Here is a 55338-nt window from a genome sequence, read left to right as displayed (position 1 = left end):
TAAAGAGCTCGTGCCAGCCGACATGGCCCTGCTTTTCCTGCATATCCTCGGGGAAACCGCCGGTTTCCATCGGCAGCGGCGTCATGATGCAGAGCACCGCGCCGAAGGGATCCGCGACCACGGCGAAGCGGCCGATTTCGGGAATATCCTGCGGCGGACGTCTGACCGCGCCGCCCTTTTCAGCGAATTGTTTCGCCGTGGCGTCCACATCGTCGACATCGACATAGGCGGTCCAGTTCGGGGGAATGCCCTGGCCCTTGTGCTCGTTGGTCAGCTCCATGACGCCGCCCATGCCCTTGCCATCGGCCTCCAGCACCAGATAGGGCATTTCCGGCGAGCCGAAATCCTTGGTCTGCCAGCCGACGACATGACCATAAAAGCGGGCTGCCGCTTCCATGTCGGGCGTCATCAGCTCGACCCAGATGAATTTTCCATGTGTATCGGACATTGTCGTCTCCTATGGAGTGTTTGGCGGGTGTGTTTCGGCAAGCGCCCGCCGCAGGATGCGGCGGCGCCGGTGGTTGTCGGGTGAATTTTCGCAGGGCCTCAGGCCTTGCGGCGGAATTCCGATGTCATGAAGGTCTTGAATGTGCCGTCCGGCTGCCTGACGCTGCCGGAAAAGCTGCGGTGATTGTCGTCATGCAGCACCAGCACGTCGTGATAGGTATCGGTGCGGCCGGAACCGTCGAAGGCCGGGCCTTCCGCTTCCAGCGTCAGGGTCTTGCCGTCCTCTTCCAGCCAGCCCTTGTAGACCCAGAGATTGGTCATCATCGACCCTACCCAGGTGCCGACGAAATTGCCCTTGGCCGGGTCGAAACCGACCGTGATCACGGCCGTCATATCCGTGCCGTCAGGCATCTTGCCGGTGCCGTTGCCGATGATCCACAAGCCACCGACGGAGCGGACGGTCTCGGTGAATTGCTGCGACGGGTCGTCGGCATCGTAGCCCTCATGGCCGGAACTGGAGGTCATGACCCAGTCTCCGACGATCCTCTTGAGGAACTCATGTTCCTTCTGCGGCTTGGCGATTTCCATTTCCATTGTTGTTTCCTCCTCGTCCGTCCGTTTTCAGTGGCAGCAGGCTGCCGCCTTCGGCGCGTCCTCATACTGGTCGTGGCGGCGCACCCAATCCATTACCTCCTCTTCGTTACGGCCTTTTGGCACCAGATCGAGCAGCATCAGCGTGCCGAGCGTCTGTTCCGCGCCGCGGGCGTAAGTGGAATAGGTGTGGTAGATCTTGCCGTCGTCGCCCTTGGCGAAAACGCTGATACCGTGCAGGTCCTTCAGGTCGCCATAGGGCGCCATGTCACGGTAATTATAGGTGATTTCACCTTTGGCCATGTCCTCGTCGCGGAACGAGGCCTGATAATCGTAGTTGAAATCGCTGCCTTCGGCCGAAACCCAGGGGAATTTCCAGCCCATGCGGTTCCTGTAGCTTTCGATCTTCTCAAGCGGCGCGCGCGAAACCGCAACGAAACCCGCATCGCCATGCTTGAGGTGGATCAGCGCGCCGTCGACATGATCGGCAAAGAAGGAGCAACCGACGCAGCCCTCCTCCCAGTCCGGCGCCAGCATGAAGTGATAGACGATGAGCTGGCTGCAGGTGCCGAACAGTTCCTTCAGCGATTTGGGGCCGGAAGGGGCATCGAAGATATAATCCTTCGTCACCTCTTCCCAGGGCAGCGCACGCCGGGCCTCGTTCAGCCTGTCACGGGCGCGGGTCAGTTCCTTTTCCTTCACCAGCAGATCGCGGCGGGCCGCAAGCCACTCCTCTTTCGAAACGACGGGATGAGACATGATCTTTCCTCCTTGGATCCGTCTTTCACCACGGCACCGCCCCGCTTTGACGGTGGGCGCCGGCTATTTCTGTGCTGAAAGTCAATAAACAGTCTGCGGGGACATCAAGTTCCGCTTGACTAATTAGGTTGATATCAACATATTTATCCCATGTCAAACGCCAGCGTGATTCCTTTTTCGACAACTCTTTTCGTGCGGGATGCCTGTCTGTGCCTGCATGCGCAGCGCGCCGCACGGGCATTGGCGCGGTTGTTCGACAATGCGCTGAAGCCGGTCGGGATCACCAATGGACAATTTTCGCTGCTGATGTCGCTCAACCGGCCGGAGCCGCCGCCGATGGGACCGGTCGCCAATCTTCTGGCCATGGACCGCACGACGCTGACGGCGGCGCTGAAGCCGCTGGAGCGGCGCGGGCTGGTCAGCATCGAACAGGACCCGAAGGACAAGCGCGGCAAGCGGCTGCGGCTGACGGCGGACGGCATGGCCGTGCTCGCCGCCGCCTTCCCCATCTGGGAACGGACCCATGCCGAAATCGAAGCCCGCATCGGCAGCGGCGACCCCGACCGGCTGCGCCGCGACCTTGTCGACCTCGGCTGACAGGATTGACGGCATGGCGCCACTTTTGTCGGCGACAATGTCATCCGGCCGTCGTGCCGGGGAGCGAAACTACGAAGAAAGCGCAATCAAGGAGGAATGATCATGCGTGCAATCGTTTTTGTAAAAGCCACCAAAAGCAGCGAAGACGGCGTCATGCCCACGACCGAGCTGATCGAGGCGATGGGAAAATTCAACGAGGAACTGGTCAATGCCGGCATCATGCAATCCGGCGACGGCCTGCATCCCTCCTCCAAGGGCAAGAGGGTTGTGTTCGACGGCGACAGCCGCACGGTGATCGACGGCCCCTTCCCGCACACCAACGAGCTGGTCGCCGGCTTCTGGATCTGGACTGTGAAGGACATGGACGAGGCCGTGGCCTGGGTGAAACGTTGCCCGAACCCGATGCTGGAGCGCAGCGAAATCGAAATTCGCCCGATGTTCGAAATGGAAGACTTCGGCGACGCCGTAACGCCGGAAATCGCCGCGCATGTGGAAGAACTGCGCGCGCGTGTCGCGAAGCAATAAAGGCCGCTCAGGCGAGCGCCGGATTAAAATGGGAGAGTGCGGGCTTGCCGCATTCTCCCCCACCGCCTGCCATTGCAAAAGCCGTTGCCTCGAACAACCGCCGCTGTTAATGGTGAAACGGTTCAACCCGTTTCAAGAAAGGAGGCTTCGCATGGATATTTCCTGCTTCTGGCGCAATCGTCAGCTCTGCCACCTTTTTGCCCTGCAGACACGTTTGCAGGGCTGACCGGAACACCAACACTCTGGTTTGCCCAAAAGGCCGCGCAGAATGCAGCTTGTCTGCCGTTGCGCATGTTTTCACGACGGATCACCCCGAACCGAAACCCCGTACTGCCTGTGGCAGACCACGGTTCGTCACGGGTCCGTCCTGCCAGAGACGACTTCATGACCATCATCACGCTTCGAAACCTCGGAATCATTCTGGGCAAGCCGCTTTTTTCAAATCTCAGCCTCACGGTGAATGCTGGAGACCGCATCGGCATCGTCGCCGCCAATGGCTGCGGCAAATCCACCCTGCTCCATTGCCTTTCCGGTGATATGGAGCCCACCAGCGGCGATATCACCCGGCTGCGCGGACTGACGCAGTCCATCGTCCACCAGCATCTGCCCTTGCCGCTTATGGAACAGACGATGCGGGACGCCGTGCTTTCCGCCTTGCCGGCGGATACGATCGACAGCGAGAGCTGGCGTGCCGACATTATTTTCGACGCCATGCTGGTGCCGGAGCCGTTCCGCGAGCGCCGCCTGAAAGAGCTGAGCGGCGGCTGGCAGAGGCTTGCCATGCTGGCGCGGGCATGGATCACCGAGCCGGATGTGCTGCTGCTCGACGAGCCGACCAACCATCTCGACCTCGAAAAGATCAATGTGCTGGAAAACTGGCTCGGTGAATTGCCGCGCGATACGGCTGTCATCATCGTCAGCCATGACCGCGCCTTTCTCGACAATGTTACCAGGAGCACGCTGTTCCTGCGGCCGGAAAATTCGGCGCTGTTCCGGCTGGCCTATGGCCACGCACGGGCGGTGCTGGAAGAAGAGGATGCCGCCGATGAGCGGCGTTTCCAGCGCGACATGAAAACCGCCCAGCAATTGCGCCGTCAGGCCGCCAAGCTGAACAATATCGGCATCAATTCCGGCAGCGATCTTCTGACCGTCAAGACCAAGCAATTGCGTGAGCGGGCGGAAAAGATCGAGGAAAAGGCCCGGCCCGCCCATATCGAGCGATCCGCCGGCAAAATCCAGCTCGCCAATCGCGGCACCCATGCCAGGGTTCTGGTCACTCTGGAAGACGCGCCGGTCTCGACGCCGGACGGAACAGTGCTGTTTCGCACCGGCCGGCAATTTGTCCGTCAGGGGGACCGCATCGTCATTCTCGGCCGCAACGGCGTCGGCAAAACGCGGCTGATGTCGCTTCTGCAGGCGGCCGTATCGGGCGCAGGCCAGATAGACGGCATCAAGGCCACGCCCTCGCTGGTGGCCGGATATGTCGACCAGTCGCTCGCCGAGATCGATGACGACAGCACGCCCGTTTCGCTGCTATCCCGCCGCTTCGATATTGGCGACCAGCGCATCCATGGCCTGCTCGCGGGCGCGGGCATCAACATGGAAATGCAGAAACGCCGCATCGCCGCGCTTTCCGGCGGGCAGAAGGCGCGGCTTGCCATGCTGGCGCTGCGGTTGGCGGAGCCGAATTTCTACCTGCTGGACGAGCCCACCAACCATCTGGATATTGAGGGGCAGGAAGCGCTGGAGGCGGAAATCATCAGCCGTGAGGCCAGCTGCGTGCTTGTCTCGCACGACAGGAGTTTCGTGCGGACGGTCGGAACCCGCTTCTGGCTGATCGAAAAGCGCAGGCTGGTGGAAGTCGATGATCCGGAAGGGTTTTTCGCCTCGGCCTGATGGACTTGACAAGCAAACGCCCGTCAGCCCAAAAGGCTGGCGAGGCGTGGATCGCCGGCGAAATCCAAAACCGCAAAACCCGTTCTGCGCATCGGAAATTCGCAGAGCGCCTGCACCCCCGTTTTCGACAGGTGGATACGCCAGCTCATCCGTTCCACCGGCGTCTTCGCGGCAAAAGCCTTCGGCGACAGAACAGCGATGTTGAGGCCGCCGGCGGGGTCGCGTACCGAGCGATAGAGGATAGCCTCGATCTTCGCCAGACTCGCCTGATCGGCCAGCGCCTGGCATGGCTCGTAATTCTGCAGATCGGTCCACAGGCGAGCATCCCGGCTCAGTTCCGGTTTCGTCAGGTTGAGCGCCGCATCGGTAGCGATACGGGCGGCGAAGGCGGAATAGTCGGCGGGATTGGCGGGCAGCGGCGTGCCCGGCGATTCGGCATAAAACAGCAGCCGGTAAAAGGCCATTTCGGCGAGCGCCGTCTCCACCTTCTGGGCGGCGTAATAAACGCCTTCGGTATAGCCCGCGCGGCGGAAGCGCGAACCATGCGGATAGGCGGCTCCATACCGGAAGGGCGTGGCGAGAAGATAATCGAAACCGGCGCATTCCGGCGGAAACGGCCGCTTGCTCGTCTCCAGAATATCTTCCAGCAGCGATTGCTCCTCCACCGTATCCACCAGTTTCATGGTGGAGACCTGATGCTGCGCTTCCACCAGCCGCCAGTATTTTCCCGATACGGCGCGTTTTTCAGACAGGAGCGCGTCGGGCGTCCAGATAGGAGAGGACATCGATCAATCCGGTAATGGTGGTCAGTTTGTCGGCAGGCACGGCGTTCAGCGCAACATTGTGATTGCGCAGCCAGTTTTTCGCCACGGCCTCATCGCCGCCGGCAATCGCATCCAGCGAGCGGAAAACCCGGATCAGCAGCACCGCCAACTCGAAGGATTTGGCGCCCGGCTCCAGCAGGAAATCGAGCCGTTTCATGCGCGACACGGTGGGGGCGGAAACGCCGAGAATATCAGCCGTGCGCGCGGCATTCAGGCCCAGCCGCTCGGCGGCGGCGATAACGGCCTTGGTGACGACCCTGCCCTGCGAGGCGGTATCCATGGCGCTCTTGGCGTGAATATTCATGGCGCATATCCTTTCCTTGGAAAGAATATAGCATTTTTCTTTCTGAAAACAAGAAGGCCGGGATGAACCCGGCCCCATTGTTCAGATAGATAATTACACGAATTCGATCAGGCCACTGAGACCGGCACTTCCGTGGAGGTGCGCATGGCGTGGCTGTACGGGCAAACGATGTGAGCGGCGGCAACCAGCTTTTCGGCGACTTCGCGCTCAACGCCCGGAATATTGGCCTTCAGCGACACTTCGATGCCGAAGCCGCCGCCGTCTTCGCGTGGGCCGATGCCGACGGTTGCCGTCACAGTCGTGTCTTCAGGAATCTTTACCTTTTCCTTGCCGGCAACGAATTTCAGCGCGCCCAGGAAGCAGGCGGAATAACCGGCTGCGAAAAGCTGTTCCGGATTGGTGCCACGGGCGCCATCGCCGCCCAGCTCCTTCGGAACGGTCAGCGTCACGTCGAGAACGCCGTCTTCCGACTTGGCGTTGCCGGCGCGGCCACCGGTGGCGGATGCTTTGGTCGTGTAGAGAATGGGCATGACATTTACTCCTTCGGGTTGGTGTTGGGCATCTTATAACGCACAATTAAATTGTGCGCAATATAGTTTTGCACATTGAATGAGATTTTGTTTTTTGCGATAATTTTCACGAAATTTCGCCGCGCATCCATGCGGCAGGAACCGAAAGCGGGGGCTGATTGTTCCCTTCCCGGTTGATTTTGGAGCAGGAAAATGGACGCAGAGGGCGACGAGAAGAAGATGGAAAGCCTGTTGAGGCTGGACCAGCAGATATGTTTTGCCCTTTATGGCGCGGCACACGCCTTCACGCGCGCCTATAAGCCGCTGCTTGATCCGATCGGGCTCACCTATCCGCAATATCTCGTCATGATGGCGCTATGGGAAAAAGAGACATCCACCGTCAAGGCGCTCGGCGAAATGCTGGGCCTCGATTCGGGCACGCTGTCGCCGCTGCTGAAAAGGCTAGAACATGCGGGGCTGATCACCCGCAAGCGCGGCACGGTGGATGAGCGGCAGGTGCTGGTGGCCCTGACACCGAAGGGCGCGAACCTCAAAAAAGAGGGCGTGAAGATCATGGCGGCAATCGGCAGCGCGACTGGCTGCGGGCTGGAAGAGCTGGTGCAGATTCGCGACCGGGTGAATGCGCTGAAGGACAATCTCAGCCGTCAGTGATCTCGAAAAAAACAGGGCGCAACATTTCCACGTCATGCCGGACTGGATCCGGCATCCAGCCACGGCGCGTCTGCGCCGTGAAAGAGTCATTTGCGATCAAGGACTTGATCGCGCTGGACCCCGGATCAGGTCCGGGGTGACGGTGTGCGGATGAGACATTTTCGCCCATCGTTTTGCCACCGGGAGCAATACCAGGCGGCCCCAGAGGCCGCCTTCTTATGCAAGGGAAGTCCGGCTTACTGCCAGACCACCACACGCGCCTTCTGCGGCACGCGGTCGTAAAGGTCGATGACGTCCTGGTTCATCAGGCGCACGCAGCCGGAGGAGACGGCCTTGCCGATGGAGTTCCATTCCGGGGAGCCGTGCAGACGGTAGAGCGTATCCTTGCCGTTCTGGAAGATATAAAGCGCGCGGGCGCCGAGCGGGTTTTTCAGGCCCGGCGGCATGCCACCGTTCTTGGAGGAATATTTGACCAGTTCCGGCTGGCGGGCGACCATTTCGTCCGGCGGGGTCCATTTCGGCCATTTCTGACGCCACTGGATGACGCCCTCGCCCGACCAGGCGAAACCTTCGCGGCCGATGCCGACGCCATAACGCATGGCGCTGCCGCCCTGCTCCACCACATAAAGGAAGCGCGAGCGCGTATCGACAACCACGGTGCCGGGGCGTTCGCCGGTCGGGTCGACAACCCGCTGGCGGTAATAACGGCGGTCGATTTTCTGATAGGGGACGGCGGGAATGACGTAACCGCCATCCTCAACCGAGCCGTACATGACGGCCAGTTCCGCATCGCTGACGCCCGGCGAAAACATCTGCCGGAAATCGCTGCCGATGGCGCTTGCCTGCTGGCGAATGGCGTCTCCCGTGCCCGACGAGGCGCAGCCTGCGAGAAGCGAAGCGGAGGAGATGCCGAGAAAGGAAAGGAAGGTGCGTCTGGAAAGATCTGTGTCGGTGCTTGTCATAAGGCCGGTTTGTCCCACATTTCGAACGGCTATATCGCCGTTGTACGTCATTTGTTCCGTTTCATGCGTATTGCGAAAATAGTTAACCGACCGCTAAAAGCCAGTCACAAGGCGCTGGCGGAATGGGTCCAATATCTCTTTCTTTTAGAACGTGTTCAGATAACCACAATCTGCGCCCCCTGCGGCACACGCTCGTAGAGATCGATCACATCCTGATTGAGCATGCGCACGCAGCCGGAGGACGTCGCCTTGCCGACGGATTGCCAGTCCGGCGTGCCATGCACGCGGTAAAGCGTGTCCTTGCCATCCTTGAAGATATAAAGCGCACGCGCGCCGAGCGGGTTGTTGAGACCGGGCGTCATGCCGCCATTGGCGGCGGAGATGGAGGCGAGCTCCGGCTGGCGCTTGACCATTTCATCGGGCGGCGTCCAGCGCGGCCATTTCGCCTTCCACTGGATCTTGCCACGGCCCGACCAAGCATAACCGTCGCGCCCCAGCCCAACGCCGTAACGGATCGCCTTGCCGCCGGACTGCACGAGATAGAGAAAATGCTGTCTGGTATCGACGATAATCGTGCCGGGGGCTTCCGCCGTCTGGTAGCTCACTTCCTGCCTCAGATAACGCGGATCGATGCGGCCATAGGGAATGGCCGGCAGCGAGCGGTCCTCATCGCGGATCGGGCCATACATGACCCGGTGCAGCGGATTGGAGACAGGCAGGCCATAGGCCATCGCCTGACCCTGCGGCTGCTGCGCGTTATAACCCTGCACCTGCGGGGCTTGCAGCCCCTGCCCGCGCACCGGCGGACCGTATTCCTGATGGAAGCGGGTTCTGAACAGATCCGGCGGGCGTGTCGAAAGCTGGCCCGGCTGCGGCGGCAGTTCCGGCTGGCGATTGGAGCTGACGGAGTTGAAATTGAATACCGGCGCCGTTTCCCTGACGAAAACATCCGGGTCCATCCGGGTCGTATCCGTCACGAAAAGGCAGCCGCTCATGAGAGGCAGCAGGGCAAGCCCCGCCAGAGAGGCCGCCCGGCGACCGTTTTTCAAAAGGAGTGCTATCATCTGAACCGCTTCATGGAATCCAATCTGCCGGCATGATGAACCGTGCGGCTGGCGCGAAGCTGGCGTCGGTTTTTCAAAAAAAATCGAAAAACCGCATTTTTGCTCTTGAAGCTCTAGTTGCTAGAGGTGCCAGATTGGCTGTCGACTGGAATTCAGGAGCGGAAACCATGAATATTTCGACAGGCATAAACATCAAGGGCAAAGACGGGGAGCCACTGACCTTCTCCGTTGGCGGCATGGATTGCGGCAGCTGCGCGGCGAAAATCGAAACCGCGCTTTCCCGCCTGCCGGGCGTTGCCGACGTCAAGGTTTCCGTTGCGCGCGAAAGGCTGAACCTTTCGCTGGCCGAAAGCAAAACCTCGGTCGAAAAAATCGAAGACACGCTGCGCAAGCTCGGTTTCAAACCCGCTTTGCTGCCACAGGAAAAAGTCTCCCGCGCAAAAGTCGAAGCGGATCATCACGGCCACGGCCATGAGGACCACGATCATTCGTCCTGCGGCGGCCACCATGCCGATACCGGAGCGAGCGCCGACAGCAGCAATGCGCTGACCTTTTCGGTCGGCGGCATGGATTGCGGCAGCTGCGCCGCCAAGATCGAGACCGCGCTTTCCCGCCTGCCCGGCGTTGCCGACGTCAAGGTTTCCGTTGCGCGCGAAAGGCTGAACCTTTCGCTTGCCGAGAGCAAAACCCCGGTCGAAAAAATCGAAGACACGCTGCGCAAGCTCGGTTTCAAGCCGGCCCTGCTGCCGCAGGAAAAGACCGCGCGAGAAAAAGCGGCAGATCACAATCACGACCATGATCACGGGTCATGCAGCGGCCATCACCACGACCATGATCATTCAGATCATGACCATTCGGGGCATGACCATTCCGCGCACGATCACGCGTCCTGCGGCGGGCATGATCATGACCACTCCAAGCATGACCATTCTGGTCACGATCATTCCGGCCACGACCATGCGGGCCATTCGCATGGCTCCGCTCCGGCGGCTGCAGTGCAGAGCGCGGAAGTGGGGCACGCCCATGGCGCGGATGAAAAAGGCGCGTGGTGGCGCACTGCAAAGGCGCGCAACACCTTCACCGGCACCGTTCTGGTCGCCATCGCCTATGCGGCGGAACTGAGCTTCCCGGCATGGGGCGGTTACGCTTTCATCATCGCCACGCTGGTCACGCTCTTCCCCATCGCGAAGAACGCCTTCAACGCCGCCCGTTTCGGCGCGATCTTCACCATCGAAATGCTGATGACGATTGCCGCCATCGGCGCGATCATCATCGGCGAGGCGGAAGAGGCGGCCATCGTCGTGTTGCTCTTCTCCGTCGGCGAATTGCTGGAAGGTTTCGCGGCTGCCCGCGCACGCTCGGGCATCAAGGCGCTCGGTTCGCTGCTGCCGAAAACGGCTCTGGTGGAGGAAAACGGCGCGCTGCGACAGGTTGCGGCCGATCAGGTGCGCATCGGCCAGGTGGTCGTGGCGCGTCCCGGCGACCGTATCGCCGCCGATGGCGTTGTCATGGAAGGCCAGTCCAGCGTCGATGAATCGCCGATGACCGGCGAGAGCATCCCCGTCGCCAAGGAAAAGGGCGCGCGCGTCTTTGCCGGCTCGATCAACCACGACGGATCGCTGCGCATCCGCGTCGACCGCGCGCCGGAAGACAACACCATTGCCCGCATCATCACGCTCGTCGAGGAAGCGCAGGATGCGCGTGCGCCGACCGAGCGTTTCATCCAGAGCTTCTCGCGTTATTACATGCCGCTGATCGTGGCGATCTCGGTGCTCACCATCATCGTGCCGCCGCTTGTCGGCCTCGGCGACTGGGATACGTGGATTTATCGCGGTCTCGCCCTGCTGCTGATCGGTTGCCCCTGCGCGCTGGTCATTTCGGTTCCCGCGGCCATCGCCTCCAGCCTTTCGGCCGCGGCACGCCACGGCATGCTGGTGAAGGGCGGCGCGGTCATCGAAATGCTGGCGCGCACCGAAACCGTCGCCTTCGACAAGACCGGCACGCTGACGCTCGGCGAACCTGTCGTGACCGACGTGGTGGCGCTTGACGGCAACGACGCAGAGCTGATTGCGCAGGCCGCAACCATCGAGCACGAATCGAGCCATCCGCTCGCCCGCGCCATCGTCAATCATGCCGAAAAGCTGGGCGTGAAGCCCCTGCCCGGCTCCAACATCAAGGCGATTTCCGGTCGCGGCATGCAGGGCAATGTCGGTGGGAAGGAGCTGTTCATCGGCGCACCGCGTTTTGCGACGGAGGTCGGCACCCTCTCGAAGGATCTTGCCGACCGTATTTCCGCGCTGGAAAGCGAAGGCAAGACGGTGGCGGTCGTGATGACCGGCGGCGCGGCAAGCGGCCTCTTCGCCATGCGCGATGAGCCGCGCAAGGATGCGGCCGAAGGCGTGAAAGCGCTGAAGGAAATGGGCATTTCCTCGCTGATGCTGTCGGGCGACAATGCCCGCACGGCGCGCGCCATCGGCAACAAGCTGGGCCTTGAGGCGCGCGGTGAACTCTTGCCGCAGAACAAGGTCGAGGAAATCCGCAAGCTTGCCGAAAAGAAGACCGTGGTGATGGTGGGCGATGGCATCAACGATGCGCCTGCCCTTGCGGCGGCAAGCGTCGGCGTCGCCATCGGTTCCGGAACCGATGTTGCGATGGAAGCGGCGGATGCGGCGCTGATGCGCAACAATGTCGGCGACGCCGCCCGCCTGATCGGCCTGTCGCGCGCCACCATGAGCAACATCCGCCAGAACGTGACCATCGCGCTCGGCCTGAAGGCGGTCTTCCTTGTCACTACCGTCACCGGCGTTTCGGGCCTGTGGCTCGCCGTTTTCGCCGATACCGGCGCGACGGTTCTGGTGACCGCCAATGCCATGCGGCTGCTCGGCTATTTCAACCGCAACAAGGGCTGACATTCCATTCGCATGCAAGACGGCCGGGTCTCGTCAATCGAGGCCCGGCCGTCTCATTTACGGCATATTGACAAACTAATTGCGTCCAATAAATACCGCGTACCGCCGTTTCCACGTGCGTGACAATCGATTCCACGCGCAGGAGCGCTGAACTTGGCAAAGCATGGCTATAACCGCATCGCGTACCGCGCGATCAAGATCGGTGGAAACATCGCCAAGGTCATCTTTTCCATCGATTTGTTCATCCGGCCCGGCAGAAGAAAAACGCTTCCGCAATATCAGCCAGCCAGACGCAGCCCGAAATCGGAAAAGGCCATTCCCCGCATCATCTGGCAGACGAATTACTCCAACCGGGTAACGACGCCGATCTATGCGAATTTCCTGTTCAACCGTTGGCTGACGCCGGAATTCGAATATCGCTACCATGATGACGAAGCGTGCCAGACCTATATCGACCGGCATTTTCCCGGACGTTACGCCGACGCCTTCCGTCGCCTGCAGGTGGGTGCCGCCAAGGCGGATTTCTGGCGTATTCTGGTGTTGTTGCAGGAAGGCGGCATCTATCTCGATATCGATTCCAATTTTGCGGCCCGCCCCGAGGATGTGATCGGCTCGCAGGAAGAGGCCGTTTTCATCGCCATGAAAAGCGGCGAGATCACGAATTACTTCATGGCCTCCAGGCCCGGCCACCCGGCGCTCAGGCTGATGGCCGACCGTATTTCCCAGAATATCGAAGATGGAACGCTCGCCAGCGTCTATGACATGACCGGCCCGACGGTGGTGCATGCCGTCGTCAAGGAGCTCGGCCTGCCGGTCCGCAATTACCGCGAAATGTGCACCCAGGGGCAGTTCACCAATAAGCGCGCCCAATATGCCGACAAAAAAGACGGCGCATGGTGGGCGGAGCAGGCAAAGACGTCCATCGTCAAGAACTAGGGCATCTGCGGTAAACGTGCGAAGCGGTTTTACCGGACATGCTCCTGAACCTCAGACGTTCCTAGACAGCGGCACAGTTCGCATTTCAAACGAAGGCGTTGAAAAGGCGGATGCTTTCCTCGACCGCATGCGGCACCACGCCGTTATGGGTGCCGGGCAACAGCTTCCTGTCGACCTTGAAGCCGGATGTCAGGGCGCGATCCACGAAAAGCTGGTGATCGGCATCGAAAGGCCGCTCCTCCGTGCCGCGTAGAAGCAGCGCCGGACATTTGAGGCTGGGGCCGAAACAGACGGAGGAGCGCATGATGAATTCGCGCTCGTCGGTCTCGTCGAAACAGATCTCGTCGCTATAGCGGTTGAAATAACGCCAGGAATTGACGCCGGCGGATATGGGTGCCGCGGCGCGGAACCTGCGGCTCATGGCGGCCAGAAGCGTCAGCGTGCCGCCATTGGAATGGCCGGCGATGAAGAAGCGGTTTCTGTCGATGCCGGGAAGGTTTTCCAGATAGGTGGCCGCCGCCAGCGCATCCGCCGTTTCGTCATAGAAACCGGAATAATTGCCGCTCTGGCCGTTTTCACCACGGAAGGACGGCAGAAGCACGACATAGCCCGCTTCCCAATAGGGCTTCATCAGCGCCCAATGGCCGTCTCCGGTGGCGTTGCCGCCATGGAGGAAAAGTACGGCGGGCTTAAGCGTTTTTGACGGCTGGTAGTGGGAGAGCCAGGCGACAAGCTCGATGGAGCCATCCGGCCCGCCGGGATAGGTGACACGTTCCGCCCCGGGCGGCGTGCCGAGCGCCGAGGATTTTTCCGGCGCAGCCATTTTTCGCAAGAGATGGGTGTGGAACCGTTTGCGTGCCTCCGCATAATCCTGCCGCTCCAGCGGCAACACCTCGGGCGCGGCAATGCCCGCTTTCGCACGCGGTGGTAAAAATGCGGCCGCCGACAGCCCCATGGCGCCGGCCAGCAGGCTTCGCCGGGTCAGGCTCGGCAAGATGGTGCCGCTCTCTTCCTGTCCGAAGGCTGAAGAAAGAAAGCGTTTGTCTGCCATATGGTCACCTGAAGGGATGGTTGTAACAGCAGTTCAACACTGCGGCGGGAGGCTGTCCAATCACGGATTCGCGAATGACAACAATGTATTCGCAGCCATCATGGCAATTTCTGGACAGAATCTTCCCCGTTTCCGTGCCTGCCACGGAGGATGAGGGGCCTACACTTCCACGCCATCGATCATCGCCACCAGCGTCGAGAGCCTGTCCGCCTCCGCCGGCAGCTTGTCGGCGCGCAGCCGCGCAATGCGCGGAAACCGCATGGCGACGCCGGATTTGTGGCGGGTGGAACGGTTGATGCCCTCGAAGGCCACCTCCAGCACGAAACCGAAATCCGGTGTGGCGCGCACCGCCCGCACCGGGCCGAAACGCTCCACCGTATTGTCGCGCACGAATTTGTCCAGCACCTCCAGCTCCGCATCGGTGAAGCCGAAATAGGCCTTTCCAACCGGTACGAGCTGTTCGCCGTCCTCGCCTTCCGCCCAGACGCCGAAGGTGAAATCGGAATAATAGCTAGAGCGCTTGCCGTGGCCGCGCTGCGCATACATCATCACGGCGTCGATATTATAGGGATCGCGTTTCCACTTGAACCATGGCCCCTTGGCGCGGCCGGCCTGATAGGCGCTGTCGCGGCGCTTGATCATCACGCCCTCGATCACCGGATCGGGAGGGGCGGCGCGCAGCGTGTCGAGTTCCTGCCAGCTGGAAAAGCCGATCAGCGGCGAGAGGTCGAAACGGTCATGCGGCGCGTGCTCGATGATATCCGACAGGCGGCCGCGGCGCTCCATGTAGCTTTCGGTGCGAATATCGCTCTCGCCATCAAACAACAGGTCATAGGCGCGAATGAAGGCTGGATAGTCATCCAGCATCTTCGCTGTCACCGACTTGCGGTTAAGCCGCTGCTGCAGGTCGGAAAAGGTGCGGGTGAGATTGTTGGAGCGCGCTGTGCCGCCGATCAGCAACTCGCCATCCATCACGCCTTCGAAATCGATCGCCTCCAGAACATCGGGAAAGGCGCCGGAAATATCGTCGCCGGAGCGGGAGTAGAGTTTTCGCGTGGCGCCTGCGCGGGAGAGCTGCACGCGAATGCCGTCCCACTTCCATTCGGCGGCGTAATCGGCCGGGTCCAGCGCATCGAGGTCGCCATCCGCCACCGGCGTTGCCAGCATCACCGAGTGGAAGATGGCGGGCGTCGCCAGTACCGGACGATCAGACTTGCCCTCAAGCCAGGCGAAAAGCGGCGTATAGGGCGGCGTCAGCCCGTGCCAGAGGGTCTCGATTTCGGTGATGTCTTTCCCGGCGAAATCGGCCAGCGCCTGCCGTGCCAGCCGCGCCGAAACGCCGATGCGCAGGCTGCCGGTGGCGAGTTTGAGAAAAGCGAAACGCGAGGATGTATCGAGCCGGTCGAGAAGATCGCGCACTGCGCCGCGCACCTCCGTGCGGCCGAGTGAATTCATCAGTGTCACGACGTCGCCGAGGCGCGGGTCCTGGGCCTCTGCATCATCCGCGCCGCCAATATTGCCCCAGACCAGCGAAATGGTCTCGGCCAGATCGCCAACATAATCATAGGAATAGCGGAACAGAACCTCATCCATCCGCTCCAAGACCAATTCGCGCAGCAGGGCCGGTTTGACGCTTTTGAGGTCCAGCGTGCCGGCAATCGCCGCCAGCCCGTGGCCTCGGTCTGGATCGGGCGTATCGCGGAAATAATCGGTCAGCAGCTTCAGTTTGCCGTTGCGCGAAGGGGTGAGAACGAGGCGGTCGAGCAGCGTGGCGAAGGCTTTCATCTCAATCCCCCTCATCCTCGTAACCGACAAGATGCAGCGGCTTGGCGGCAATGCCCTGCAATTGACACCAGCGCACCAGCGCCTCCTCACGGCCATGGGTGACCCAGACGGCCTGCGGGGAAATTTCCCTGATCGTCTCCAGAAGTTCCGGCCAGTCGCAATGGTCTGATATCACCAGCGGCAGCTCCACGCCGCCCTGTTTGGCGCGTTGCCGCACCATCATCCAGCCGGAAGCGAAGGCAATCAGCGGTTCGTTGAAGCGCCGCGCCCAGCGCTCCTGAAACGCCGAGGGCGGACCGACGACGATCGCGCCCTTGAAGGCGGAAGGATCGCTTTTTTCGAGCGTGGCCGGGCGCAGATCGCCGAGATCGATGCCCTGCGAGACGTAATAATCGCAAAGCCGCGCCAGCGCGCCGTGAATATAAATGGGATCGGAATAACCGTTGTCCCGCAAAAGCCGGATGACGCGCTGCGCCTTGCCCAGCGAATAGGCGCCGACAAGGTGCGTCCGCTCGGGAAACTGTTTGATGGAGGTGAGCAGCTTGCCGATTTCCACGCGCGGCAGCGGATGGTGAAACACCGGCAGGCCGAAGGTGGCCTCGGTGATGAAGACATCGCAGGGAACAGTCTCGAAGGGTGCGCAGGTGGGATCGACGCCGCGCTTGTAATCGCCCGATGCGACGATGCGCAGGCCGTTCATTTCCACCGAGATTTGCGCCGAACCCAGCACATGGCCGGCGGGATGGAAACCGGCGGTGACGCCGTTCACCTCCACCGTCTCGCCGAATGCCACCGCCTGCTCGCTGCCGCAGAAATCCTCACCGTAACGGATACGCATGATATCCAGCGTCTGGCGCGTGGCCAGTACCGCGCCATGGCCGGCGCGGGCGTGATCGGAATGGCCATGGGTAATGAGCGCCCGCGCCACCGGGCGCACGGGATCGATATAAAAATCGCCCGCCGGGCAATAAAGGCCCTTGGGCGTGGAGTTCAGGAGCTGTTCCGGCTTCATTTTCATTGAGATAGGGCCGCCCGCGCGAATGTAAAGTGCTGCGAGCATAACGCGGAACGGGCGTTAAATTTCCAGCGGCGGTGTTTTTGTTTTGTAAGCATCTCCCGTCATTCCGGCCTTGAGCCGGAATCTAGCAGTCGCGCGTCTGCGCGGCGGGAAGAGCTCTCTCAGCCCAAGGACTTGGGCTGACTGGATACCGGCGCAAGGCCGGTATGACGGAGGAGAGGTTTCAGCACAAAACCAGCATTCACAACTGCCTACCTGCCTACTCCCCCGCCCCTTCGGCCGGCTTCGCCTGCGCCGCCGCCGGCAGTCGCACCGGTTTCAGCATCAGCGCCGCCGCAAGGCCGATGGCGGCGGTTGCGGCTGCGGCGAAGAAGAGCGGCGTAAACGCATCCGAATAGAGCGAGGCGACGGCGGCCTGCGAGGCCGCCGGGAGTTCGGAGAGCATTTTCGGCGTCAGTTCCTCGATCTTGCCGACGCCGGGAATATCGACCGCCACGCCCTTAAGGCTCGATGACACGATGGCGCCATAGACCGAAATGGCAATGGCAGCGCCACCCATGCGGGTCAGCGTCACCGCGCCGCTCGCCGCACCGATATCCGCCTTGGGCGCGGAATTCTGCACGCCGATGATCGGCGCCTGCTGGCCGAGGCCGACAGCAAAGCCTTGTGCCAACATGAGGACCGCAATCACCCAAAGCGGCGTTCCCGCATGCATCTGCGTGAAGAGCAGCATGGCGATGACGTTGATGGAGAGACCCGCCACCGAGAAGGGCTTGTAGACGCCGGTGATCGAAATCAGCCGTCCCGCCGAAAGCGAGCCCATGACGATGCCGCCGGTGACGGCGATGAAGAACAGGCCGGCATGGGGGGGCGAAAGCCCGGTCGTGGTCTGCAGGAACAGAGCATAATAATTGACCATGCCGATACCGATGCCGCCGCTGGTCAGCGACACGATCATCAACAGCGGAAAGGTGCTGTCCTTGAAGAGACGCAGCGGCACCACGGGTTCCGGCGCGCGGCGTTCCACCTGCACCCAGAGAAAGGCGGCGATGACGGCGAAAGCGATGATGCCGAGGCTGGGGCCTGCAATCAGCGAGCCGAACAATTCGCTGCTGTCTGCCCAGAAGACCACGCTGGCAATGGTGGCCGCCAAGAGCACCGCGCCGAGATAATCGATCTTCGGCTGGCGGGCCGGACGACGGTACGGCAGCATCAGCGCCAGCCCTGCAATCACGATAATGCCAAGCGGCAGGTTGATGAGGAAGATCGACCGCCAGCCGAACAGGTCGCTCATCGTGCCGCCGAGGATCGGGCCGACACTGCCTGACGCCATGATGGTGAGGCTGGAATAACTCTGGTAGCGGGCGCGCTCGCGCGGTTCGAACAGATCCGCATTGACGGAAAAGATCGACACCATGATGCCGCCGCCGCCAAGCCCCTGCAACACGCGGGCGGCAATTAGGCTGTCCATCGACCATGCCAGCCCGCAGGCGAGCGAGCCGAGCGTGAAGATGACGACCGCCGCGATCATCACATATTTGCGGCCGAACAGATCGCCGAGCTTGCCGTAGACAGGCATGACGGCGCTTGTCGCCAGAAGATAGGCCGAACCGATCCAGCCGAAACGCTCCAGCGCACCGAATTCGCCGACGATGGTGGGCAATGCTGTCGATACGATCTGGTTATCGAGTGTCGCCATGAACATGGCCAGCATCAGGAACAGAAAGACGATGAGCCTGCGCCGATGATCCGACACAAGCGGCGCCACGGGGGCGGTGGACATATCCATGAAAAATCTCGTTGGCTTCCGGCGGTTTTGCTGCGACAATTTGTGTGCTATCAGCATATATATGTCAATGGCAAGTTTTTGACATCTGTGCTAATGCCGCTAAATGTGATCGGAAAACAGCATCGAAAGGGACGATGAAGCGTGGCGACTGAGGAAAACTGGAACGAGGATCTGCCCGAGGACATCAAGCGGATCGGCAATACGATGACGCGCATGCGCATCATGATCGGCCGCCGCATCATCGGCCGCATGGCGCTTGCCAAGCTCGCTCCGGGTCTCGAACTTTCCCATATCGACGTTCTCGATATTCTGCGCCGGGCGGAAGGCGATGTTACCGTGGGTGCGATTGCCGAGGGCATGCGCATCGATCCCTCACGCGGCAGCCGGGTGGTGGCGGATATGGTGGGGCGCGGCCTGCTGAAACGCGGCGTCTCCCAGGAAGACGGCCGCCGCAGCATTGTCGAAATCACGCCGCTCGGCACCAGTCTTTTGCAGGAAATGCGCCGGACGAAGATGAGCGTCATCGAGGACGTGATGGATGGATGGCCCGCGGAGGATGTGGAGACATTCGCACGCCTGTTCGAACGCTTTATCGACCGTTTCGAAAATCGTCTGTCGCCGGATACGGACTTCTTCACGGATCAGAAAAAATCATAGCTGCCCCGGCGATCTGCAACTTCACTTTAAAACGACGAAACCGTAACGTGCCGCGCATCGAACTGGTCAAGGGGTAATTTCGATGTTGACGATCTACGGTGTCTACCGTTCCCGTGCCACGCGCACGTTGTGGCTTGCGGTTGAACTGGGCATAGAATTCAAGCATGTGCCCGTGATACAGGCCCGCCGCCTTGCCGATCCGCTGGCTGCGGATGCGCCGCTCAACACGCTGTCTCCCGCATTTCTCGCCGTCAACCCGATGGGCACCATTCCCTGCATCGAGGATGACGGCATGGTGCTTTACGAATCCATGGCCATCAATCTCTACCTTGCCCGCAAATATGGCGGGCCGCTCGCCCCCATCGACCTGAAGGAAGATGCGGCGATGCTGCAATGGTCCTTCTTTGCCGCCACCGAAATCGAGACCAATTCGCTGAAGATTTCCTCCGCCATCGCCGAAGGCCTCTCGGAAAGCGATAGCGGCAAGGCCGTGATCGATGTCGCCGCCCGGCTGCTGAAGCGCCCCTTCCGGGTGCTGGAGCAGCACCTTTCCAGCCACGACTATCTGGTGGGCGACCGTTTCACCGTCGCCGATCTGAACGCGGCGGAAATCGTTCGTTACGCCCAGGGCCACAAGCCGCTGTTCGATGCCCATCCGGCGCTGAAAGCCTGGTTGGATCGCTGCCAGGCCCGCACAGCGTTCAAGACCATGTGGGATACGCGTGCGGCCGAGGCGGCCTGAGCGGTTAAGCCGCTTTTCCCTCCGTCATGCCGGACCTGATCCGGCATCCAGCCAGCCCAAGTCCTTGGGCTGAAAGGACTCTTCTAGCCGCGCAGACGCGCGTCGGCTGGATTCCGGCTCAGGGCCGGAATGACGGAAATACTGAGCCCCTCAGCCCCTCTCGCCCGCCAGCGCCCGCTGCACCGCCGGGCGGTCGTTCATGCGGCGGAAGTGGTCGTGTACCTTCGGGAAGCGGGCAATATCCACGCCATCGCTTTCCAGCCAGCCGGACATGACGAAAAGATAGGGATCGGCAACCGAATAGGCCGTGCCCAAAACCCATGGGCCGTGCAGCATGCCGTGCTCGATCAGTTCGAAGCACTCGCCCATGGTCTGCGGCACTTTCGCCTTCATATCGGCCAGCGAACTATCCTCATTCGCCCAGCGGCTGCCGCGCCGGCCATGCGCGTGGGCGACATGCACGGTGGAGGAAATGAAGGCGTTGAACGACTGCATCAGCGCGAATTCGAATGGATCGTCGAGCGGCGCGAGCTTCTTTTCCGGCGCCATCTGGGCGATGAAGGCGAGGATGGCGGGCGTCTCCGTCAGCACGCCGCTTGCCGTGGCCAGTGCGGGCACGCGGCCCTTCGGATTGATCTTTAAAAATGCCTCGGAGCGTTGCTCGCCCTCCGCGAAATTGACGCGGTGGGCCTTGTAAGGCAGGCCGGATTCCTCAAGCACGATATGGCTGGCGCGGGAGCAGGAACCGGGGGAGAAGAACAGTGTGAACATGGATATGCGACCTCCAAAGCAATGAAGCGTCCGTTTCTTCCTCATGCGGACGCCGCCCCTCGGCGGCCATGGGATGACCGTCACACGCAGGGCACGTCATCATCGTGCCCGCAACCGGCCGCGTCAAAGGTTATTTAAAGCCCGACGACTCTGACATCGCCGACATGGATGCCGTTCCAGTTGCGCATCTGCCGGTTCGCCATGCCGCTCAAAGCCTGTTGCTCGGCGCTGCCTTCATCGAAATAGCGGGCCAGCAGTGCCGAGACCATGGCTTCCGCCGCCCGCGTCGTGCCGTCTTCGCATTTCACCGCCATGGCAATGCCCTTTTCCGGCAGGGCGGCGACGAAGACGCCTTCAGCGCCGGTCTTTGCGAAGATTTTTCCCGGCGCGATCTGCATCAGTTTTGTGCAGGCGCGGCCGGTGCCCGCCACGTAAAAGGGCTCTGCCATGCAGGCCTCGACGAGACGGCGCGAGGCTTTCGCACGGCCCGCTTCCAGCCCTCTGCCCGTCGCCATCTTTGCGAAACCGTGCGCCAGCCCTTTGAGCGGAACGGCATAGGTGGGGATGGAGCAGCCATCCACGCCGCAATTGTCCTGACCGAGAGCAGCACCCGTCAGGCTTGCCATCGTGGCGCGGATTTCCTGCTGCAGCGGGTGATCGTAACCGACATAGCCCTTGGGGTCAGTGCCGGTGTGGCAGCAGGCGCAGATGAAACCGGAATGTTTGCCGGAGCAATTATTGTGAAGCGCGGTCGGCTTTTCCAGCGTGCGGGCCTGATGGATGATGGTTTTCTGGTCGGAAGACCAGTGCGCACCGCATTCCAGCGTATCGGCATCCCTGCCCGCCTTCGCCAGCATCGAAGCGGCGAGCTCCACATGCGCGTCCTCGCCGGAATGGGAGGAGCAGGCAAGCGCCAGTTCGCGGTTGCCGAAGCCGTAGGCATCCGCAGCGCCGCTTTCCACCAGCGGCAGCGCCTGCATGGCCTTGCAGGCGGAACGCGGAAAGATGCCGCGCTCGATATCGCCCGCCGAAAACAGCACGCCGCCATCGCCATCCACCACCACGGTAAGGCCATGATGGCGGCTTTCCACGAGGTTGCCGCGGGTGACTTCGACGGTAACGGAATTGTTCATTTTCGCAGCCTCAAAAAATTCTGATTTCATGTGGTTGATACCGCAATTGATTTTTCGATGCACGGGGCTGTTCGTGAAATTTGCAAAACGTCTGCTGCTGGCGATTGCCGTTATCTATCTGCTTCCCGCGCTGGCATCGGCCGGGCTGTGGGCCATGAAAGACCATCCGCGCGGCTGGAACGCCGCAAGATGGTCGTCCTCCGGCATGCTGCCGGCGGCGTCCAGCAACGGCGAAGCCGCCGTCTACGTCTTTTCCGCCATGACCGGCGGTTTCAAAGGCTCCGTCGCCAGCCACGCCTGGGTCGTGCTGAAAAAGCCGGGTGCCGCGAGCTATGACCGTTATGACAAGGTGGGCTGGGGCACGCCGATCCGCCGCAATGGTTATGCGGCGGATGCCTTCTGGTATTCCAACACGCCGCGCCAGGTGGTGGCCATTCATGGCACGGAGGCGGAAAAGCTGATCCCGAAGATCGAAAAGGCGATTGCCGATTACCCCTATGGCAAGCCGGGCGGCTATCGCATCTATCCCGGCCCCAACTCCAACACGTTCGTCGCGCATGTGCTGCGCAGCGTGCCCGAGCTCGGCGTCGTGCTGCCGCCGGACGCGGTCGGCCGCGACTATCTGCCGGACGGCGCGTTTTATCACATCGCCGATGACTGGAAGGATGCAAGCGTTTCGCTCGGCGGCCTGTTCGGCGTTTCGGCGGGTGCGCGCAGCGGTTTCGAGATCAATTTTCTCGGTCTTGTCGCCGGCATCGATTTCAGCCGGCCCGGCGTAAAGATACCGGGGCTCGGTTACTTCGGCGTGGCGGGCATCCGCGCATAAGCGGTTAGGTTTCGCTGGCCTGAGCGGCGCGCCGGGCGCGGATGCTCTGGGCGATGAAGACCCGCGACAGGCCATGATAAAGCGGCTCGCGGGAGAAAAGCCGCGATGTCAGATACCCGAGCATCGATGCGGCCATGATGGGCATGACGCCTTCATGATTGCCGGTCATTTCAAGAATGATGACAAAGGCCGTCATCGGCGCCTGCACCACGCCGGCAAAATAACCCGCCATGCCGACGATGGCGCCAAGGCCGATGCTGGTGCCGAGCAGGGTGGCCATGGTGCTGCCGAAACCCGCGCCCACCGACAGCGACGGCGCGAAAATGCCGCCCGGAATGCCCGACATCATGGCGAGGAACGTCGCCGCCAGTTTTTCGATGAAGAAGAATGCCGGCGCGGCCTCGCCCTCGATTGCCGCGCGTGCCTGTTCGTAACCGGTGCCGAAGGTCGCGCCGCCAGTCGCGATGCCGAGGACGGCGGAGGCAAGGCCGCAGGCGGCGGCGACCGCCAGCATTCGCTTCAGCGGCATGGCCTGGGCGAAGCGCCGGATGCGGGCGGAAAGACGCAAGGCGCCTGCGCTGAACAGCGCACCGAACGCGCCGCCGCCAATGCCGCAAACCAGCACCAGTAGCCAGTCCATCGTCGTTTTCGCCATCACCGAACTGGTGCCGAAATAGGTATAGCTGCCGACCAGCGCCAGCGAAGCGAGGCCCGACAGGATGACGGCAGTGAGAACGAGGCCATTGGCGCGGGATTCATAGGTCTTGCTCATTTCCTCGATGGCGAAGACGATGCCAGCGAGCGGCGTGTTGAAGGCCGCCGCGATGCCCGCCGCCGAGCCAGCGAGAATGAGACCCTTCGCCTGCGCCATGCCGCCCCAGCGGGCGGCCTGCAGCATGATCGAGGCGCCAACCTGAACGGTCGGGCCTTCACGGCCGATGGAGGCGCCGGACAAAAGCCCGGCCACCGTCAACACCACCTTACCGAAAGCGAGTTTCAGCGACAGAAGCCGCGAACGGTCCGCATCTTCCCGCAGGTGCCGCGCGGCGATGGCCTGCGGAATGCCACTGCCGCCGGCATTGGGGAAAACAGTGATCGCGAGCCAGGCGCAGAGCGTGAAGCCGAGCGGCGTGATGATGAGCGGCAGCAGAAACGCCCATTCGCCCGATGATGTCGCCGCAAAGAAAAGGTGCTGGGCCCGATCCGCCGCCCACGCAAACCCGACGCTGATAAGGCCAACGGCAATCGCGCCAATCCAGAAAACCGCCCTCGGCCTCCACACCCGCCACGAACCCCACACAACACGGGAACGGCGGAGCATCTTCAGCTTTTTGTAGTCGACGGGCATGGCGGTCCAGATCGGTGATTTTGGTATTGTTTCTCGGGCGGGATGCCCGTTTATCTGCCTCCCTGGGCTCGATTGCAAGGTTTTGCATTTGACAGGTCGCCCCTATCGGCGCATTCTTTGCATCGCAATTGCAACGCACGGAGACGTAGACATGAAAACGGCAACGATCCCTTCGCTGCGGGTGACGGCGGATTTTCGCGAGGCTGCTGAAAGCGTGCTGAAGGAAGGCGAGACGCTTTCTTCCTTCGTTGAAGAGTCCGTGCGCAGGCAGGTGGAAATCCGTAAATCCCAGGCGGAATTCATTGCGCGCGGGCTGGCGTCACTCGAAGAAGCGGAGCGCACCGGCGTTTATTATAGCACCGACGATGTTCTTTCGATGATGCAAAAGAAACTTGATGCTGCGAAAGCCGCGAAGCGGAAATGACGTATGAGCTTCGCTATACCGAAGAAGCCTTGGCTGATTTTGATCGCATCTATGATTTTCTGATCGCCTACGACATCGACGTGGCTGAGAAAGCGATCCGCGCCATAAGAGCAGGACTGGAGATTCTCGGCGATTTTCCTTTCAGCTGCCGCAAGGCATCCCCGGAAAACAGCCTGATACGCGAACTCCTCATACCGTTCGGTTCATCAGGCTATATCGTGCTGTTCCGCATTGATGGCCCGAAAACCGTCACCATTGCCGCCGTCCGCCACCAGCGCGAGGACGATTACCATTGATCCTTACCGGTCGCTCACGGCCGCGCGCGGGTTTACCCACGGTTCCTGATTGGAGCGCGGCAGCGGGGTTTTGCCGAGAATGTGGTCCGCCGCCTTTTCGCCGGTCATGATCGATGGGCCGTTGAGGTTGCCATAGGTCACATGCGGGAAGATCGAGCTGTCCGCCACCCGCAAACCCTCGACGCCAATCACCCGGCATTCGGGATCGACGACGGCCATCGGGTCGTCCCTGTCGCCCATGCGGCAGGTGCCGCAGGGGTGATAGGCGCTTTCCAGATGTTCCCGCAAAAAGGCGTCGATCTCCTCATCCGTCTCCACATTTTCGCCGGGCTGGATTTCCGGTCCGCGAAAATCGTCAAAGGCTTTCTGGCTGAAGATATCGCGCGTCAGGCGCACGCAATGGCGGAATTTTTCCCAGTCTTCCGGGTGGCTCATATAGTTGAAGCGGATGACCGGGTCGTCATGTGGGTCTGCGGAACGCAAGGTAACATTCCCGCGCGATTTCGACAGGTTGTAACCTACATGCACCTGAAAACCATGGCTTTTCGCCGCCGCTTTGCCATCATAGGAAATGGCAACGGGCAGGAAATGATACTGGATGTCAGGCTGCTTCAGACCGGCTGCTGAGCGCAGGAAAGCACAGGCCTCGAACTGGTTGGAAGCGCCAAGCCCGCCTTTCGACAGCAGCCATTGCGCACCCGCCACGCCCTGCCAGAACCATGGCAGCCAGGAATAAAGCGAGACCGGCTTGGTGGAGACCTGCTGGAAATAAAACTCCATATGGTCCTGAAGGTTCTCGCCCACGCCCGGGCGATCCGCCTTCACCTCGATGCCCATGTCTTTCAGGTGCGCGGCGGGGCCGATGCCTGAGAGCATCAGCAGTTTCGGCGAATTGAAGGAGGATGCCGAGACGATGACCTCGCGATTGGCCGTAATGGTTTCCACCACGCCCTTGCGCTCGATCTCGACGCCAACCGCGCGGCCATTCTCGATGACGATCTTGCGGGCGAAACCGTTGACCAGCGTGACATTGCCGCGCTTCAGCGCCGGTTTGAGATAGGCATTCGCGGCGGACCAGCGACGGCCATTGTGGATGGTCTGCTCCATCAGGCCGAACCCCTCCTGCTTGGAGCCGTTGTAATCGTCGGTCAGTTCGAAACCGGCCTCAGCGCCCGCCTGAATGAAGGCGTGGAACAGCGGATTGTTGACCGGGCCGCGCTGCACATGCAGCGGCCCGTCCGTGCCGCGCCAGCCTTCTTCGCCGCCATGGCTGTGTTCCATGCGCTTGAAGTAAGGCAGCACATCCGCATAGGCCCAGCCATGCGCGCCAAGCTCTTCCCAGCGGTTGAAATCCTCAGCATGGCCGCGCACGTAAACGAGGCCGTTGATGGAGGACGAACCGCCGATAACCTTGCCGCGCGGGGCCGTGATGCGGCGATTGTCGAGGTTCGGCTCGGGCTCGGAGAGATAGCCCCAATTATAGCGCTTCATGCTCATCGGCCATGCGAGTGCGGCCGGCATCTGGATGAAGGGGCCGAAATCCGAACCGCCGGCCTCGATGACGATCACCGAATAGCGGCCGTCTTCCGACAGGCGATAGGCGATGGCGGAGCCTGCGGAACCCGAACCGACGATGACGTAATCTGCTTGCATGATCTGCTCTCTCCGATGAGCGTTGGTTCCGATGACCGTATGCGGCTGGGGTTTCACCCCCCTCTGCCCTGCCGGGCATCTCCCCCTCAAGGGGGGAGATCGGCAAGCGGCGCTACCGCCGCTTCATTCGCTGACGTTGAGATGGGCGCGACCTCGCCGCATATCGATCTCCCCCCTTGAGGGGGAGATGTCCGGCAGGACAGAGGGGGGTAAGCCCCACCCGCCACGCTTCAATAAGGCGCGTCCACCTTCCCCGTGCTCACATAAACCGTCTTCAACTCACTATAATGCTCCAGCGCAGCCGCCGAATTCTCTCGCCCGAAGCCAGATTGCTTGGAACCGCCGAAGGGGATTTCGACCGGGCAGAGATTATACGTATTGATCCACAGCGTGCCCGCTTCCAGCTGGTCGACCACGCGATGGGCGCGGGCGAGATCGGCGGTGAAGACGCCGCCGGCGAGACCGAATTCGGTGGCGTTGGCGCGGGTAAGAACCTCGTCTTCATCGTCGAAATCCAGCACGCACATGACAGGCCCGAAGATTTCCTCGCGGGCGATGGTCATGTCGTCGGTCACATCGGCGAAGACGGTCGGCTGCACATAAGCGCCCTCGCCCGAGACGTTGTTGGGAATGCCGCCGCCGGTGATGAGCGTCGCGCCCTCTGCCTTACCCTTTTCGATATAGGAAAGTACCTTCTCCTGCTGGGCCCTGGAGACCAGCGGGCCGAGATGGGTGGCGTAGTCGAGCGGATCGCCGAGGATCATCGCCTCCGTGCGGCGCTTCAGATTGTCGAGGAAACGCTCCTTCGCCTTTTTCTGCACGAAGACGCGGGTGCCGTTGGAGCAGACCTGGCCGGAGGAATAGAAGTTGCCGAGCATGGCCCCGCCGACAGCGCTTTCGATATCGGCGTCGTCGAAGACGATCAGCGGCGACTTGCCGCCGAGTTCCATGGTCACGTGCTTCAGATGCCCGGCAGCGGCGGCGGCCACCTTGCGGCCGGTCGGGACTGAGCCGGTAAGCGAGACCTTGGCTACATCCGGGTGGTTAACGAGCAGCGGGCCGGTATCGCGATCCCCCTGGATGACGTTGAACAGGCCTTTGGGCAGGCCGGCTTCGATGAGGATTTCGGCGATCTTCAAGGCGCCGAGCGGGGTGTTTTCCGAAGGCTTGAAGACCATGGCATTGCCGGCGACCAGCGCAGGCGCGGCCTTCCAGCAGGCGATCTGCTGCGGATAGTTCCACGCGCCGATGCCGACGCAGACGCCGAGCGGCACGCGCTTGGTATAGGCAAAATCGCCGCCGAGGGGGATGTAATCGCCGTTCAGCGCGGAAGGGGCGATGCCGCCGAAAAATTCGAAGGCATCCGCGCCGGAGGTCGGGTCAGCGACGATGGTTTCCTGAATGGGCTTGCCGGTATCCAGCGTCTCCAGCGTGGACAACGCATCGTTGCGCTCGCGCATTATATCGGCGGCGCGTTTGAGGATGCGGCCGCGCGCCATCGGGCTCATCGCCGCCCATTCCTTCTGCGCACGTTTGGCCGAGGCGATGGCGCGCTCGACGATGGCGGGTGTTGCCGCATGCAGCCGCGCGATCACCTCGCCGGTGGCCGGGAAGATGCTCTCGAACGGCGTGCCGGTCGTGTCTTCGACATAGTCCCCGTCGATGAAATGCGAGGCTTTCGGCTGCGCCTTCAGCGGCGTCGCGATGGTCATGTCGAAGTCTCCTTAAAGAACGCGGATGGACGGCTTTGGGCGCTGTCCATCGGGAAATGATTTGAGCTGCATGTCGAAATAATCCTCTACAAGCGCCGGTGCGGAGGCAAGGCCGAGCGGGGCAGAGCGCAGGCTGTGGCGAATATAAAGCCCGTCAATCAGGGCGGCCGCGCCCTCCGCGATGCGCGCGGCATCGTCCGGCGGGCAGAGCCGGTTGAGGCTTGCCATGAGGTTGGAGCGCAGGCGGCGCGAATAGAGCACGAGCAGGCGGCGGGTTTCTTCCGAGCGCTGCGCCTCGACATAAAAGGCGAGCCACGCCGCCACCGTTTCGGGCGTGAACTGGTCGCTCTGGAAGGAGACATGCACGATGGCGCTCAGCCTTTCGCGCGGGCCGGAAGCGCGGGTCAAAGCCGCGACCGCATCCCGCCTGAGATCGCGCAGCAGGCTGCGAATGGTTTCCAGCAGAAGCTGCTGCTTGCTGCCGAAATAATGATGCGCGAGCGCCGCCGACACGCCCGCCTCCCGGGCGATATCCGACATCGTCACATTCAGCGAACCATGGTGGCCTATGGTGCGAAGCGCCGCATCCACCAGCGCCTTGCGGCGCAGAGGCTCCATTCCGATCTTGGGCATAAGCGTCTCCTTAATGGTCGCAAAATATTCTTGATTGATCGATCAATCAATAAAAAACGCGCCATTTTATGTCGCTGATTTGCGATGGATCATATTTTCCGCCGACGGACAGTGATAGTTTCGCAGGCATCGGCCAGCGCGGCGAGCCCCATGCTGCCGCCCGGTTCACGGGGGAAAAACTAAACCGTGATATACTGCGAATTGGGAATGGAATGCGTTTCGTGCTAATATCGCTGATGATACAAATTTCGCTGGAAGCGGCGCCAGACGAAAGACGATAAAAACGCCCGCCTAGACCACGACGGCGCCCGATCCGTAAACCGGACATCGAAGGACCGATCGCAGCGTTTAAAGAAGGGAGTGATATCATGCCAATGGTAACAGTATCGATTTCCCCGGAACAGGCAGCAAGGATGCGTGAGGCCGTGAATTGCGGAGCCTATGCTTCCGGCAGTGAGGTCGTTCGTGAGGCCCTGCGCCTGTGGGCGGCCTCCACCGCGCACGGAGCGGCTTCAAGACCAGCGGCGGATGCGGACCGGGAGCGGCTCAACGTTGCGGACCTTTACGCCGCACACACCGGACATGCGCGAAGGGCCTGAACCGCCGCGCAACAACCTTTAATATCCAAGGGGTTGTTATAAAAGGTTCACGAAAGCTTCACAGTGGTGAAAGCTTTTGTTGACCTGTGATCTGCAATTGTTTGCCCAAAAATAATGGGCGCCCAAGGATTTAATACCGGGCGTAAGAACATGAGCGGAGAGACATATGCAGGCCGTCACGCTGGAGAACGATGTCATAAGGCGTTTTGCCTCCGGGCACATGTTTCCCATGGCGAAACTGGTGCTCGAAACAGCGTTTCAGCCGATTGTCGAGGCGACGACAGGCACGATTTTCGGTTATGAATCGCTGATGCGCGGCCATGACCGGCTCGGTTTTTCCAATCCGCTGGCGCTTCTCGACCAAGCTGCCGCCGATGGCGAACTGAAGGCCTTCGAGCAGATGCTGGCGAGCCGGGCGCTGGCGAAATTTTCCACCCTGCGCGATTTCTCCTCCGCCACCCTGTTCCTCAATCTGGATGTGCGGCTGATCCCGCATGGCGACGCGATTCTCGACAAGCTCGTCGGCCATCTGGCGCGGGCCGGCATTCCCGCCTCCTCCATCTGCTTTGAGCTTTCCGAACGTTTCGACAATACCAGCGTGCCGGAATTCACGGCGCTGATTGCCCGCATGCGCAAGGAAGGCTTCAAGCTGGCCATCGACGATTTCGGCGCCGGCCATGGCGAGATGAAGCTGCTGTGCGATTTTCCGCTGGATTACCTGAAGATAGACCGGCATTTCATCACCGGAGTCGACCAATTGCCGCGCAAGCAGCACCTTGTCCGCAACATCGTCAACATCGCCCATGTTCTTGGCGTCAGGGTCATTGCAGAAGGCATCGAAACGGAGGCGGAGTTTCTGACCTGCCGCGAATTCGGCGTCGATCTGGTGCAGGGCTGGCTGATCGCGAGGCCCACGGTCTTCACCAGCGAGCTGCCGGAGAGCTTTCCCCACATCAACCGCATGGGCGTGGCGCGGCGCAGCAGCCAGACGCTGGATGAGATTCTCATTCGCCGCGAAATCGAGCGTCTTCCGACCGTCTTCGAGCATGACAGCGTCGACAGCGTCTTCGAACTGTTCCGCAGAAATCCGCAGCAGGCGTTTTTCCCGGTTCTCAACGCCAATGGCGAACCGCGCGGCGTCATCAACGAATATCACCTTAAGGAATATATCTACCGGCCCTTCGGCCGTGACCTGCTCAAGAACAAGATCTACGAGCGCACCATTTCCCACTTCGTCGATCCCGCGCCGATTGTCGGTCTCGATGCCGATGCCGACCAATTGATGAACATGTTCGCCAGCATGGGCGGCAGCGCCTGCATCATCCTCACCGAAAACATGCGTTACGCCGGCATCGTTTCCGCCGCTTCGCTCATCAAGGTCATCAATGAAAAACAGCTGAAGATGGCGCAGGATCAGAACCCACTGACGGCGCTGCCCGGCAACCGCGCGATTGGCGGTTTCATTGCCGACCGTTGCAGCGATGGCGACGAGGCGCGCTTCTTCTGCTATTGCGACTTCGATAATTTCAAACCCTTCAACGACAAATACGGCTTCAACGCCGGCGACCACGCCATCACCCTGTTTTCGGCGCTGATGCGCCGTTACTTTTTTGCCGGCGATTGTTTCCTCGGCCATATTGGCGGCGACGACTTCTTCATCGGCGTGCGCGACTGGACGGTGGAAGAGCTGACGGAAATCCTCGAGCGACTGCTCAGCGATTTTCACGACGACGTCGCCGAACTCTATTCGGACGAGGACCGCGCCGCCGGCTGCATGAAGGGCCAGGACCGCCACGGCAATGAGCGGGACTTCGCGCTGCTGCGCTGCTCCATCGGCGTTCTGACCTTGCCGAAAGGGCTGATCATCGCCAATCCCGAGCGGATCGGCAGCGAGATCGCTGGCGTGAAGGCGGCTGCGAAGGAAAACGAAGGCGGTCTCGTCGTCCGGGTCTTCGGCGAGACAAATTGACACTCGTGACAAACGGCCTCCTTCCCTAAGCGGCGCATCTGACCTACATCTTCAGGCGACGTCGACACGTGAGGAGTTGCCCCTGGCCATGCCCGACACCAAGACCCTGCCCGAAACAATGCGCTTCATCGACCTTCCCTCCCATGGCGGCCCGGAGGTGATGCGGCTTTCGCAAGCGCCTTTGCCGAAGCCCGCGAAAGGCGAGGTTCTGGTGAAGGTCGAGGCGGCGGGCGTCAACCGGCCGGATGTGGCGCAGCGGCAGGGCACCTATCCGCCGCCGAAGGATGCAAGCCCGATCCTCGGCCTTGAAATCGCCGGCGAGGTGGTTGCTCTGGGTGAAGGCGTTACCGAATTCAAGTTGGGCGACAAAGTCTGCGCGCTCGCCAATGGCGGCGGTTATGCGCAATATTGCACCGTGCCGGCCGGGCAGGCCCTGCCCTTCCCCAAGGGCTACGACGCCGTCAAAGCCGCGGCTTTGCCGGAAACCTTCTTCACCGTCTGGGCCAACCTCTTCCAGATGGCAGGCCTCACCGAAGGGGAAAGCGTCCTCATCCACGGCGGTACCAGCGGCATCGGCACGACGTCGATCCAGCTCGCCAGGGCTTTCGGCGCGGAAGTCTATGCGACGGCGGGCTCAGCGGAAAAATGCGAGGCCTGCGTGAAGCTCGGCGCCAGACGGGCGATCAACTATCGCGAGGAAGATTTCGCCGCCGTTATCAAGACTGAAACCGATGGCAAGGGCGTCGATGTCGTTCTCGACATGATCGGTGCGGCCTATTTCGAAAAGAACCTTTCGGCACTCGCAAAGGACGGTTGCCTGTCCATCATCGCCTTTCTGGGCGGCGCCGTGGCCGAAAAGGTCAACCTCACCCCCATCATGGTCAAACGCCTTACCGTCACTGGGTCCACCATGCGCCCCCGCACGGCCGACGAAAAACGCGCCATCCGCGACGACCTCGTCGCAGAGGTCTGGCCACTCATTGAAAGCGGTCAGCTGGCACCTGTCATCAACCGGGTCTTCACGCTGGATGAGGTCGTGGAAGCGCACCGGCTGATGGAAAGCAGCAGCCATATCGGCAAGATCGTGATGCGGGTGTCGTGAGGTTATCGATGCATCTAAAAACACAAGAGCGTCCAACCTGCCTCGCGCCCGGAGGTGCCGATGTAAGGGCGCAAATGTTTCTATGGTGACAAAGGGATAGTTTCTAAAGCAAGCCGCCAGCCTTTTGGGGGGCTGAAAAAAGTCTCGTTTATTTTCGTGGTTTGTATGTTCAATGGAACTAGCAAAAGGATTTTCCCACGTGCTTTGGGGTCCTCGCGGGTTTCCCACATGCTGCGAAACTGATGCTCTGTAAGTTGACGGTTCCCCCAAGACGGGTCACCCAGATTTACCACCCCATCCAGGCGTATGCCTCGAATAACGGTGAAATGTTCCTCTCCCCGATATTTGAGATATGCGATAGCGGGTATTTTCAATTGTTTCAAATCTTGAAACGACAGGGCCAAACCAGCGCCTTTGAACCCGTATTGAGGAGCCACCGCCGCCATATCTTCAAAAGATGCCTTACCGTCCTTGCCTATGGAATCAAGAAGCTCTTTTTCGGTAGTAGCCATACCGTAGAAACTATTAAAAACTGTAGCCAGAGATGCTGCCCCGCAAGAATAGTCCAGCTCTTGCTTTACGACCTTAAAGTCCCTTAGCGCTTTCCAGGACGTTACATTTATTCGTCCCCCATATTGCGGGTTGCCAATATCGGCAGCGACAACCCTCGACATCGGATTAGAGACGATTGCAATAAATCCAATTACTGCAATCGCCAAACTCTCAAATTTTATCATTTTGAATAGTACCAACTCGCGTCGGCAAGGGGAAATCTGCGAGCTATATCGTCATCCGGATTGGCTACGAGGATGAAACTATCATCGTCGTATCTGAACAATAATGTATCTTGTGCATTCTTCTCCAGATATTCTCTGTAATTGACGGGAACTTCAGGGGTTCCTTTAGTCGCTATGACAGTTGGAATCTCTCCCCAAAGATCTTTATCAACTATCTCGTCTATGAATTTTTTTTCGATAGGCAGAATTTTCTCACTATTTTTTTTTATAACTATTCTCCATTGATCTTTCGTTTCCATAAGCATTTTTCGGACTTCGTCGAAGTACTCCGGTGCGATTGACTTCACTACGCGCATATTTACCTCCGTAAGTTAGAAAGGCTCCCGGTGGAACCGGGAGATTATTCTTTAAGGTGCGGAACTTTCGTCATCCCACACGTAAATTGCTCCAAGTGTTACTGTCAGTATGTCCGCCAAGGAGCGTTCCATGGTCGGTGCCCGCCCCAATCGCGGCTAGAAATAGCTCCCAAGTGAAAATGTCGCATCGTCGGGGATGGATTGGCTCGATAGTCCATTCGGAAGCCATAGCCACCGCAAATAACGCCGCATATCCTTCCACCGCCGCCCGGACTGAGCAATTTAAATGCAGAGCCCTCGGTTTCCTTCATTTCCTTTTGCGAAAGCGGAGTCGCAGAAACTACTTCAAAGGACTGAATTCGCTTCTGGGCCGCCTCTGACTTGATCTTTACGGGCTTCAGAGAACGAGATTCTTTGGCCGTAGCGTGAACCCCACCGAATGCAAACTGAATATCGGTTGCATTAAGTTTATCAGCCATCGCTGGCGCGGCTACAAGCGAAATAAATAGCAATAAGGCATGCGCAATAAACTTCATTCTACTGCTCCTTTCTGGGTTAAGGCGTTGCTCCACCAAATTTTTTGGCAATAGAAGCGCCAAGGGTAAGTCCGTTCTGACCAACGACTTCGGCTTGGGCATTGGCTCTAAATGTCGTTGTCTGATTCACAGCATAGGCCACCCCGAATTCCAGTTCGCCTCGTGTTTGACGGACCGAGCGGGATTTGCCGTTGACTTCGTCTGCCCCTTGAAAGCGGAGAGAGAGTCCACCTGTCAGGGTCAATTCATTGTTGACTGCAAAAGCGATGCTTGGATTAACGAAAACGGTGTCGCCGGGGTTGATGTCGTCGCCATTGACAGAGCGAGAAAGAGACGGTCGAAAGCCGGCGGTAAACGACAAGACGACCGGGTCCAAGGTTTTGTAAGCAGTCAGACCGATGGCAACTGACTTTCCAAACACTACGGTCGAACCTGCTGAATCCGCTTTTTCTGCAGCCGTTACATCAATAAATCCAATAAGGCCCGGATATTTACCTTCCTCAATAAATCTCTGATTTACACCGAGGGCCAGATTGAGAAATCCGGAATTTGTTTCATTTTTACTGAAATCGATAATGCCACCCGACATCCGGATATTCGCGGTGTACAACGATGTGCGAGCAAATAGCTCCGTTTTCGATGTCAACCCGTAAAGCGCGCTTACGGTGCCTATCGCAATGTCCGCTTCCCGTTTGCCTAATCCGACATTGACTGGAACGGATACAAATTCTCCAGCTCCCGTTTCAATTGTTTGATAAGCAGCAGAGATATCGTCGCCAGACTTGGCATTATAGGTCACACCGACATCGAGACGTAGCTTACCCTTGTCCGTCAGCAGCTCTTCGAGCGCAAATCCCAATCCATCCTGCTCTCGCGGCACTTATTGAGCGTAACTTACGCTGGGAATAATAGAAAACATGGACGATAAATAGAGAAGTATTCTAATGTGGTTTATTTTAATAGTAAAAAACACGAATATACCTCGCGCAACCTCCAAAAAAATATTGATAAATACTTATTTAACATGAGAACTTAAGTCAAGTTTATTTTGGCAAGCGATTAGGAGGCAGTGAGCAATTTCAGGAGAAGAACTTGCATTACTGACGAATCGTACTACCTTCTAGTTATGTTCAACGTATCGGAAGGAGGTGATCCAATGTCTAGTGAGATTTCGGTCTCTGGTGCAGGCAATGGAAAGGGTGTGTTTTCGACGGGGCAGCCCTCGTTGTAAAACCTCTTCTGCCTTCGGAACGTTGAGAAACAGTCCCGGGTCTGTAAACAGGACCAAACTCATGGAAGGGTCGCTTAGGCGGCCCTTTTCCGTTTTTGCTTATTTCTTCGACGATTGGGGAAATCTGCGCCTCGGGTGCCGGTGCGGCAAGCTCGGTGCTCGACACTACTCGCGACACGCCTCTTCCGTCATGCCGGGCTTGACCCGGCATCCAGCTAGCGCGAGTCTGCGCGCGAGAGGACTCCTTTCAGCCCAAAGACTTGGGCTGGCTGGATACCGGCTCAAGGCCGGTATGACGGAGAACTGGGGAGCGCGCGCCGGATCAGCGACCGTCAATTGCGGTCACCTCTCCCTTATTTTTTCCCGAAAACCTTCCACCGCGTCGGCCGGAAGCGCAGCTCCGCGCCTACCGCCACGGCGGCGTTGAGCGGCACTTCGATTTCGAGGTGATAGGGCTCATGGCCGTTATTGGCGATGTCGATTTCGGCGATGCGGGTGCCGGCAAGGCGGCGACAGGTGGTGACCTTGCCGTAAAGCGCGTCTTTTTCTTCCGTCAGCGCCACATCTTCGGGGCGGAAGAAAAGCTCACCCTCGCCAGAACCGCTTTCATCGATGCCGATGCTTTCGCCCTGGAACAGCACGTGGCCGTCGCGGATCGTCACCGGCAGGCTGGAAGATTCGCCGATGAAGGAGAAGACAAAGGGGGAGTTGGGCGTGTCGTAGACGTCATCCGCCGTGCCGACCTGTTCGATCTTGCCCTGGCTCATGACGACGACGCGGTCGGCCAGTTCCAGCGCCTCTTCCTGATCGTGGGTGACGAAAACGGTGGTGTGGCCGGTGCGGTCGTGGAATTCGCGCAGCCAGCGGCGCAGTTCCTTGCGCACCTTGGCATCCAGCGCGCCGAAAGGTTCATCGAGAAGCAGGACCTTTGGCTCGATGGCGACGGCGCGGGCGAGCGCCACGCGCTGGCGCTGGCCACCGGAGAGCTGGGTCGGATAGCGCTTTTCGAGGCCGGAGAGATGCACCATGTCGAGAAGTTCGGATACGCGTTTGCGGATCTCGGCTTTCGGCGGGCGGTTGGCGGAGGGGCGCACCTTGAGGCCGAAAGCGATATTGTCGGCCACCGTCATATGGCGGAACAGGGCGTAATGCTGGAACACGAAACCGACATTGCGCTCCTGCACCGTGCGGTGGGACGCATCCTCGTCGCCGAAGAAGATTTGCCCCTGCGTCGGCTGTTCGAGACCGGCGATGAGACGCAGCAGCGTCGTCTTGCCGGAGCCGGAAGGACCGAGCAGCGCGATCAGCTCGCCGGAACGAATGTCGAGCGACACATCGTTCAGCGCCGGAAAGCGGTCGAACTGCTTGGTGATGCCGGAAACTTTCACTTCCATGAAGATGCCTTTCAATGCTTGCCGGCTGCGTTGCCCGCGCCAAAGCGTATTTCGAGAATGGTTTTGAGAATGAGCGTGACGAGCGCGAGACCGGCGAGCAGCGTCGCCACGGCAAAGGCCGCGCCCATATTGTACTCATTATAGAGTATCTCGACATGCAGCGGCATGGTGTTGGTCTCACCGCGAATATGGCCCGAGACCACCGAGACGGCGCCGAATTCACCCATGGCGCGGGCGTTGCAGAGCAGCACCCCGTAAAGCAGGCCCCATTTGATGTTGGGCAGCGTGACGTACCAGAAGGTCTGCCAGCCGGAAGCGCCAAGCGAAATCGCCGCCTCCTCGTCGCCATTGCCCTGATCCTGCATCAGCGGGATCAGTTCGCGCGCGACGAAGGGAAAGGTGACGAAGATGGTGGCGAGCACGATGCCCGGCACGGCGAAGAGGATCTCGATGCCGTAGCTCTTCAGCCATGGCCCCAGCACGCTGTGGGATGAGAACAGGATGACATAGACGAGGCCCGATATGACCGGCGAGATCGAGAACGGCAGGTCGATGAGCGTAATCAGGAATGCCTTGCCCTTGAACTCGAACTTCGCAATCGCCCAGGCGGCCATCACCCCGAAGATGAGGTTGAGCGGCACGGAAATGGCGGCGACGAGCAGCGTCAGGCGAATGGCGGAGAGTGCATCCGGCTCGACAATCGCCTCCCAGAAGCTTTCCGTGCCCTTGCGGAAGGCTTCGAAGAAGACCGAGACCAGCGGCAGAACCAGAAAGGCGGCGAGGAACACGAAGGCAATCGCGATCAACGCCAGCCGGGCGGGAAAGCTCTCGCTGGCGGGGTCGCGGAACGGCCGGGGGGACGTACGGGAAGCGGTCTCAGACATAACCGTACCTCTTGCGGCTCCAGGCCTGAATGAGATTGATGAGGAACAGCATGGCAAACGAGATGATCAGCATGATGGTGGCGATGCCGGTCGCGGCCGCATAATTGAATTCTTCCAGCCGGATGACGATGAGAAGCGGCGCGATTTCCGAGACATACGGAATATTGCCGGCGATGAAGATGACCGAGCCATATTCGCCCACACCACGCGCGAAGGCGAGCGCAAAACCCGTGAGGATGGCGGGCGTGAGGCTCGGCAGCAGAACGCGGGTGATGGTCTGGAAACGGTTGGCGCCGAGTGTTGCCGCCACCTCCTCCACCTGCCGGTCGATTTCTTCCATGACCGGCTGCACGGTGCGCACAACAAAGGGCAGGCCGATGAAAATCAGCGCGATGACGATGCCGGTCGGCGTAAAGGCGATCTTGATGCCGAAGGGTTCGAACAGCGAACCGACCCAGCCGCGATTGGCGTAAAGCGTGGTCAGCGCGATACCGGCGACCGCCGTTGGCAGGGCGAAAGGCAGATCGACGATGGCATCGACGAAGCGGCGACCGGGAAAACGGTAACGCGTCAGCACCCAGGCGACGATGACGCCGAAGACCGCGTTGACCAGCGCGGCAAGAAATGCCGTTCCGAAACTGACACGCAGCGCATTCAGCGTGCGGCTATCCGTGGCAATCGCAATGAAATCTGAAAAACCCAGTTTCGCCGTGGACCAGACAAGGCCGCCAAGCGGAATAAGAATGATGAGAAACAGATAGGTCACTGTGTAACCAAGCGTCAGGCCGAAGCCCGGTATGACGCTCGACTGCCGCCATTTCCACCTGTTTCCGGAAGTATTATTGCTCATCAAGGCTCCGGATAATCTTTAGTTTGGCGCATTTCCGGACAGGAAACCGGGGTCCACTTTTCCTGGAAATGCTCTCTGGGAGCCGGTGTTCCCCGGCGCTTATTATAAAGTATCGACCGGCACTGTGTCCGGTCGATCGGTTTTTCGTTTCGCTTGTCCCAGCGGACGGACGATCGCTTTTCAGCCTATCATCCGCTTACTTTGCGGGCTTGTAAATCTGGTCGAAGATGCCGCCGTCACCAAAATGTTCGGGCTGCGCCTTGGCCCAACCGCCAAATTGCGGGTCGTCGATGGTGACGAGCTTGATGTCGGGCAGCTGCTTGAGCAGATCCTTGGAGACCACGGCCGGGTTGGACGGGCGGTAAAAGTGCTTCGCCGCAATATTCTGGCCCTCGTCGGAATAGAGATATTGCAGATAGGCTTCCGCCGCCTTGCGCGTGCCCTTGGCGTCGACATTGGCGTCCACCACGGCGACCGGCGGTTCGGCAAGGATCGAGATCGGCGGCACGACGATATCGAAGGCGTCAGCGCCGAATTCCTGACCGGCGAGATAGGCTTCGTTTTCCCACGCGAGCAGCACATCGCCGATCTGGCGCTGGGCGAAGGTGACCGTGGAGCCACGGGCGCCGGTGTCGAGAACCGGGGCGCGCTTGTAGAGCTCGCCGACATAGGCCTTGATCTTGTCCTTGTCGCCCTTGAATTCTTCATTGGCCCAGGCCCAGGCCGCCAGATAGTTCCAGCGCGCGCCGCCAGAAGTCTTCGGGTTCGGCGTCACGATCTGCACGTCGCCCTTCACCAGATCGCCCCAATTATGGATGCCCTTGGGGTTACCCTTGCGAACCAGGAAGACGATGGTCGAGGTGTAAGGCGAGGAATTATGCGGCAGGCGGGTGCGCCAGTCCTTGTTGATCTTGCCGGAGTTCTGAACGATGGCGTCGATATCGCTCTGCAGCGCCAGCGTCACCACATCCGCCTCCAGACCGTCGATGACCGAACGCGCCTGCTTGCCGGAGCCGCCATGCGACTGCTGGATGGTGACGTCCTCGCCGGTATCGGCCTTCCACTTCTTGGCGAAGGCTTCGTTAAAGTCCTTGTAGAGTTCACGGGTCGGATCGTAGGACACGTTGAGCAGCTTGGTCTGCGCGGCGGCCGAGCCAGCTGCGCCAAGTGCCAGTGAGAGGCTAAGCGCAACAACGCTCAAACCGGACAGAAGCTTGGACATCGGTATTCCCTCCTGATTGCGATGGCTTAACTCTACCGGTTGAGTAGAGTTGGTCAATGAGGCCGAATACGATCGAAAAAGTGTTTCCCGAGAGCGTTTTCCCAGGCAACAAATACAGCGCAGCATAAGCGAAAGGCGCAACAAGCGTCGTGTAAAACTTTGCTGAATGCAAAACCGTTTCACATTTTTGACGATTTTTTGCGCTGGCGGCGAAAAATATTATGGGGTTTTAGACGATTTTTTCGTCAGGCCGTCAAAAGCTCGGGCACTTCGACACCCGCCACGGCATCGGCGATGGTGGTGTTGAAAAGGATGTTGCGGGTGGCATCGGCCACGCGGGCAAGCACGTGGCGGATCTCGCACTGCTTCTCGCCGTCGCAATCCTCGCAGCGGCGATAGGCGGTCTGCGACAGGCAGGGCAAGGGGGCAAGCGGCCCGTCGATGAGGCGCAGCACCTCGCCGAAGGTGATATCCGCGGCCGGGCGCGCCAAGAGATAACCGCCCTGCTTGCCGCGCCGGCTTTCGACAAGGCGTTCCTTCTTCATTTCGAGAAGGATCTGTTCCAGAAACTTTTTCGGAATGGCCTGTTCGCGGGCGATGTCGGAAATCTGCACAGGACAGGCCCCGTCGGCCTTGGCCAGCGAAAGGAGCGCCCTCAGCGCATATTTTGCCTTCTGCGAAATCATCGTAAAACCAGTAGACCACAAGCCCGGAAACCCGGCAATTCCGGCTTAGCGCAGAAGTTGTCACAATTCAAATCCAAGCTGCGAAGAAGGTGAACGGGTATCTTTTGCTCATACCCTGCGCGCGTGAGGCATTTTTGCTCTCAAGTGCAGCGCACAAAGACTGTCATTTCTGTTCCAGAGGCCGGATTTCAACAATAATCGGCCATGGAAATCCCGGACGTGACAATGACGATCAATTCAGCAAATGCCTCTGCCGATGCCGCTTCCCTCGATGCCACGCTTGCCGGGCTCGATCTGGCGGGTCGGCTTTCGTTTATCGCCGGCCTCGGCGGGCGGGTGGTCTTCACCACCAGCCTCGGCATCGAGGATCAGGTCATTACGGCCGCCATCGGCACGCATCGCCTGCCGATCGACGTCGTGACGCTCGAAACCGGACGGCTGTTCAAGGAAACCGTCGATCTCATCGATGAGACCGAAGAGCGTTTCGGCATCGAAATCCGCCGCTTCCGCCCGGAACAGGACGATATCGACGCTTACGCCGAAAAATACGGTCTGAACGGTTTTTACGAAAGCGTCGAAGCCCGTCACGCCTGCTGTCATGTCAGAAAGCTGATCCCGCTCGGCAAGGCGCTGGAAGGCGCCGCCTTCTGGATCACCGGCCTCAGACGCGGCCAGTCGGGCAATCGCGCCACGACGCCTTTCGCCGAGTTCGATGCGGAGCGCAATCTCATCAAGATCAATCCCCTGGCTGACTGGGACATCGACCTCATCCGGGCGCATGTCGCCAAGGAGAACATTCCCGTCAATCCGTTGCATCAGCGCGGTTACCCCTCCATTGGCTGCGAGCCGTGTACGCGCGCCATCAAGCCCGGCGAGCCTGAGCGCGCCGGACGATGGTGGTGGGAAAACGACGAGAAGCGCGAATGCGGTCTTCACGTCGCCGGTGCGGAGCAGACATCCGCCGTTTCCGCCATCCCGCAACGATAATCATTCAGTACATTCCCGGAGTTCACAATGTCCAACGCAGTCCACGAGACGGACAGCAAGAATACTGTCGCATCCAAGCCGCCGCTCGATCCCCATCTGAAGGCGCTTGAAAACGAAGCTATTCATATTTTCCGCGAAGTCGCCGCCGAATTCGACAAGCCCGTGATGCTCTATTCCATCGGCAAGGATTCATCCGTGCTGCTGCATCTCGCGCGCAAGGCGTTTTTCCCCGGCCGCATTCCCTTCCCGCTGCTGCACGTCAATACCGGCTGGAAGTTCAAGGAAATGATCGAATTCCGCGACAATATCGTCAAGGAATACGATCTCGATCTGATTTCCTACACCAACCCGCGCGGTGCGAGTGAAAACGTAACGCCCTTCACCCACGGTTCGGCGCTTTACACCGACATCATGAAGACCGAAGCGCTGCGCCAGGCGCTCGATGCCGGCCAGTTCGATGCAGCCTTCGGCGGCGCGCGCCGCGATGAGGAGGCGAGCCGCGCCAAGGAACGCATCTACTCCTTCCGCACGCCCGACCATAAATGGGACCCGCGCAACCAGCGCCCGGAACTGTGGAACATCTACAACGGCATGGTCCGCAAGGGCGAAAGCGTGCGCGCCTTCCCGCTCTCCAACTGGACCGAAGTGGACATCTGGCGTTACATCGAGGCGGAAAACATTCCGCTGGTGCCGCTCTATTACGCCGCCGAGCGCCCCTATGTCGAACGCGACGGTATGATGATCCTTGCCGAAGACGAGCGGCTGGAACTGCTGCCCGGCGAAGAGATCAAGCATGGCTCGATCCGCTTCCGCACGCTCGGCTGCTTCCCGCTGACCGGCGCGATCCGGTCCGAGGCGGCGACGCTTCAGGAAGTCATCGCGGAACTCGAAATCGCCACCGTTTCCGAACGGCAGGGCCGCGCGATTGACCGCGACCAGTCCGGCTCGATGGAGAAGAAGAAGCGCGAGGGGTATTTCTGATGAGCACTGCCGCCGCCAACACCCCCTCTTCCGCAACCATTCTGCCCTTTGCCGAGCATTCGAAGGCGGCGCGAGATACGCGCCCCTTACGTCTCATCACCTGCGGCAGCGTCGATGACGGCAAGTCGACCCTGATCGGCCGTCTTCTTTGGGACACCAAGGCCGTCAAGGAAGACCAGGCCGCCACCCTGCACCGCGACAGCGGCAAGCAGAACGATCTCGGCCTGCCCGATTTCGCGCTGCTGCTTGACGGTCTTCAGGCGGAGCGCGAACAGGGCATCACCATCGATGTCGCCTATCGTTATTTCGCCACCGACCGGCGCGCCTTCATCGTGGCCGACACGCCCGGCCATGAGCAATATACCCGCAACATGGCGACCGGCGCTTCAACCGCCGATCTCGCCGTGCTGCTCGTCGATGCGCGCACCGGCATTCTGGAACAGACACGCCGCCACGCCACCATTGCGGCGCTGATGGGCATCCGGCAATTCGTGCTGGCCGTCAACAAGATCGACCTGACGCATTACGACAAGGCCGGTTTCGAGCTGATCGCCCATGAATTCCGCGATTTCGCGTCCAATCTCGGCATCAAGCAGATCACCGCCATTCCGATGTCGGCGCTGAAGGGTGAAAACGTCGTTCTCTCCGGCAAGGCCTCCATGCCCTGGTATGAAGGCCCGACGCTGGTGGAGACGCTGGAGCTTGCCACGGTGCGCTCCGCGCAATCCGGCGGCTTCCGCCTGCCCGTACAGCGCGTCTCGCGCCCCGGTGAAAGCTTCCGTGGCTATCAGGGCACGGTTGCCGGCGGTTCGGTAAAGCCGGGTGACAGCGTTGTCGTCCTGCCTTCCGGCATGGTCGCGAACGTCAAGCAGATCGTCACCTTCGATCTGGTGCGCAACGCCGCCGTCGCGGGTGATGCGGTCACGCTCGTCCTCGACCGTCAGGTGGATGTGTCGCGCGGCGACATGATCGTCTCCATCGAGGCGCAGCCGCAGACCGGCCTTGCCTTCGATGCCCAGATCGTGGCGTTGCAGCCTGGCGGCATCGAGGCAGGCAAGCGCTACTGGCTGAAAAGCGGCAGCCGCCGTCAGCGCGTCAGCGTGCAGCCCGTCAGCCAGCTGAACCTGAAGGAAGGCGAATGGCAGGCGCATGAAACCTCGCTGCCGATGAACGCCATCGGCAAGGTGCGGCTTTCCTTCGACGAGACGGCGATCTTCGATCCCTATGAACAGAACCGCTCGACCGGGTCCTTCATTCTGATCGATCCCGACACCAACAACACGGTTGCGGGCGGCATGATCGCCGGCAAGCGCAGCGTCGGTGCGACGGAAGAAAAGGGCGACCGGGTCATTCTCTCGCTGCCCGCCGATCTTGCCGAAAAGCTGCTGGCCAGCGAACTCCTCGCCAAGCACCGCGACGAGATCGACATCCGCCGCACGGACGGCGCAACGGCCGCGCGGCTGATCGGCGATCTGGGCTGACACGCCCCCTCAAACAAACAAAAGGCGACCGTCAAACCGGTCGCCTTTTTCGTTGCAGGGCCCATTCCGTGTCAGAGACTGCGGATGGCTTAGAATACGAACATATAAAGCAGAATGATCACGAAGATCGGAACGCCCATAGCCCACAATGCGATACCCTTCAGCATGCTATCCTCCATTGTTGTATGGTTAGATAACGGCTGAGGCGGCTTTCCGATCCATGCCGCTCTCCTGATTTTTACGGGTTGTTTCTCGGCGGCATAAAAGCTGTTTGTTCATTCGACGTTCATGCACGAAAGACGAATTTGCATGCGGTCGCTCCGCCAAGCGGCCCAACAGAGGCTCGTTGTTTGAAAAAGCAGCGGGCCTCTTTTTGATCGCGATAAGTTGATCGCGAGGATGCCCCTGAAATTCAGGGCTCATGACGGTGATGGATAACTTCTTGGATTGTGAAGAAGAATTGAGGCTTCTAAGACGATTCCTGTCGCGCGTCCCCTGAAACAGGCCGCGACATTGAGGCCTGGCGCTTGGCGGAGCGACGGGCCTCTTTTGTTGGGGTGCCCGGTGGCGACAACAAAAGCCCGGCGAAGCGATCCATCTGCTGTCTGACGGCGACGATTCGCATCCGTGAGGGATGTGGAAAGAAACACTCTCTCCCAAAACGCATACCGGTTGAAGAACGGCGATCTGAATGCAGTTATTCGCATCTGCGCCCTGATTTTCAGACGCGAGCGGCGAATGCAGTCCAGCCGGCACAGGTTTTCACAGGTCCGGTTCCGGTGCGAGATTTCGATCTTGGAATTTTCGGGATGAGTTGCAAGCCGCTGTATCTATTGGGCTTCAAGCTGGTCGGAGTGAGAGGATTCGAACCTCCGACCCCCACGTCCCGAACGTGGTGCGCTACCAGACTGCGCTACACTCCGTGACCAGCGGCGCTTCTATAGACCAGCCTCCGGCATTCGACAAGCGGCTTATTGCATTTTTTGTGACAAGTTTTTCCCATCTGTTGAAACAACCCTGCCAGGGGCCTGTGGCACCGGATGGAAGGCCTCAAAACGTTACAAAAAAGCAATTGTGGCAGGAAATTTTCATCGAGCAGCACACCTCCCCTGCCCGCCGTCTCCAAATCTGCTAGGGGAACGGAATGACCGGCGGGAAGCCGGACACGGCACAAAGGACATTTCACCATGCTATCTCGCAGCGTAACGCTTGCAGCGTTTGCCATTGCGCTCTCGGCCTGCACCACTTCCACGGGCGGCTCCACTCCCTCTTTCACCCAGAAGAGCCCCGTTGAGACCCGCTGGGTCGGCCAGTCCGCAGGCATTTTCTTCGCAAAATTCGGCCCGCCGCTCAGCGATACGGAAACCGGCAGCTCCACCGTCTATAACTGGCGCGGGGGCTACAGAAAGGCCACCATTCCGGCCAGGTTCGAAGAAGGCAAGGATGGCAAGAAGGGTCGCCAGATCTCGCCCGCCCGCACCGCTTCGCTCTCCTGCACGGTGCAGCTCGTCGTTTCCAGCGATTACAAGATTACCGCCGTGCGCACGGTTTCCGACCGCCCCGGCGTCAACGGCCCGAGCTATTGCGCGGAATTCCTCGCCGCAGACTGATCTTCGGCCACAGGCCAGATGCAGCAAGGCCCGCCCGAACCGGCGGGCCTTTTCACTTTTTTCGGGATTATTGTCATTTTTCTGAAAAAAAATTTTGCCTATAGCCGCACCCTGCGACCCGGAACGCGCCGAAAACAGCGTTATATCCGCCTTTGCGCGATATCCCGCTCACAGAACCCTTTCAACCGTTTGAAAGCGCCGTCTAATCTTCGCCGTCATAAAAATGACGATCGGCAAAACCGCAAAATTGGCCGTTGCGACCATATGTCCCCGCAAAATCCCTGCAAAACTGCTTGAACTGGAGTGAAAGAGTCCGGGTTGTGCCGGTTTACGCTTTGCTGTAACGGGGCGAACGGGAGGAATGTTTTTAACACAAAACAAGAATCAGGTATGGCCGTGACTCCCATCGATCAAGACAAATCCCAGCTCACTGATCTTTCCCAGGAAACATCCCTTTCCAACGCATTTCCCATGAACCGCCGACAGGTTCTGGGCGGCGCGCTCGCCGGAATTGCCGCAGCGGCACTGCCAGTTACACCTCTTCTCGCCAACACGGCTGCCAAGAAGGTCGATGTGCTTTTGATCGGCGGCGGCATCATGAGCGCGACGCTCGGTGTTTGGCTGCGTGAACTGGAGCCCACCTGGTCGATGCAGATGCTGGAGCGGCTGGATGGCGTGGCGCTTGAAAGCTCTAACGGCTGGAACAATGCCGGCACCGGCCATTCGGCGCTTGCCGAACTCAACTACACGCCGGAAGACGACAACGGCAACATAAAGATCACCCAGGCCGTCAACATCAACGAATCCTTCCAGATTTCCCGGCAGTTCTGGGCCTGGCAGGTGCGCAACGGCGTTTTGAAGAACCCGCGTTCCTTCATCAACCACACGCCGCATATGAGCTTCGTCTGGGGTGACGAGAACGTCGCTTATCTGGAAAAGCGCTATCAGGCGCTCAAAGCCAGCCCGCTTTTCGCCGGCATGGAATATTCCACCGATCCCGAGCAGATCAAGAAGTGGGTGCCGCTGATGATGGAAGGCCGCGATCCTTCCCAGAAGATCGGCGCGACCTGGTCGCCGCTCGGCACCGACATGGAATTCGGCGAAATCACCCGGCAATTCGTCTCGCATCTGCAGGGCGACCAGAATTTCGACCTGCAGGTCAATAGCGAAGTCTCTGACATCCAGCGCAATGCCGATGGCAGCTGGCGCGTGACCTATACCAACACCAAGACCGATGCCGAACAGGTGGTGGATGCGAAATTCGTGTTCATCGGCGCAGGCGGCGGCGCGCTGCATCTGTTGCAGATGTCCGGCATTCCGGAAGCTGACGATTATGCCGGCTTCCCCGTGGGCGGCTCGTTCCTCATCAACGAGAACCCCGACGTGACGATGCAGCATCTGGCCAAGGCTTACGGCAAGGCCTCGGTCGGCTCGCCGCCCATGTCGGTGCCGCATCTCGATACCCGCGTGCTGGGCGGCAAGCGCGTCATCCTGTTCGGACCTTTCGCCACCTTCTCCACCAAGTTCCTGAAGGAAGGTTCCTATTTCGATCTCGTCTCCTCCGTCACCACCAGCAATGCCTGGCCGATGGTGCGTGTGGGCATCGATGAATATCCGCTGGTGGAATATCTCGCCGGCCAGCTGATGATGTCGGATGACGACCGTTTTGCCGCGCTGAAGGAATATTTCCCGAATGCCAAGCAGGGCGAATGGCGTCTGTGGCAGGCTGGCCAGCGCGTGCAGATCATCAAGCGCGACGAAGAAAAGGGCGGCGTGCTACGGCTCGGCACCGAAGTCGTCGCCGCCAAGGACGGCAGCATCGCCGGCCTGCTCGGCGCCTCGCCGGGTGCTTCCACCGCCGCCCCGATCATGCTCAGCGTTCTGGAAAAGGTCTTCAAGGACAAGGTGGCAACACCGGAATGGCAGGCCAAGATCCGCCAGATCGTGCCGAGCTACGGTACGAAGCTCAATGACGACCCGGAAAAGGTGCAGCAGGAATGGGCCTATACCGCCGAGCACCTGCAGCTGCCCACCCCTCCACAGATCGACCTTGAGGCACTGAAGGGCGCCGGTGCGGCGCCTGCGGGTGCGCCGGTGAAGAAGGTGCCGGATATCGCGCTTTAAGGCTTGGCTGCGATTTAGGATTGGACGCCGCGTGTCTCTGGATGCGCGGCGTTTTTATGAAATCTATACGCAAAACTCGGTGCTTAGATCACCTAACTTCTTATAAGGCTATTTCCGCTTAATAAACTTGAAATAGACATAGAGCATCGCAGCAATTCCCCCTCCGATGATACACGCCCATTTCAACTCACCGAGATATGCAATTACAGCAAACACGACGATGGGAAGCACCCAGAAAATCCATTCGAAATCGGGCTTCTTTGGAAGTTCGTTGGGGGATGGTCTGGGTTCTAACGTCTGGGTCACTGCTATACACTCCTAATGTCTGAATTCAGACAATCATAAAAGTGTTGCGGAATCTACAAAGTACAATCTAAAATTGTTACTATTTACATATTCTCGTAAAAAGCGTGAAAACTATATGCGATAAAATAGAATGAGAATTTTGGCTGGGGCGCCAGGATTCGAACCTGGGAATGCCGGTACCAAAAACCGGTGCCTTACCGCTTGGCGACGCCCCAACAGGGCAGCGAAGGCGAAACGCCGCTGCCTGAACCGCGCCTGATTAGCAAAGCCTGCCCGGCCCGGCAATGACCCGGCGACTTATTTTTTCACAAAATTCAAGCTTTTTGGGTGCCGTGGCGAAGTTCGCATGTTAGGGCTTGGCGATGGCGCGGTTGAGGCTGCGGCTCAAGCTGGCATGGCATTTTCAGGAGGTCTCGATGGCGGACCCGGCATTCGATCTCGATTTCCAGCCGGCCTATGGCGAGGCGGTTCCCGTCGCTCCGCTGATCCAGCGCATCACCGTCAACAATCCTTCCGCCTTCACCTTCCATGGCACCAACTCCTATATCGTCGGCGACCGTTCCGTCGCCGTCATCGATCCCGGTCCGGAGGATGAGGCGCATTTTCAGGCGCTGATGGCGGCGCTGACGGGCCGCGAGGTCACCCATATATTCGTCAGCCATACCCATCGCGATCACTCGCCGCTTGCCCGCCGGCTGAAGGAGGCGACCGGGGCGATAACGGTGGCCGAGGGTCCACACCGTGCCGCCCGCCCGCTGCACGTGGGCGAGACAAACCCCTTTGCCGAAAGTTCCGATACGGCTTTTGTGCCCGATATCGCGCTTGGCGACGGCCAAAGCCTTTCCGGCGACGGGTGGCGGCTTACTGCGCTGCATACGCCGGGACACACGGCCAATCACGCCGCCTTCGCGCTTGATGGCAGCGGTATCGTCTTTTCCGCCGATCATGTGATGGCCTGGGCCACCACCATCGTTGCGCCGCCGGATGGGGCGATGAGCGATTACATGGCCTCGCTGGAACGGCTGCTTACCCGCGACGACCGGCTGTTCCTGCCCGGCCATGGCGGCCCGGTCACCGACCCCGCCGCCTTCATGCGGGGCTTGCGCGCCCACCGCCGTATGCGGGAAAAGGCGGTTCTGAAGCGTATCCGCGAGGGCGACCGGCTGATCGCCGACATGGTGAAGGTGATCTACGCCAGCACCGACAAGCGCCTGCATGGCGCCGCCGCACTTTCCGTGCTGGCGCATATTGAAGACCTGATCGAAAAGGGTGAAGTGCAGACGGATGGTGCGCCTTCACTGCTGGGTGAGTATTTTCCGGCATAGCGGATATTTCTGGCACGCGAGATTTCAGGGCGCGTTGCGACCTCACCTCTCACTCCAAGCCTTGATTGGATCGAGCGGATGCCGCTAGTTTTCGGAGAGGGCTCCCCCTCATCCGGCCCTTCGGGCCACCTTCTCCCCGGCGGGGAGAAGAAACAGGCGGCTCCCGCTCGTCCCCATCAAGACGATGCGTAGCGTCAGCCACACATCAATTGTCGTTCAACCCCTGCATCTCCGCATCCAGCGCATCGAGATAGGCTTCGGCAATCGCAGCGCCCATGCCGAGATCGTGCGGGCCGTAGCGGGAGGCGACGCGGACATCGACGATGGTGGTTTCGGCCTCTTCCTTGAGGCGGATGAGGATATCGAAACGCAGGCCCCAGATGCGCGTGCGCGTTTCGCCCTGCATCAGCACCACGCCGCTACCGTTAAAGAAGGTGGGCAAAGGCGCGTCCGTCGGGCGGGCCATGGGCACCGGCACGATGGAGGGCAGATCCTCGACCGGCCCTTCTTCCGCAGGCTGCGTCCTGTCCTGCTCCGGAACGCCGACGGCGGGCGCATCTTCCGCCCCGATCACGCCCTTCGTGTGGGCGATGCGGATATTCTGGGCGGCGGCCATTTTTTTGGCGGCGGCGTAGATGCGGTCGATTGCGCCTTCATAACGGCGGCCGGCGAGGCTGGCATAGGCTTCGGTTTGCGCGTCGCGGTCTTCCTTGGTGATAGTCGCGGGCCGAACCAGCCATTGCTGGTTGGCGGCGGGCGTCACCAGCCATTCCGGCACGTCGGTGAGATCGGTGGAGATGTCGTAAATCTTCGGCTGCTGCCAATAAAGAAAAGCGCCGTAACCGACCACGCCGAGCGGCAGGGCCGAGAGAAGCAGCGCCGCCAGCGCCGAAAGGCCGCCGCGTGCGCCCTTTGTCCACAGCCGCTCAAGCCCGATCAACGCCAGAAGTACGGCCGCGAGAGCGATGCCAGCGGCGATAATGAGGAGACCGACAAAATCTGGCGTCGTCAGCGGCCCGAAACGATGAATGCCGGCGGCGATGAGAAACAGCACAAGCGCCGCAAGACCCAGATAGCGGGAAAGATAGGCTGCAACCGAAAAAGGCCGGACGAAACGCACAGTCATGAAAGCGGATATCCGTTAGATCGCATTGGCTAAAAAGCGTTGCACCCGAATTCTGGCAGGGAATCACCTGCATATGATGTCATAGACCGGATTTGCGGCGAGGAAAACAAAGGAGGAGGCGATCCCTACGCTAAAGCGCGCGAACTTCTCCGTCATGCCGGTCCCCGGAGCAAGCCCGAGGATGATCCGGCATCCAGCCATGCTGCGCCGTGAGGATGAGTCTTTTGCGATCAAGGACTTGATCGCGCTGGACCCCGGATCAGGTCTGGGGTGACGGAATATCTATAGGTTTTAGGACTCTGACGTCGAAGGCAACAAGAAGCGGGAATATTTTTCCGCATTGTCGCTACTTAAGAGAATTATTCCCCGACAACGCAACAAATACGCACGTTCATCCCTTAATTGCTGAGGAAATCGGCGTATTCTCGGCGACCTCCCTCGAGAATGCGTGTAAAAAGTGCAACATTCTCGTTTTCTTGCACAATAAAGAGACATGTCATGTCACAGGCAACGACGTCCGCCGCCCCCTCCGGGCCTAAACCTTTTTATCGCAATTTCGGCTTTCAGGTTCTGATCGCAATGGTCATCGGCCTGCTGCTCGGCCTCGTTGCGCGCAATATCGGTCCCGACGCCGCCGGCAGCCCCAACTGGCTTTCGGTGACACTGCAAACCATCGGCAGCATTTTCGTGCAGCTTTTGCGCGCGCTGGTTCCGCCGCTGATCTTCACGGCCATCGTCGCCTCCATCGCCAATCTCAAGAACCTCTCCAATGCGGCGAAGCTTGTGTGGCAGACACTTCTCTGGTTCGCCATCACGGCACTGATCGCCGTCGTCATCGGCATCGTGCTCGGCCTTGTCATTCAGCCCGGCGTCAACACGGCGATTGCCAATACGGCAGCGGCGGCACCCTCTTCCACCGGCTCCTGGCTGGATTTCCTGAAGGGGCTGATCCCGGCCAACGTCTTCGGCCTCGAAGCGTCTACCAAGCTCAATAATGGCGCGGCCAGCACCTCGTTGAACTTCAACGTGCTGCAGCTGCTCGTCGTCTCGATTGCCTTCGGCGTCGCGGCGCTGAAAGCAGGCAAGGCGGCGGAGCCGTTCCTTGCCTTCAACCAGTCGCTGCTCGCCATCGTGCGCAAAATCCTGTGGTGGGTCATCCGCCTCACCCCCATCGGCACCATCGGCCTGCTGGGCCGCGCGGTCGATCAATATGGCTGGACGACGCTGTCGCAGCTCGGCTGGTACGCGGCGGCCGTTTATATCGGTCTCGCACTGGTGCTCTTCGTGGTCTATCCGGCGCTGCTTCTCGCCCATGGCCTGAAGCCGTCGCGCTTCTTTGCGGGCGCATGGCCGGCCATCCAGCTCGCCTTCGTGTCGCGTTCCTCCATCGGCACGCTGCCCGTCACCGAAACCGTGACGGAAAAGAGCCTCGGCGTGCCGCGCGAATATGCCGCCTTCTCCGTGCCGCTCGGCGCAACCACCAAGATGGACGGCTGCGCCGCCATCTATCCGGCGATTTCGGCGATCTTCATCGCGCAGTTCTTCCAGGTGCCGCTCGGAATTCAGGAATATGTGCTGATCGTCTTCGTCTCGGTGCTCGGTTCCGCCGCAACCGCCGGCCTCACGGGTGCCGTGGTGATGCTGACGCTGACGCTTTCCACGCTCGGCCTGCCGCTGGAAGGTGTGGGCCTGCTGCTCGCCATCGACCCGATCCTCGACATGGGCCGCACGGCGGTCAACGTCGCCGGCCAGGCGCTGGTGCCCACCCTCGTCGCCAAGCGCGAGGGCATTCTCAATGAGGCCGTCTATAACAACGCCAAGGATATCGACGCACTCGACGACCGGGAAGCAGCGCCGGCCTGACGGCGACAATCATGGGGCGTTTCCGGAACAGGGAGACGCCCCATGCCGACCACTCTCTTTCTTCCCTGATAGTTTGGGGTTGACGGTGCCAATTTGATCGATAGCGATAACGGCACGGGCAATAGCGCAATTTAGAGCGGAAACTGTGCATGGCGAAACGCAACTGGATCTATGTCGGCTTGCTCGCTTTCATCTCACTCGGGCTTCTGATCGATGCGGCCGTCTGGCCTGCCGGGCCTCCAGCATCCTTTACCGCAAACGATCTGGTGCAGATGATCGGCATCATCACGCTATTTGCCTGGTGGCAGATAGAGGATGCCGAAAAGCGGAACATCCGGCGCAGCTCCGCCGCCAAAATCACCACCGTTCTGCTCGCACCCATCGGGCTTGCGATTTACCTTTATCAAACCCGCCGGTGGCCCCGCGCCACGCTCGACCTCTTCGCCTTTATCGGCGGCATCGTCCTCATCGCCATCCTCACGGTTCTCCTCGGCGACTGGCTCATTCAACAGGGTTTGTTCCCGCCGTCTTTCCTGCGTGATTCCTGAGCGGAATCAGGATGTTTCGTTTCGAAACCGACGGAGGGTGCGATATCTGCATCTCCGCTCCCGCGGCTGTAACTTTCCGCGCCAAATGGGGTTCTCCTAGCATCGAAACAGGCTTATCAATCGTGGTCACAGCCGCCTCTCATAGTGCCGGTAACATCTGCTGCATTTAGCTGGAATGGAACGCGCCTTGGTAATGTTTCGAACGTCCGGCAGTCCCGGCAAATACGACCCGGCGCTTACCGTTCGGCGTATCCTCAAGGTCAATCACGCCGGTGAGTTTGGCGCTATTCGTATCTACGGCGCGCAGATATGGATGGCTCGCCGGCTGTTTCCGGACATAGTACCCGCTCTTCAGGAAATGCGGGAAGACGAGATCGATCATTGCCGCCGGTTTCGGGACGCCATGCCATCCAGAAACGCAAGGCCTTGTCGCGTCATGGCGTTTTGGAGCCTTGGAGGTCTCCTGCTCGGTTTTATGACGGCGCTCGGCGGACGCAACATGGTCTGGATTTGCACCGAGGCCGTTGAAAGCACCGTTCACCGCCATCTGGAAGATCAATTGGCCTTCCTGCAAACAAGAGATCCCGAGCTGCATAAGCTTATCGCTTCGATTCAGGAACAGGAATTGGCTCATCTGCACGAGGCAGAGAAAAACCAGACGACGCGCGGTTTGGGCCATATGCTTCTGCTGCCGATTATCGGCTTTCTCACCGATCTGATGATCTGGCTCTCGACATGGGGAGACTCAAGCTGGATGCGCGCTGAAATGGCGCGTTCCAGACAGTCATGATGCCGAGGCTCAGGCAAGTGGATGCCGGTTCAAGGCTCGCATGACGCGAAGAGGTTCGCTTACCAAACGCAACTTTCCGCCCCAACGCGGCTTTTCCCCGTACCAAAACAGGCGTATCAATCGCGGCAATAAAAGTGCCGTACGGCTGTCATGTTAAGGGAGAAACAAAATGCGTGTTTCCATCGTCTTCGGTGCGCTTGCCGCCATGCTGGCGCTCACCGCCTGCCAGACGCTGACGCCGGAAGAGCGTCGGGCGCGGGATGAGGCGACTTGCCGGGGTTATGGTTTCCGCCCCGGCACGGACCCGATGGCCGGTTGCCTTCTCGATCTGGAAATGGACCGCCGCGCCGACAACCGCGCCTGGCAGGCGCAGATGAACCGCGACATGTTCTACCGCCCCGTGGTGGTGGAGCGGCGCATCATCGTCCAACAGAACCCCTGACGGGAATGAAGGCGACATTGCTCGCCACCCTGCCCTCATCCCTCTTCGCCGCCAGCGTTGCCTGCGCGGCGGCAAGCCGGGCGATGGGCACGCGGAAGGGCGAGCAGGACACGTAGTCGAGATCGGCATCCTCACAGAAATGGATCGAGGCCGGGTCGCCGCCATGTTCGCCGCAGATGCCAAGCTTCAGTTCCGGCCGCGTCTGGCGGCCGCGTTCGGCGGCGATGCGGATCAATTCTCCCACGCCATCGAAATCGAGGGAGATGAACGGGTCGCGCTCGATGATGCCCTTGCGCTGATAGGTATTGATGAAACGCGCCGCATCGTCGCGGGAGATACCGAAGGTGGTCTGCGTCAGGTCGTTGGTGCCGAAGGAGAAAAATTCCGCCGCTTCCGCAATGACGTGGGCGCGCAAGGCCGCGCGCGGCAGCTCGATCATCGTGCCGGTCAGATATTCGATCTCCATGCCGGTTTCCTGCGCCACCGCAGCGGCGACGCCGTCGATGACTTCGGTAACGTAATCCAGTTCCGAGCGCAGACCGACCAGCGGCACCATGATCTCGGGCACGACCGGCGCGCCGGTGATACGTGCTGCGGCAACCGCCGCTTCGAAAATGGCGCGGGCCTGCATTTCGGCGATTTCCGGATAGGAAATGGCAAGGCGGCAGCCGCGATGGCCGAGCATGGGGTTGAACTCGTGCAGGGCATCCAGCCGCTGGCGGAACACCGTCTGCGGCATGCCCATGGCGGCCGCCACCTCGACGATTTCGCCATCGGTCTTCGGCAGGAATTCGTGCAGTGGCGGGTCGAGCAGGCGGATCGTCACCGGCAGGCCGTGCATGATCTGGAAAAGCTCGGTGAAATCCGAGCGCTGCATCGGCAGAAGCTCATCCAGCGCCGCCCGCCTGCCCTTTTCGCTTTCGGCGAGGATCATCTCACGCATGACGTGGATGCGGTCGCCCTCGAAGAACATATGTTCGGTACGGCAGAGACCGATGCCTTCCGCGCCAAATGCGCGCGCAGCGCGGGCGTCGGCGGGTGTGTCGGCATTGGTGCGCACGGTCATGCGGCGCAGGCTGTCTGCCCACTCCATCAGCTTGCCGAAATCGCCCGAGAGTTCCGGCTGCGTCATCGGCACCTCACCCTTCAGCACCCGGCCGGAAGAACCGTCGATGGTGATGACATCGCCGCGCTTGAGCATACAGCCGACGCCGATCAGCACCTTGTTGCGCATGTCGACGCGCATGGAGCCGGCGCCGGTGACGCAGGGAATGCCCATGCCGCGCGCCACCACGGCGGCGTGGCTGGTCATGCCGCCGCGCGTCGTCAGAATGCCTTCGGCGGCGTGCATGCCAT

At 60.1% G+C, this 55338-nt stretch carries 54 protein-coding genes and 2 tRNA genes (2 of these 56 cut by a window edge); 25 read left to right on the top strand and 31 right to left on the bottom strand.

Features of this window, described 5'->3' with window-relative positions:
- The 3 genes from ACQZ40_RS09105 to ACQZ40_RS09095 form a co-directional block, all read right to left on the bottom strand.
- Positions 1 to 448, bottom strand: the 5' portion of a protein-coding gene (locus ACQZ40_RS09105; RefSeq protein WP_448747806.1) for a VOC family protein. The gene continues 332 nt to the left of window position 1, outside the view; 448 of the gene's 780 nt are visible here — the first part of the coding sequence; the start codon lies at positions 446 to 448; the stop codon falls past the left edge of the window.
- Positions 449 to 546: 98 nt separating this feature from the next.
- On the bottom strand, positions 547 to 1041 hold the full coding sequence (locus ACQZ40_RS09100; RefSeq protein WP_020813114.1) for a DUF1579 domain-containing protein: 495 nt from the start codon (positions 1039 to 1041) through the stop codon (positions 547 to 549).
- 27 nt (positions 1042 to 1068) lie between these two features.
- On the bottom strand, positions 1069 to 1797 hold the full coding sequence (locus tag ACQZ40_RS09095) for a DUF899 domain-containing protein (protein WP_065654261.1): 729 nt from the start codon (positions 1795 to 1797) through the stop codon (positions 1069 to 1071).
- A 150-nt stretch (positions 1798 to 1947) separates the two neighbouring features.
- Here ACQZ40_RS09095 and ACQZ40_RS09090 point away from each other — a divergent pair, with 150 nt between their 5' ends.
- The 4 genes from ACQZ40_RS09090 (at position 1948) to ACQZ40_RS09075 (ending at position 4815) form a co-directional block, all read left to right on the top strand.
- Complete coding sequence (locus ACQZ40_RS09090; RefSeq protein WP_125144682.1) at positions 1948 to 2394, top strand: MarR family winged helix-turn-helix transcriptional regulator; 447 nt, start codon at positions 1948 to 1950, stop codon at positions 2392 to 2394.
- A 102-nt stretch (positions 2395 to 2496) separates the two neighbouring features.
- A complete protein-coding gene (locus tag ACQZ40_RS09085) occupies positions 2497 to 2919 on the top strand; it encodes a YciI family protein (protein WP_003522234.1) in 423 nt (140 codons plus the stop codon).
- Complete coding sequence (locus ACQZ40_RS09080) at positions 2882 to 3145, top strand: hypothetical protein (protein WP_448747816.1); 264 nt, start codon at positions 2882 to 2884, stop codon at positions 3143 to 3145. The genes ACQZ40_RS09085 and ACQZ40_RS09080 overlap by 38 nt, the downstream gene beginning before the upstream one ends.
- A 158-nt stretch (positions 3146 to 3303) precedes the next feature.
- On the top strand, positions 3304 to 4815 hold the full coding sequence (locus ACQZ40_RS09075; protein ID WP_448747805.1) for an ABC-F family ATP-binding cassette domain-containing protein: 1512 nt from the start codon (positions 3304 to 3306) through the stop codon (positions 4813 to 4815).
- A gap of 23 nt (positions 4816 to 4838) precedes the next feature.
- On the opposite strand, the gene ACQZ40_RS09070 is transcribed toward ACQZ40_RS09075, so the two are convergent.
- The 3 genes from ACQZ40_RS09070 to ACQZ40_RS09060 form a co-directional block, all read right to left on the bottom strand.
- Positions 4839 to 5600 (bottom strand): RES family NAD+ phosphorylase, encoded by a 762-nt coding sequence (locus ACQZ40_RS09070; protein ID WP_448747804.1) that lies wholly within the window; start codon positions 5598 to 5600, stop codon positions 4839 to 4841.
- On the bottom strand, positions 5560 to 5943 hold the full coding sequence (locus ACQZ40_RS09065) for an MbcA/ParS/Xre antitoxin family protein (RefSeq protein WP_142843907.1): 384 nt from the start codon (positions 5941 to 5943) through the stop codon (positions 5560 to 5562). Before ACQZ40_RS09065 ends, ACQZ40_RS09070 begins: the two co-directional genes overlap by 41 nt.
- Before the next feature lie 107 nt (positions 5944 to 6050).
- Entirely contained in the window at positions 6051 to 6473 is a 423-nt protein-coding gene (locus tag ACQZ40_RS09060) for an organic hydroperoxide resistance protein (protein ID WP_003509379.1), read from the bottom strand.
- A gap of 192 nt (positions 6474 to 6665) precedes the next feature.
- On the opposite strand from ACQZ40_RS09060, the gene ACQZ40_RS09055 reads away from it, so the two are divergent.
- Complete coding sequence (locus tag ACQZ40_RS09055) at positions 6666 to 7124, top strand: MarR family winged helix-turn-helix transcriptional regulator (protein ID WP_078051112.1); 459 nt, start codon at positions 6666 to 6668, stop codon at positions 7122 to 7124.
- Positions 7125 to 7360: 236 nt separating this feature from the next.
- On the opposite strand, the gene ACQZ40_RS09050 is transcribed toward ACQZ40_RS09055, so the two are convergent.
- Together ACQZ40_RS09050 and ACQZ40_RS09045 are read right to left on the bottom strand one after the other, a co-directional pair.
- Positions 7361 to 8086 (bottom strand): L,D-transpeptidase, encoded by a 726-nt coding sequence (locus tag ACQZ40_RS09050; protein ID WP_448747803.1) that lies wholly within the window; start codon positions 8084 to 8086, stop codon positions 7361 to 7363.
- Positions 8087 to 8241: 155 nt separating this feature from the next.
- Positions 8242 to 9150, bottom strand: a complete 909-nt coding sequence (locus ACQZ40_RS09045) for a L,D-transpeptidase (RefSeq protein WP_174038899.1) — start codon at positions 9148 to 9150, stop codon at positions 8242 to 8244.
- Positions 9151 to 9317: 167 nt separating this feature from the next.
- Between ACQZ40_RS09045 and ACQZ40_RS09040 the strand changes: the two genes are divergently transcribed.
- Together ACQZ40_RS09040 and ACQZ40_RS09035 are read left to right on the top strand one after the other, a co-directional pair.
- Positions 9318 to 12059: a heavy metal translocating P-type ATPase gene (locus ACQZ40_RS09040; protein ID WP_448747802.1), complete on the top strand. Its 2742-nt coding sequence runs from the start codon at positions 9318 to 9320 to the stop codon at positions 12057 to 12059.
- Positions 12060 to 12212: 153 nt separating this feature from the next.
- A complete protein-coding gene (locus ACQZ40_RS09035) occupies positions 12213 to 12995 on the top strand; it encodes a glycosyltransferase family 32 protein (protein ID WP_161987640.1) in 783 nt (260 codons plus the stop codon).
- A gap of 85 nt (positions 12996 to 13080) precedes the next feature.
- Here ACQZ40_RS09035 and ACQZ40_RS09030 read toward each other — a convergent pair whose 3' ends face one another.
- From ACQZ40_RS09030 to ACQZ40_RS09015, 4 genes are all read right to left on the bottom strand, one after another.
- Complete coding sequence (locus tag ACQZ40_RS09030; protein ID WP_448747801.1) at positions 13081 to 14046, bottom strand: alpha/beta hydrolase family protein; 966 nt, start codon at positions 14044 to 14046, stop codon at positions 13081 to 13083.
- Between the two features lie 159 nt (positions 14047 to 14205).
- Positions 14206 to 15831 carry a cisplatin damage response ATP-dependent DNA ligase gene (locus tag ACQZ40_RS09025; protein ID WP_448747800.1) on the bottom strand — a complete coding sequence of 542 codons (1626 nt, stop codon included), beginning with the start codon at positions 15829 to 15831 and terminating at the stop codon, positions 14206 to 14208.
- Between the two features lies 1 nt (position 15832).
- Complete coding sequence (locus tag ACQZ40_RS09020) at positions 15833 to 16843, bottom strand: ligase-associated DNA damage response exonuclease (RefSeq protein WP_448747815.1); 1011 nt, start codon at positions 16841 to 16843, stop codon at positions 15833 to 15835.
- A 265-nt stretch (positions 16844 to 17108) separates the two neighbouring features.
- Positions 17109 to 18638 carry an MDR family MFS transporter gene (locus ACQZ40_RS09015; protein WP_448747799.1) on the bottom strand — a complete coding sequence of 510 codons (1530 nt, stop codon included), beginning with the start codon at positions 18636 to 18638 and terminating at the stop codon, positions 17109 to 17111.
- 141 nt (positions 18639 to 18779) lie between these two features.
- Here ACQZ40_RS09015 and ACQZ40_RS09010 point away from each other — a divergent pair, with 141 nt between their 5' ends.
- Entirely contained in the window at positions 18780 to 19295 is a 516-nt protein-coding gene (locus ACQZ40_RS09010) for a MarR family winged helix-turn-helix transcriptional regulator (RefSeq protein WP_448747798.1), read from the top strand.
- Positions 19296 to 19377: 82 nt separating this feature from the next.
- The gene (locus tag ACQZ40_RS09005) at positions 19378 to 20037 is read left to right on the top strand and encodes a glutathione S-transferase family protein (RefSeq protein WP_448747797.1); all 660 of its coding nucleotides are present in this window, start codon (positions 19378 to 19380) and stop codon (positions 20035 to 20037) included.
- 150 nt (positions 20038 to 20187) lie between these two features.
- Here the strand turns inward: ACQZ40_RS09005 and ACQZ40_RS09000 are convergent, their stop codons facing one another.
- On the bottom strand, positions 20188 to 20808 hold the full coding sequence (locus tag ACQZ40_RS09000; RefSeq protein ID WP_078051121.1) for a glutathione S-transferase family protein: 621 nt from the start codon (positions 20806 to 20808) through the stop codon (positions 20188 to 20190).
- A gap of 134 nt (positions 20809 to 20942) precedes the next feature.
- Complete coding sequence (locus ACQZ40_RS08995) at positions 20943 to 21941, bottom strand: asparaginase (RefSeq protein WP_448747796.1); 999 nt, start codon at positions 21939 to 21941, stop codon at positions 20943 to 20945.
- 73 nt (positions 21942 to 22014) lie between these two features.
- Here ACQZ40_RS08995 and ACQZ40_RS08990 point away from each other — a divergent pair, with 73 nt between their 5' ends.
- Positions 22015 to 22767, top strand: coding sequence for a DUF3750 domain-containing protein (locus tag ACQZ40_RS08990; RefSeq protein ID WP_448747795.1), 753 nt, complete (start codon positions 22015 to 22017; stop codon positions 22765 to 22767).
- 4 nt (positions 22768 to 22771) lie between these two features.
- Here ACQZ40_RS08990 and ACQZ40_RS08985 read toward each other — a convergent pair whose 3' ends face one another.
- A complete protein-coding gene (locus tag ACQZ40_RS08985) occupies positions 22772 to 24115 on the bottom strand; it encodes a chloride channel protein (RefSeq protein WP_448747794.1) in 1344 nt (447 codons plus the stop codon).
- Positions 24116 to 24266: 151 nt separating this feature from the next.
- Between ACQZ40_RS08985 and ACQZ40_RS08980 the strand changes: the two genes are divergently transcribed.
- The gene (locus ACQZ40_RS08980; RefSeq protein ID WP_065654276.1) at positions 24267 to 24539 is read left to right on the top strand and encodes a YlcI/YnfO family protein; all 273 of its coding nucleotides are present in this window, start codon (positions 24267 to 24269) and stop codon (positions 24537 to 24539) included.
- Complete coding sequence (locus ACQZ40_RS08975; RefSeq protein ID WP_125144693.1) at positions 24536 to 24835, top strand: type II toxin-antitoxin system RelE/ParE family toxin; 300 nt, start codon at positions 24536 to 24538, stop codon at positions 24833 to 24835. The genes ACQZ40_RS08980 and ACQZ40_RS08975 overlap by 4 nt, the downstream gene beginning before the upstream one ends.
- 3 nt (positions 24836 to 24838) lie before the next feature.
- Here ACQZ40_RS08975 and betA read toward each other — a convergent pair whose 3' ends face one another.
- From betA to betI, 3 genes are all read right to left on the bottom strand, one after another.
- A complete protein-coding gene (betA, locus tag ACQZ40_RS08970; protein ID WP_065654278.1) occupies positions 24839 to 26488 on the bottom strand; it encodes a choline dehydrogenase in 1650 nt (549 codons plus the stop codon).
- Positions 26489 to 26718: 230 nt separating this feature from the next.
- Positions 26719 to 28182, bottom strand: a complete 1464-nt coding sequence (gene betB / locus ACQZ40_RS08965) for a betaine-aldehyde dehydrogenase (RefSeq protein WP_185740721.1) — start codon at positions 28180 to 28182, stop codon at positions 26719 to 26721.
- A gap of 30 nt (positions 28183 to 28212) precedes the next feature.
- Complete coding sequence (betI, locus tag ACQZ40_RS08960; protein WP_065654279.1) at positions 28213 to 28833, bottom strand: transcriptional regulator BetI; 621 nt, start codon at positions 28831 to 28833, stop codon at positions 28213 to 28215.
- 368 nt (positions 28834 to 29201) lie between these two features.
- Between betI and ACQZ40_RS08955 the strand changes: the two genes are divergently transcribed.
- The 3 genes from ACQZ40_RS08955 to ACQZ40_RS08945 all read left to right on the top strand — a co-directional run bounded on the left by ACQZ40_RS08955 (position 29202) and on the right by ACQZ40_RS08945 (position 32503).
- The gene (locus tag ACQZ40_RS08955; RefSeq protein ID WP_078051127.1) at positions 29202 to 29432 is read left to right on the top strand and encodes a ribbon-helix-helix domain-containing protein; all 231 of its coding nucleotides are present in this window, start codon (positions 29202 to 29204) and stop codon (positions 29430 to 29432) included.
- Positions 29433 to 29598: 166 nt separating this feature from the next.
- Positions 29599 to 31401: a GGDEF domain-containing protein gene (locus tag ACQZ40_RS08950; RefSeq protein ID WP_448747793.1), complete on the top strand. Its 1803-nt coding sequence runs from the start codon at positions 29599 to 29601 to the stop codon at positions 31399 to 31401.
- A gap of 88 nt (positions 31402 to 31489) precedes the next feature.
- Complete coding sequence (locus ACQZ40_RS08945) at positions 31490 to 32503, top strand: NAD(P)H-quinone oxidoreductase (protein ID WP_448747792.1); 1014 nt, start codon at positions 31490 to 31492, stop codon at positions 32501 to 32503.
- Positions 32504 to 32583: 80 nt separating this feature from the next.
- Here ACQZ40_RS08945 and ACQZ40_RS08940 read toward each other — a convergent pair whose 3' ends face one another.
- The 9 genes from ACQZ40_RS08940 to ACQZ40_RS08900 form a co-directional block, all read right to left on the bottom strand.
- Positions 32584 to 33240 carry a C39 family peptidase gene (locus tag ACQZ40_RS08940; RefSeq protein ID WP_448747791.1) on the bottom strand — a complete coding sequence of 219 codons (657 nt, stop codon included), beginning with the start codon at positions 33238 to 33240 and terminating at the stop codon, positions 32584 to 32586.
- Positions 33237 to 33596, bottom strand: coding sequence for a hypothetical protein (locus ACQZ40_RS08935; RefSeq protein WP_271045831.1), 360 nt, complete (start codon positions 33594 to 33596; stop codon positions 33237 to 33239). The genes ACQZ40_RS08940 and ACQZ40_RS08935 overlap by 4 nt, the downstream gene beginning before the upstream one ends.
- A 104-nt stretch (positions 33597 to 33700) precedes the next feature.
- Positions 33701 to 34132: a hypothetical protein gene (locus tag ACQZ40_RS08930; RefSeq protein WP_448747790.1), complete on the bottom strand. Its 432-nt coding sequence runs from the start codon at positions 34130 to 34132 to the stop codon at positions 33701 to 33703.
- Positions 34133 to 34151: 19 nt separating this feature from the next.
- Entirely contained in the window at positions 34152 to 34991 is an 840-nt protein-coding gene (locus tag ACQZ40_RS08925; protein ID WP_448747789.1) for a transporter, read from the bottom strand.
- A gap of 725 nt (positions 34992 to 35716) precedes the next feature.
- Entirely contained in the window at positions 35717 to 36757 is a 1041-nt protein-coding gene (locus ACQZ40_RS08920) for a sulfate/molybdate ABC transporter ATP-binding protein (protein WP_448747788.1), read from the bottom strand.
- A gap of 11 nt (positions 36758 to 36768) precedes the next feature.
- Positions 36769 to 37641, bottom strand: a complete 873-nt coding sequence (gene cysW / locus ACQZ40_RS08915) for a sulfate ABC transporter permease subunit CysW (protein ID WP_080856056.1) — start codon at positions 37639 to 37641, stop codon at positions 36769 to 36771.
- Complete coding sequence (gene cysT, locus ACQZ40_RS08910) at positions 37634 to 38491, bottom strand: sulfate ABC transporter permease subunit CysT (protein WP_003494311.1); 858 nt, start codon at positions 38489 to 38491, stop codon at positions 37634 to 37636. The genes cysW and cysT overlap by 8 nt, the downstream gene beginning before the upstream one ends.
- Before the next feature lie 196 nt (positions 38492 to 38687).
- Positions 38688 to 39713, bottom strand: coding sequence for a sulfate ABC transporter substrate-binding protein (locus tag ACQZ40_RS08905; protein WP_065654285.1), 1026 nt, complete (start codon positions 39711 to 39713; stop codon positions 38688 to 38690).
- Between the two features lie 245 nt (positions 39714 to 39958).
- Positions 39959 to 40399 carry an RrF2 family transcriptional regulator gene (locus tag ACQZ40_RS08900; protein ID WP_269828019.1) on the bottom strand — a complete coding sequence of 147 codons (441 nt, stop codon included), beginning with the start codon at positions 40397 to 40399 and terminating at the stop codon, positions 39959 to 39961.
- 204 nt (positions 40400 to 40603) lie between these two features.
- Here ACQZ40_RS08900 and ACQZ40_RS08895 point away from each other — a divergent pair, with 204 nt between their 5' ends.
- Genes ACQZ40_RS08895 through cysN form a run of 3 tightly spaced genes read left to right on the top strand, consistent with a single transcriptional unit; the run spans position 40604 to position 43848 of the window.
- Complete coding sequence (locus ACQZ40_RS08895) at positions 40604 to 41386, top strand: phosphoadenylyl-sulfate reductase (RefSeq protein ID WP_448747787.1); 783 nt, start codon at positions 40604 to 40606, stop codon at positions 41384 to 41386.
- Between the two features lie 27 nt (positions 41387 to 41413).
- Complete coding sequence (gene cysD, locus ACQZ40_RS08890; RefSeq protein ID WP_003520470.1) at positions 41414 to 42367, top strand: sulfate adenylyltransferase subunit CysD; 954 nt, start codon at positions 41414 to 41416, stop codon at positions 42365 to 42367.
- Positions 42367 to 43848, top strand: coding sequence for a sulfate adenylyltransferase subunit CysN (gene cysN / locus ACQZ40_RS08885; RefSeq protein ID WP_104679335.1), 1482 nt, complete (start codon positions 42367 to 42369; stop codon positions 43846 to 43848). The genes cysD and cysN overlap by 1 nt, the downstream gene beginning before the upstream one ends.
- A gap of 846 nt (positions 43849 to 44694) precedes the next feature.
- Here the strand turns inward: cysN and ACQZ40_RS08880 are convergent.
- A tRNA-Pro gene (locus ACQZ40_RS08880) sits at positions 44695 to 44771 on the bottom strand.
- 264 nt (positions 44772 to 45035) lie between these two features.
- Between ACQZ40_RS08880 and ACQZ40_RS08875 the strand changes: the two genes are divergently transcribed.
- Positions 45036 to 45458 (top strand): hypothetical protein, encoded by a 423-nt coding sequence (locus tag ACQZ40_RS08875; protein ID WP_080856053.1) that lies wholly within the window; start codon positions 45036 to 45038, stop codon positions 45456 to 45458.
- Positions 45459 to 45848: 390 nt separating this feature from the next.
- Positions 45849 to 47582 (top strand): malate dehydrogenase (quinone), encoded by a 1734-nt coding sequence (mqo, locus tag ACQZ40_RS08870; protein WP_065654289.1) that lies wholly within the window; start codon positions 45849 to 45851, stop codon positions 47580 to 47582.
- Positions 47583 to 48028: 446 nt separating this feature from the next.
- Here mqo and ACQZ40_RS08865 read toward each other — a convergent pair.
- Positions 48029 to 48103: transfer RNA gene (locus ACQZ40_RS08865), tRNA-Gln, on the bottom strand.
- Positions 48104 to 48304: 201 nt separating this feature from the next.
- On the opposite strand from ACQZ40_RS08865, the gene ACQZ40_RS08860 reads away from it, so the two are divergent.
- Entirely contained in the window at positions 48305 to 49213 is a 909-nt protein-coding gene (locus ACQZ40_RS08860; RefSeq protein ID WP_065654831.1) for an MBL fold metallo-hydrolase, read from the top strand.
- 205 nt (positions 49214 to 49418) lie between these two features.
- On the opposite strand, the gene ACQZ40_RS08855 is transcribed toward ACQZ40_RS08860, so the two are convergent.
- Complete coding sequence (locus ACQZ40_RS08855) at positions 49419 to 50339, bottom strand: DUF1499 domain-containing protein (RefSeq protein WP_448747786.1); 921 nt, start codon at positions 50337 to 50339, stop codon at positions 49419 to 49421.
- 498 nt (positions 50340 to 50837) lie between these two features.
- Between ACQZ40_RS08855 and ACQZ40_RS08850 the strand changes: the two genes are divergently transcribed.
- The 4 genes from ACQZ40_RS08850 to ACQZ40_RS08835 all read left to right on the top strand — a co-directional run bounded on the left by ACQZ40_RS08850 (position 50838) and on the right by ACQZ40_RS08835 (position 53982).
- Positions 50838 to 52202 carry a dicarboxylate/amino acid:cation symporter gene (locus ACQZ40_RS08850; protein WP_338810115.1) on the top strand — a complete coding sequence of 455 codons (1365 nt, stop codon included), beginning with the start codon at positions 50838 to 50840 and terminating at the stop codon, positions 52200 to 52202.
- A gap of 149 nt (positions 52203 to 52351) precedes the next feature.
- A complete protein-coding gene (locus ACQZ40_RS08845) occupies positions 52352 to 52750 on the top strand; it encodes a hypothetical protein (protein WP_448747785.1) in 399 nt (132 codons plus the stop codon).
- A 193-nt stretch (positions 52751 to 52943) separates the two neighbouring features.
- Entirely contained in the window at positions 52944 to 53540 is a 597-nt protein-coding gene (locus ACQZ40_RS08840; protein WP_065654293.1) for a demethoxyubiquinone hydroxylase family protein, read from the top strand.
- A gap of 169 nt (positions 53541 to 53709) precedes the next feature.
- Positions 53710 to 53982 (top strand): hypothetical protein, encoded by a 273-nt coding sequence (locus ACQZ40_RS08835; RefSeq protein ID WP_035260597.1) that lies wholly within the window; start codon positions 53710 to 53712, stop codon positions 53980 to 53982.
- On the opposite strand, the gene ppdK is transcribed toward ACQZ40_RS08835, so the two are convergent.
- Positions 53960 to 55338: the 3' portion of a pyruvate, phosphate dikinase gene (gene ppdK, locus ACQZ40_RS08830; RefSeq protein WP_448747784.1), read on the bottom strand. Its footprint extends 1348 nt past the window's final position; 1379 of the gene's 2727 nt are visible here — the last part of the coding sequence; its start codon lies off the right edge, out of view — the gene reads right to left on this strand; it ends in the stop codon at positions 53960 to 53962. The two genes, ACQZ40_RS08835 and ppdK, sit on opposite strands and share 23 nt — an antisense overlap.

The sequence above is a fragment of the Agrobacterium sp. 16-172Ci genome (assembly GCF_053522725.1).
The sequence above is the reverse complement of the archived record's forward strand: the minus strand, read 5'-3'. Positions and strand labels throughout refer to the sequence as shown.

What these genes read in the sequence shown, in the direction of transcription:
- ACQZ40_RS08955 (WP_078051127.1), top strand. Translation starts at nt 29,202, where the DNA reads ATGCCAATGGTAACAGTATCGATTTCCCCGGAACAGGCAGCAAGGATG.
- ACQZ40_RS09025 (WP_448747800.1), bottom strand. Translation starts at nt 15,831, where the DNA reads ATGAAAGCCTTCGCCACGCTGCTCGACCGCCTCGTTCTCACCCCTTCG.
- ACQZ40_RS08905 (WP_065654285.1), bottom strand. Translation starts at nt 39,713, where the DNA reads ATGTCCAAGCTTCTGTCCGGTTTGAGCGTTGTTGCGCTTAGCCTCTCA.
- ACQZ40_RS08945 (WP_448747792.1), top strand. Translation starts at nt 31,490, where the DNA reads ATGCCCGACACCAAGACCCTGCCCGAAACAATGCGCTTCATCGACCTT.
- ACQZ40_RS09085 (WP_003522234.1), top strand. Translation starts at nt 2,497, where the DNA reads ATGCGTGCAATCGTTTTTGTAAAAGCCACCAAAAGCAGCGAAGACGGC.
- ACQZ40_RS08855 (WP_448747786.1), bottom strand. Translation starts at nt 50,339, where the DNA reads ATGACTGTGCGTTTCGTCCGGCCTTTTTCGGTTGCAGCCTATCTTTCC.
- betA (WP_065654278.1), bottom strand. Translation starts at nt 26,488, where the DNA reads ATGCAAGCAGATTACGTCATCGTCGGTTCGGGTTCCGCAGGCTCCGCC.
- ACQZ40_RS09045 (WP_174038899.1), bottom strand. Translation starts at nt 9,150, where the DNA reads ATGATAGCACTCCTTTTGAAAAACGGTCGCCGGGCGGCCTCTCTGGCG.
- ACQZ40_RS08985 (WP_448747794.1), bottom strand. Translation starts at nt 24,115, where the DNA reads ATGCCCGTCGACTACAAAAAGCTGAAGATGCTCCGCCGTTCCCGTGTT.
- ACQZ40_RS08835 (WP_035260597.1), top strand. Translation starts at nt 53,710, where the DNA reads ATGCGTGTTTCCATCGTCTTCGGTGCGCTTGCCGCCATGCTGGCGCTC.
- ACQZ40_RS09065 (WP_142843907.1), bottom strand. Translation starts at nt 5,943, where the DNA reads ATGAATATTCACGCCAAGAGCGCCATGGATACCGCCTCGCAGGGCAGG.
- ACQZ40_RS08975 (WP_125144693.1), top strand. Translation starts at nt 24,536, where the DNA reads ATGACGTATGAGCTTCGCTATACCGAAGAAGCCTTGGCTGATTTTGAT.
- ACQZ40_RS09090 (WP_125144682.1), top strand. Translation starts at nt 1,948, where the DNA reads ATGTCAAACGCCAGCGTGATTCCTTTTTCGACAACTCTTTTCGTGCGG.
- ACQZ40_RS09000 (WP_078051121.1), bottom strand. Translation starts at nt 20,808, where the DNA reads ATGTTCACACTGTTCTTCTCCCCCGGTTCCTGCTCCCGCGCCAGCCAT.
- ACQZ40_RS09020 (WP_448747815.1), bottom strand. Translation starts at nt 16,843, where the DNA reads ATGAAGCCGGAACAGCTCCTGAACTCCACGCCCAAGGGCCTTTATTGC.
- ACQZ40_RS08845 (WP_448747785.1), top strand. Translation starts at nt 52,352, where the DNA reads ATGGCGAAACGCAACTGGATCTATGTCGGCTTGCTCGCTTTCATCTCA.
- ACQZ40_RS08875 (WP_080856053.1), top strand. Translation starts at nt 45,036, where the DNA reads ATGCTATCTCGCAGCGTAACGCTTGCAGCGTTTGCCATTGCGCTCTCG.
- ACQZ40_RS08895 (WP_448747787.1), top strand. Translation starts at nt 40,604, where the DNA reads ATGGAAATCCCGGACGTGACAATGACGATCAATTCAGCAAATGCCTCT.
- mqo (WP_065654289.1), top strand. Translation starts at nt 45,849, where the DNA reads ATGGCCGTGACTCCCATCGATCAAGACAAATCCCAGCTCACTGATCTT.
- ACQZ40_RS09005 (WP_448747797.1), top strand. Translation starts at nt 19,378, where the DNA reads ATGTTGACGATCTACGGTGTCTACCGTTCCCGTGCCACGCGCACGTTG.
- ACQZ40_RS08850 (WP_338810115.1), top strand. Translation starts at nt 50,838, where the DNA reads ATGTCACAGGCAACGACGTCCGCCGCCCCCTCCGGGCCTAAACCTTTT.
- ACQZ40_RS08950 (WP_448747793.1), top strand. Translation starts at nt 29,599, where the DNA reads ATGCAGGCCGTCACGCTGGAGAACGATGTCATAAGGCGTTTTGCCTCC.
- ACQZ40_RS08840 (WP_065654293.1), top strand. Translation starts at nt 52,944, where the DNA reads ATGTTTCGAACGTCCGGCAGTCCCGGCAAATACGACCCGGCGCTTACC.
- cysT (WP_003494311.1), bottom strand. Translation starts at nt 38,491, where the DNA reads ATGAGCAATAATACTTCCGGAAACAGGTGGAAATGGCGGCAGTCGAGC.
- ACQZ40_RS08930 (WP_448747790.1), bottom strand. Translation starts at nt 34,132, where the DNA reads ATGAAGTTTATTGCGCATGCCTTATTGCTATTTATTTCGCTTGTAGCC.
- cysW (WP_080856056.1), bottom strand. Translation starts at nt 37,641, where the DNA reads ATGTCTGAGACCGCTTCCCGTACGTCCCCCCGGCCGTTCCGCGACCCC.
- ACQZ40_RS09060 (WP_003509379.1), bottom strand. Translation starts at nt 6,473, where the DNA reads ATGCCCATTCTCTACACGACCAAAGCATCCGCCACCGGTGGCCGCGCC.
- betI (WP_065654279.1), bottom strand. Translation starts at nt 28,833, where the DNA reads ATGCCCAAGATCGGAATGGAGCCTCTGCGCCGCAAGGCGCTGGTGGAT.
- ACQZ40_RS08935 (WP_271045831.1), bottom strand. Translation starts at nt 33,596, where the DNA reads ATGCGCGTAGTGAAGTCAATCGCACCGGAGTACTTCGACGAAGTCCGA.
- ACQZ40_RS09070 (WP_448747804.1), bottom strand. Translation starts at nt 5,600, where the DNA reads ATGTCCTCTCCTATCTGGACGCCCGACGCGCTCCTGTCTGAAAAACGC.
- ACQZ40_RS08980 (WP_065654276.1), top strand. Translation starts at nt 24,267, where the DNA reads ATGAAAACGGCAACGATCCCTTCGCTGCGGGTGACGGCGGATTTTCGC.
- cysD (WP_003520470.1), top strand. Translation starts at nt 41,414, where the DNA reads ATGTCCAACGCAGTCCACGAGACGGACAGCAAGAATACTGTCGCATCC.
- ACQZ40_RS08860 (WP_065654831.1), top strand. Translation starts at nt 48,305, where the DNA reads ATGGCGGACCCGGCATTCGATCTCGATTTCCAGCCGGCCTATGGCGAG.
- ACQZ40_RS09100 (WP_020813114.1), bottom strand. Translation starts at nt 1,041, where the DNA reads ATGGAAATGGAAATCGCCAAGCCGCAGAAGGAACATGAGTTCCTCAAG.
- ACQZ40_RS08920 (WP_448747788.1), bottom strand. Translation starts at nt 36,757, where the DNA reads ATGGAAGTGAAAGTTTCCGGCATCACCAAGCAGTTCGACCGCTTTCCG.
- ACQZ40_RS09055 (WP_078051112.1), top strand. Translation starts at nt 6,666, where the DNA reads ATGGACGCAGAGGGCGACGAGAAGAAGATGGAAAGCCTGTTGAGGCTG.
- ACQZ40_RS08940 (WP_448747791.1), bottom strand. Translation starts at nt 33,240, where the DNA reads ATGATAAAATTTGAGAGTTTGGCGATTGCAGTAATTGGATTTATTGCA.
- ACQZ40_RS09015 (WP_448747799.1), bottom strand. Translation starts at nt 18,638, where the DNA reads ATGGATATGTCCACCGCCCCCGTGGCGCCGCTTGTGTCGGATCATCGG.
- cysN (WP_104679335.1), top strand. Translation starts at nt 42,367, where the DNA reads ATGAGCACTGCCGCCGCCAACACCCCCTCTTCCGCAACCATTCTGCCC.
- ACQZ40_RS09080 (WP_448747816.1), top strand. Translation starts at nt 2,882, where the DNA reads ATGTGGAAGAACTGCGCGCGCGTGTCGCGAAGCAATAAAGGCCGCTCA.
- ACQZ40_RS09040 (WP_448747802.1), top strand. Translation starts at nt 9,318, where the DNA reads ATGAATATTTCGACAGGCATAAACATCAAGGGCAAAGACGGGGAGCCA.
- ACQZ40_RS09050 (WP_448747803.1), bottom strand. Translation starts at nt 8,086, where the DNA reads ATGACAAGCACCGACACAGATCTTTCCAGACGCACCTTCCTTTCCTTT.
- ACQZ40_RS09095 (WP_065654261.1), bottom strand. Translation starts at nt 1,797, where the DNA reads ATGTCTCATCCCGTCGTTTCGAAAGAGGAGTGGCTTGCGGCCCGCCGC.
- ACQZ40_RS08900 (WP_269828019.1), bottom strand. Translation starts at nt 40,399, where the DNA reads ATGATTTCGCAGAAGGCAAAATATGCGCTGAGGGCGCTCCTTTCGCTG.
- ACQZ40_RS09030 (WP_448747801.1), bottom strand. Translation starts at nt 14,046, where the DNA reads ATGGCAGACAAACGCTTTCTTTCTTCAGCCTTCGGACAGGAAGAGAGC.
- ACQZ40_RS09075 (WP_448747805.1), top strand. Translation starts at nt 3,304, where the DNA reads ATGACCATCATCACGCTTCGAAACCTCGGAATCATTCTGGGCAAGCCG.
- ACQZ40_RS08995 (WP_448747796.1), bottom strand. Translation starts at nt 21,941, where the DNA reads ATGAACAATTCCGTTACCGTCGAAGTCACCCGCGGCAACCTCGTGGAA.